52 protein-coding genes, 2 tRNA genes, 1 other RNA gene and 2 riboswitches are annotated in these 57,671 nt (G+C 28.8%); of the genes, 43 read left to right on the top strand and 12 right to left on the bottom strand.

All coding sequences use genetic code 11. From position 1 onward, the window contains the following. The first annotated feature begins 143 nt into the window (after positions 1–143). From M4I33_RS14520 to M4I33_RS14470, 11 genes are all read left to right on the top strand, one after another. Positions 144–494 carry a hypothetical protein gene (locus M4I33_RS14520; RefSeq protein ID WP_257917487.1) on the top strand — a complete coding sequence of 117 codons (351 nt, stop codon included), beginning with the start codon at positions 144–146 and terminating at the stop codon, positions 492–494. A gap of 57 nt (positions 495–551) precedes the next feature. Next, a riboswitch (Fluoride riboswitch) is annotated at positions 552–611 on the top strand. A gap of 69 nt (positions 612–680) precedes the next feature. Next, positions 681–1,067 carry a fluoride efflux transporter CrcB gene (gene crcB / locus M4I33_RS14515; RefSeq protein ID WP_257917486.1) on the top strand — a complete coding sequence of 129 codons (387 nt, stop codon included), beginning with the start codon at positions 681–683 and terminating at the stop codon, positions 1,065–1,067. Between the two features lie 12 nt (positions 1,068–1,079). After that, positions 1,080–1,409: a DUF190 domain-containing protein gene (locus tag M4I33_RS14510; protein WP_257917484.1), complete on the top strand. Its 330-nt coding sequence runs from the start codon at positions 1,080–1,082 to the stop codon at positions 1,407–1,409. A gap of 203 nt (positions 1,410–1,612) precedes the next feature. Next, positions 1,613–2,398 carry a zinc ribbon domain-containing protein gene (locus M4I33_RS14505; protein ID WP_257917483.1) on the top strand — a complete coding sequence of 262 codons (786 nt, stop codon included), beginning with the start codon at positions 1,613–1,615 and terminating at the stop codon, positions 2,396–2,398. A gap of 162 nt (positions 2,399–2,560) precedes the next feature. Beyond that, entirely contained in the window at positions 2,561–3,031 is a 471-nt protein-coding gene (locus tag M4I33_RS14500) for a hypothetical protein (protein ID WP_257917481.1), read from the top strand. Positions 3,032–3,145: 114 nt separating this feature from the next. Continuing rightward, positions 3,146–3,246, top strand: a riboswitch (purine riboswitch). A 16-nt stretch (positions 3,247–3,262) separates the two neighbouring features. Next, complete coding sequence (locus M4I33_RS14495) at positions 3,263–4,663, top strand: NAD(P)/FAD-dependent oxidoreductase (RefSeq protein ID WP_257917480.1); 1,401 nt, start codon at positions 3,263–3,265, stop codon at positions 4,661–4,663. A 179-nt stretch (positions 4,664–4,842) separates the two neighbouring features. Next, positions 4,843–6,699: an LTA synthase family protein gene (locus M4I33_RS14490; protein WP_257917479.1), complete on the top strand. Its 1,857-nt coding sequence runs from the start codon at positions 4,843–4,845 to the stop codon at positions 6,697–6,699. A 113-nt stretch (positions 6,700–6,812) separates the two neighbouring features. After that, a complete protein-coding gene (locus M4I33_RS14485; protein ID WP_257917478.1) occupies positions 6,813–7,331 on the top strand; it encodes an RNA polymerase sigma factor in 519 nt (172 codons plus the stop codon). Next, positions 7,328–7,639, top strand: coding sequence for a hypothetical protein (locus M4I33_RS14480; RefSeq protein ID WP_257917477.1), 312 nt, complete (start codon positions 7,328–7,330; stop codon positions 7,637–7,639). The genes M4I33_RS14485 and M4I33_RS14480 overlap by 4 nt, the downstream gene beginning before the upstream one ends. Continuing rightward, complete coding sequence (locus tag M4I33_RS14475) at positions 7,636–8,376, top strand: PLD nuclease N-terminal domain-containing protein (protein WP_257917476.1); 741 nt, start codon at positions 7,636–7,638, stop codon at positions 8,374–8,376. Before M4I33_RS14480 ends, M4I33_RS14475 begins: the two co-directional genes overlap by 4 nt. Positions 8,377–8,688: 312 nt before the next feature. Beyond that, positions 8,689–9,186: a QueT transporter family protein gene (locus M4I33_RS14470; RefSeq protein ID WP_257917475.1), complete on the top strand. Its 498-nt coding sequence runs from the start codon at positions 8,689–8,691 to the stop codon at positions 9,184–9,186. A gap of 45 nt (positions 9,187–9,231) precedes the next feature. Here M4I33_RS14470 and msrA read toward each other — a convergent pair whose 3' ends face one another. After that, entirely contained in the window at positions 9,232–9,705 is a 474-nt protein-coding gene (gene msrA, locus M4I33_RS14465) for a peptide-methionine (S)-S-oxide reductase MsrA (protein ID WP_257917474.1), read from the bottom strand. Between the two features lie 198 nt (positions 9,706–9,903). Here msrA and M4I33_RS14460 point away from each other — a divergent pair, with 198 nt between their 5' ends. Continuing rightward, complete coding sequence (locus M4I33_RS14460) at positions 9,904–14,178, top strand: SpaA isopeptide-forming pilin-related protein (RefSeq protein ID WP_257917473.1); 4,275 nt, start codon at positions 9,904–9,906, stop codon at positions 14,176–14,178. 46 nt (positions 14,179–14,224) lie between these two features. Here the strand turns inward: M4I33_RS14460 and M4I33_RS14455 are convergent, their stop codons facing one another. Both M4I33_RS14455 and M4I33_RS14450 read right to left on the bottom strand, forming a co-directional pair. Beyond that, positions 14,225–15,535: a sodium-dependent transporter gene (locus tag M4I33_RS14455; protein ID WP_257917504.1), complete on the bottom strand. Its 1,311-nt coding sequence runs from the start codon at positions 15,533–15,535 to the stop codon at positions 14,225–14,227. A 360-nt stretch (positions 15,536–15,895) separates the two neighbouring features. Next, complete coding sequence (locus tag M4I33_RS14450) at positions 15,896–16,753, bottom strand: DMT family transporter (RefSeq protein WP_257917472.1); 858 nt, start codon at positions 16,751–16,753, stop codon at positions 15,896–15,898. Between the two features lie 376 nt (positions 16,754–17,129). Here M4I33_RS14450 and M4I33_RS14445 point away from each other — a divergent pair, with 376 nt between their 5' ends. From M4I33_RS14445 to M4I33_RS14435, 3 genes are all read left to right on the top strand, one after another. Beyond that, positions 17,130–17,885, top strand: a complete 756-nt coding sequence (locus tag M4I33_RS14445) for a MurR/RpiR family transcriptional regulator (protein WP_257917471.1) — start codon at positions 17,130–17,132, stop codon at positions 17,883–17,885. Between the two features lie 114 nt (positions 17,886–17,999). Further along, the gene (locus tag M4I33_RS14440) at positions 18,000–18,665 is read left to right on the top strand and encodes a hypothetical protein (RefSeq protein ID WP_257917470.1); all 666 of its coding nucleotides are present in this window, start codon (positions 18,000–18,002) and stop codon (positions 18,663–18,665) included. Between the two features lie 139 nt (positions 18,666–18,804). Continuing rightward, positions 18,805–20,244 (top strand): glycoside hydrolase family 1 protein, encoded by a 1,440-nt coding sequence (locus M4I33_RS14435; protein WP_257917469.1) that lies wholly within the window; start codon positions 18,805–18,807, stop codon positions 20,242–20,244. Between the two features lie 39 nt (positions 20,245–20,283). On the opposite strand, the gene M4I33_RS14430 is transcribed toward M4I33_RS14435, so the two are convergent. Beyond that, entirely contained in the window at positions 20,284–21,012 is a 729-nt protein-coding gene (locus M4I33_RS14430; protein ID WP_257917468.1) for a 1-acyl-sn-glycerol-3-phosphate acyltransferase, read from the bottom strand. 257 nt (positions 21,013–21,269) lie between these two features. Between M4I33_RS14430 and M4I33_RS14425 the strand changes: the two genes are divergently transcribed. The 4 genes from M4I33_RS14425 to M4I33_RS14410 all read left to right on the top strand — a co-directional run bounded on the left by M4I33_RS14425 (position 21,270) and on the right by M4I33_RS14410 (position 25,030). Beyond that, positions 21,270–23,639, top strand: coding sequence for a cation-translocating P-type ATPase (locus M4I33_RS14425; RefSeq protein ID WP_257917467.1), 2,370 nt, complete (start codon positions 21,270–21,272; stop codon positions 23,637–23,639). A gap of 135 nt (positions 23,640–23,774) precedes the next feature. Next, positions 23,775–23,849 (top strand) — tRNA-Arg (locus M4I33_RS14420). A gap of 60 nt (positions 23,850–23,909) precedes the next feature. Then, positions 23,910–24,350, top strand: coding sequence for a hypothetical protein (locus M4I33_RS14415; protein ID WP_257917466.1), 441 nt, complete (start codon positions 23,910–23,912; stop codon positions 24,348–24,350). 77 nt (positions 24,351–24,427) lie between these two features. After that, the gene (locus M4I33_RS14410; protein ID WP_257917465.1) at positions 24,428–25,030 is read left to right on the top strand and encodes a PepSY domain-containing protein; all 603 of its coding nucleotides are present in this window, start codon (positions 24,428–24,430) and stop codon (positions 25,028–25,030) included. A gap of 22 nt (positions 25,031–25,052) precedes the next feature. On the opposite strand, the gene M4I33_RS14405 is transcribed toward M4I33_RS14410, so the two are convergent. Then, a complete protein-coding gene (locus tag M4I33_RS14405; RefSeq protein WP_257917502.1) occupies positions 25,053–26,033 on the bottom strand; it encodes an MFS transporter in 981 nt (326 codons plus the stop codon). A gap of 133 nt (positions 26,034–26,166) precedes the next feature. Between M4I33_RS14405 and M4I33_RS14400 the strand changes: the two genes are divergently transcribed. From M4I33_RS14400 to M4I33_RS14355, 10 genes are all read left to right on the top strand, one after another. After that, positions 26,167–26,541, top strand: coding sequence for a heavy-metal-associated domain-containing protein (locus M4I33_RS14400; protein ID WP_257917464.1), 375 nt, complete (start codon positions 26,167–26,169; stop codon positions 26,539–26,541). Between the two features lie 567 nt (positions 26,542–27,108). Continuing rightward, a complete protein-coding gene (locus M4I33_RS14395) occupies positions 27,109–28,359 on the top strand; it encodes a hemolysin family protein (RefSeq protein ID WP_257917463.1) in 1,251 nt (416 codons plus the stop codon). A 116-nt stretch (positions 28,360–28,475) separates the two neighbouring features. After that, positions 28,476–28,922 (top strand): nucleoside deaminase, encoded by a 447-nt coding sequence (locus tag M4I33_RS14390; RefSeq protein ID WP_257917462.1) that lies wholly within the window; start codon positions 28,476–28,478, stop codon positions 28,920–28,922. A 74-nt stretch (positions 28,923–28,996) separates the two neighbouring features. Further along, positions 28,997–29,791: a prolipoprotein diacylglyceryl transferase gene (lgt, locus tag M4I33_RS14385; protein ID WP_257917461.1), complete on the top strand. Its 795-nt coding sequence runs from the start codon at positions 28,997–28,999 to the stop codon at positions 29,789–29,791. A gap of 187 nt (positions 29,792–29,978) precedes the next feature. Continuing rightward, complete coding sequence (locus M4I33_RS14380; protein WP_257917460.1) at positions 29,979–31,976, top strand: fructose-specific PTS transporter subunit EIIC; 1,998 nt, start codon at positions 29,979–29,981, stop codon at positions 31,974–31,976. A gap of 68 nt (positions 31,977–32,044) precedes the next feature. Further along, on the top strand, positions 32,045–34,663 hold the full coding sequence (locus M4I33_RS14375; RefSeq protein WP_257917459.1) for a glycoside hydrolase family 38 C-terminal domain-containing protein: 2,619 nt from the start codon (positions 32,045–32,047) through the stop codon (positions 34,661–34,663). Positions 34,664–34,689: 26 nt separating this feature from the next. Further along, the gene (locus tag M4I33_RS14370) at positions 34,690–35,496 is read left to right on the top strand and encodes a MurR/RpiR family transcriptional regulator (protein ID WP_257917458.1); all 807 of its coding nucleotides are present in this window, start codon (positions 34,690–34,692) and stop codon (positions 35,494–35,496) included. A gap of 2 nt (positions 35,497–35,498) precedes the next feature. Next, on the top strand, positions 35,499–36,875 hold the full coding sequence (locus M4I33_RS14365) for a glycoside hydrolase family 1 protein (RefSeq protein WP_257917457.1): 1,377 nt from the start codon (positions 35,499–35,501) through the stop codon (positions 36,873–36,875). Between the two features lie 12 nt (positions 36,876–36,887). After that, entirely contained in the window at positions 36,888–37,769 is an 882-nt protein-coding gene (locus M4I33_RS14360) for an ROK family protein (RefSeq protein ID WP_257917456.1), read from the top strand. A gap of 65 nt (positions 37,770–37,834) precedes the next feature. Continuing rightward, the gene (locus tag M4I33_RS14355; RefSeq protein ID WP_257917455.1) at positions 37,835–38,290 is read left to right on the top strand and encodes a hypothetical protein; all 456 of its coding nucleotides are present in this window, start codon (positions 37,835–37,837) and stop codon (positions 38,288–38,290) included. A 14-nt stretch (positions 38,291–38,304) separates the two neighbouring features. Here the strand turns inward: M4I33_RS14355 and M4I33_RS14350 are convergent, their stop codons facing one another. Continuing rightward, positions 38,305–38,922 carry a DedA family protein gene (locus M4I33_RS14350; RefSeq protein WP_257917453.1) on the bottom strand — a complete coding sequence of 206 codons (618 nt, stop codon included), beginning with the start codon at positions 38,920–38,922 and terminating at the stop codon, positions 38,305–38,307. 183 nt (positions 38,923–39,105) lie between these two features. Here M4I33_RS14350 and M4I33_RS14345 point away from each other — a divergent pair, with 183 nt between their 5' ends. Continuing rightward, positions 39,106–40,047 carry a Gfo/Idh/MocA family protein gene (locus M4I33_RS14345; RefSeq protein WP_257917452.1) on the top strand — a complete coding sequence of 314 codons (942 nt, stop codon included), beginning with the start codon at positions 39,106–39,108 and terminating at the stop codon, positions 40,045–40,047. A gap of 30 nt (positions 40,048–40,077) precedes the next feature. On the opposite strand, the gene M4I33_RS14340 is transcribed toward M4I33_RS14345, so the two are convergent. Further along, entirely contained in the window at positions 40,078–42,138 is a 2,061-nt protein-coding gene (locus M4I33_RS14340) for a methyl-accepting chemotaxis protein (protein WP_257917451.1), read from the bottom strand. A 102-nt stretch (positions 42,139–42,240) separates the two neighbouring features. Then, a complete protein-coding gene (locus M4I33_RS14335; protein WP_257917449.1) occupies positions 42,241–44,292 on the bottom strand; it encodes a methyl-accepting chemotaxis protein in 2,052 nt (683 codons plus the stop codon). A 189-nt stretch (positions 44,293–44,481) separates the two neighbouring features. On the opposite strand from M4I33_RS14335, the gene M4I33_RS14330 reads away from it, so the two are divergent. Together M4I33_RS14330 and ffs are read left to right on the top strand one after the other, a co-directional pair. Next, positions 44,482–44,572, top strand: a tRNA-Ser gene (locus M4I33_RS14330). Positions 44,573–44,744: 172 nt separating this feature from the next. Next, positions 44,745–45,009, top strand: an RNA gene (ffs, locus tag M4I33_RS14325) — signal recognition particle sRNA large type. 133 nt (positions 45,010–45,142) lie between these two features. Here the strand turns inward: ffs and M4I33_RS14320 are convergent. From M4I33_RS14320 to M4I33_RS14310, 3 genes are all read right to left on the bottom strand, one after another. Next, positions 45,143–45,634 carry a dihydrofolate reductase gene (locus M4I33_RS14320; protein ID WP_257917448.1) on the bottom strand — a complete coding sequence of 164 codons (492 nt, stop codon included), beginning with the start codon at positions 45,632–45,634 and terminating at the stop codon, positions 45,143–45,145. After that, complete coding sequence (locus M4I33_RS14315) at positions 45,634–46,425, bottom strand: thymidylate synthase (protein ID WP_194192094.1); 792 nt, start codon at positions 46,423–46,425, stop codon at positions 45,634–45,636. The genes M4I33_RS14320 and M4I33_RS14315 overlap by 1 nt, the downstream gene beginning before the upstream one ends. 71 nt (positions 46,426–46,496) lie before the next feature. After that, positions 46,497–47,114: a hypothetical protein gene (locus M4I33_RS14310; protein WP_257917447.1), complete on the bottom strand. Its 618-nt coding sequence runs from the start codon at positions 47,112–47,114 to the stop codon at positions 46,497–46,499. A gap of 184 nt (positions 47,115–47,298) precedes the next feature. On the opposite strand from M4I33_RS14310, the gene dnaX reads away from it, so the two are divergent. Together dnaX and M4I33_RS14300 are read left to right on the top strand one after the other, a co-directional pair. Next, the gene (dnaX, locus tag M4I33_RS14305) at positions 47,299–48,933 is read left to right on the top strand and encodes a DNA polymerase III subunit gamma/tau (RefSeq protein WP_257917446.1); all 1,635 of its coding nucleotides are present in this window, start codon (positions 47,299–47,301) and stop codon (positions 48,931–48,933) included. A gap of 147 nt (positions 48,934–49,080) precedes the next feature. After that, entirely contained in the window at positions 49,081–49,419 is a 339-nt protein-coding gene (locus tag M4I33_RS14300; protein ID WP_194192091.1) for a YbaB/EbfC family nucleoid-associated protein, read from the top strand. A gap of 49 nt (positions 49,420–49,468) precedes the next feature. Here M4I33_RS14300 and M4I33_RS14295 read toward each other — a convergent pair whose 3' ends face one another. Further along, on the bottom strand, positions 49,469–49,906 hold the full coding sequence (locus M4I33_RS14295) for a hypothetical protein (RefSeq protein ID WP_257917445.1): 438 nt from the start codon (positions 49,904–49,906) through the stop codon (positions 49,469–49,471). A gap of 167 nt (positions 49,907–50,073) precedes the next feature. Between M4I33_RS14295 and recR the strand changes: the two genes are divergently transcribed. From recR to M4I33_RS14250, 9 genes are all read left to right on the top strand, one after another. After that, a complete protein-coding gene (recR, locus tag M4I33_RS14290; protein ID WP_257917444.1) occupies positions 50,074–50,670 on the top strand; it encodes a recombination mediator RecR in 597 nt (198 codons plus the stop codon). 203 nt (positions 50,671–50,873) lie between these two features. Beyond that, entirely contained in the window at positions 50,874–51,152 is a 279-nt protein-coding gene (locus tag M4I33_RS14285; protein WP_257917443.1) for a YaaL family protein, read from the top strand. Between the two features lie 12 nt (positions 51,153–51,164). Then, positions 51,165–51,416 carry a pro-sigmaK processing inhibitor BofA family protein gene (locus tag M4I33_RS14280; protein ID WP_194192087.1) on the top strand — a complete coding sequence of 84 codons (252 nt, stop codon included), beginning with the start codon at positions 51,165–51,167 and terminating at the stop codon, positions 51,414–51,416. Positions 51,417–51,539: 123 nt separating this feature from the next. Then, complete coding sequence (locus M4I33_RS14275) at positions 51,540–52,454, top strand: ABC transporter ATP-binding protein (protein ID WP_257917442.1); 915 nt, start codon at positions 51,540–51,542, stop codon at positions 52,452–52,454. Continuing rightward, on the top strand, positions 52,454–53,701 hold the full coding sequence (locus M4I33_RS14270; RefSeq protein ID WP_257917441.1) for an ABC transporter permease subunit: 1,248 nt from the start codon (positions 52,454–52,456) through the stop codon (positions 53,699–53,701). Before M4I33_RS14275 ends, M4I33_RS14270 begins: the two co-directional genes overlap by 1 nt. Before the next feature lie 147 nt (positions 53,702–53,848). Continuing rightward, positions 53,849–54,763 (top strand): ABC transporter ATP-binding protein, encoded by a 915-nt coding sequence (locus tag M4I33_RS14265; protein ID WP_257917440.1) that lies wholly within the window; start codon positions 53,849–53,851, stop codon positions 54,761–54,763. Then, a complete protein-coding gene (locus M4I33_RS14260; RefSeq protein ID WP_257917439.1) occupies positions 54,763–56,025 on the top strand; it encodes an ABC transporter permease subunit in 1,263 nt (420 codons plus the stop codon). The genes M4I33_RS14265 and M4I33_RS14260 overlap by 1 nt, the downstream gene beginning before the upstream one ends. Positions 56,026–56,143: 118 nt before the next feature. Next, positions 56,144–56,320, top strand: coding sequence for a hypothetical protein (locus M4I33_RS14255; protein ID WP_194192082.1), 177 nt, complete (start codon positions 56,144–56,146; stop codon positions 56,318–56,320). A gap of 20 nt (positions 56,321–56,340) precedes the next feature. Beyond that, positions 56,341–57,671: carboxypeptidase M32 (locus M4I33_RS14250; protein WP_257917438.1), on the top strand; the 1,331-nt coding region annotated here is incomplete at its 3' end.

The following is a 57,671-nucleotide window of genomic DNA, read 5'->3' as shown; positions in this document are numbered from 1 at the left end:
CCCCTTTTTAGGGGTTTATTTTTTTTGAATAATAAAGAATAATTAATAACTCTATTAACTTTGTAATAATTTAGAATAAGGAACATCTTAAATAATAAAAAATATTATATAATTAAATTATAATATTTAAGGGAGATGTTAATATGGGATTTTTAGATAGCGTTAAGGATATGGCAGATAGTGCAACTAAAGGTGCTAACACCATTGCAAAAGTTGCAAGTTTAAAGATGGAAAATAAAAAAAAGGTGATGGCATTAGAAAAAGAAAGAGATAGTTCTGAATCTAACATACAAAACACTACCGAGATTTTAGGAAAAATGTTTGTAGCGGAATCTTTAGATAATGTTTCTATGGATGCAGCTAAAGTTTCAGATCTTTTAGATTCTATAAAAGAAAATAGGATGAAAATTTCAGCTATTGATATTCAAATAGAAGAGGCTAAAAGAGAACTAGAAGAAAGTTTAGAGAAAATAGAAAAAGAAACTAGCAATTAACAGAATATTAATTGAAAATTATATATTAAATACGTATAATAAGTTTGTAATTAATAAAAATATATAGGTTATGGAGTTAACCTTTAATCGCTTTAAGCTAATGACTCCTACAACAATTGGATTGGTGTAGGGCATTAGCTTTTTTATTTTTAAAATATGGCGATAATATATAGATGAGGTGATTTTTTGCAGAAATTTAGTTTAATACTATTAGTTGGAGTAGGAGGATTTATAGGGGCATCTCTTAGATATTTAATATCTATAAATGCAGCTAGAATCTTTGGGGCAGAGTTTCCGTACGGAACTTTAATTGCAAATATTTTAGGTGCAATTGTTATAGGATTTGTTATGAGGTTAAGTTTAGATACTACTCTTATATCAGGGAATACAAAACTATTTTTAACTACTGGAATGATGGGAGGACTTACTACTTTTTCAACTTTTTCTTATGAGACCGTATCTATGATTAGTGAAGGAAATTTATCTTTTGGATTTTTAAACCTAGGTTTAAATGTAATACTTAGTTTCTTAGGTGTAGTTTTAGGGATGGCTATTGCAAAATTATTAGTTTAGGAGGAGAGCTTTATGGAAAATAATTATAAGGGAAAATTAATAAAGATTTTTATAGAAGGAAATGATAAGTATAATAACAAACCTTTATACGAAGGAATTATAAATAAACTTAAGGATTTAGGGGTTTCTGGTGCTACAATAATCAGAGGAATTGAAGGGTTTGGAGAAGATAAAAAAGTACACACAGACCTTTTAGAAGTTCTTTCAAGAAAATTACCTATCCTTATAGAAGTTGCAGCTAAAGAAGAAAATGTAGATTTAATTATAAGTTCAATTTCACCTATGATTAAATCAGGTAAAATAGTAGTTGTTAATGATGTAGATATATTAAGTTTTGAATAAGGTAGATAATCAAATAAAAAGGAATCTAGGTTTATTAATAAGATTAAGTTAGAAAAGAAGAGTATGGTATTAAAAAATATCATGCTCTTTTTTATTAATATGTATTTCTATTAAATGAATTTATTTAATAAACAGTAAAACTATTGTAAAAAAATACTAAATAAAGTAAAATTAAGAAGTAAAAAAGTTTAAGGGGGATTAAGATGTTTTGTAGAGATTGTGGGGAAAATTTAAAAGAGGGATCAAAGTTTTGTATTAAATGTGGGTGTGTAGTAGATGAGGGTGCAGAAATTGCAGCTACACAAAGAGTAGAAAGAGAATATAAATCTAATGATGATTCAACAAATGGAGATGTTAATTCTAAGTTTGAGGAGTATGCAAAATCTACTTTGAATGAAGTTAAGAGTGGTAATGCATTTGGAGAAATTAAAACGGTTATTTTTGAGATATTTAAAAATCCTATAAGAGGATCAGTTAAAATGTTTGATGAAGTTAGTGAAGGCACAGTAAAGGTAATGTGCTTAATAATTGGGTTAATGCCTATATTAAGCAATATATTAAATCCACCAAGAGAATTTTTAATGTTTGGTGGCACTGGAGATATAGATTTTACACAACTACTATTAAGGATAGTTGGAGGTTTTGTAGCTATAGGAATAGCATATGGAATACTAACAGTTTTGGTAGATAAGGATAAGAAGAAGGAAATTGGTGAATTTGGTGTAATAAAAATATATGCTGTATCTGTGATGCCAGCTATACTTTTTGCTTTAATATCTTTAGTTATAAGTTTTATTTTAGGGTTACTAGTTGGGTCACTATCTGGAATTGGGTTTTTCTCAGCAATATTACTTATAGTAGGTAAGGTTAATATCTTTGGAAGTATTTTATTTGGAGCTTCAGTTTATTCAATTTTAGAAAATAAGAGATTATCAAATAAGTCTTGGATTGGAATATTGGTTTTAATAGTATGCATATTTGCTAGTTAAGTATTTGTTTTAAGCATGTAAGGTTATCTTACATGCTTTTTTTTAATAACGTAGCTAAGCCACTTTTTTATTTTATAAGAATTATTTTATTTTAATATGAAAATTTTACAGTTATTTGAGAATAATAAAAGTAATGAAATAAAATATTAAGGGGTGAGTCATATGGTTAATAAAAAAATCGAAGTTTATATTGGTGAAAATAACGAAATATTTAAAGGGTTTTATTCGCCTAGCGATTACAATATATCAAATGAATTAGAAGAATATCTTATGGACAGAGTAAGTTTTACAAAGAGAAATGATGATATAGATATAGAGATTAAATTTAATTATAGTTCTGATAAAGAAGTCTTAAAAAGAGCTATAAAAAATACCTTTAATAAAAAGATAGAGGAAGAAAATCATATAATTAAAAAGAATAATATAATTTGTCTAGCTGCTTTTATTTTAGGGATTATAATAGGGGCTTTAGTTTATATTTTTTCTAATATAAATATCTCTATATCTCAACTATTATCTATAGTTTGCTGGGTTTTTATTTGGTATGGTGTAGAAACTTATTTTTTTGAAAATAGAGAATTAAAAGTCAATGTTAAAAGGTATAAGCAAATTTTAAACTCTAATATATATTAATAAAATCTTAATTATACGTACAAAAAAATAAAAAATATAAATTTAATTCGTAAAATAGCTTGATTTTTACTAAAATATAGATTAAAATTTCAATGTAGTAAAAAAATGACGATTAAAATCGAACATTTAACTACCTGTATAAGCTTCGAATAGGGAGAGGCGTTTCTACAGAGCTACCGTAAAAAGCTCTTGCTATAGGTTTAATAATTTCTTTTTAAGGAGATAGGGTTTATGGGTTATGAAGTAATTATTGTTGGAGCAGGTCCAGCGGGAATTTTTACAGCGTTAGAGGCTATTAAAAGAGAGCCTAATAAGAAAATATTATTAGTAGAAGCAGGTAGAAGAATAGACAAGAGAAGTTGTCCTAAGGAAAAAACAAATAAGTGTGTTTCATGCAAGCCTTACTGCCACATAACAACTGGTTTTTCAGGTGCAGGAGCATTTTCAGACGGTAAATTATCATTAAACTACGAAGTAGGAGGAGATTTACCAGAACTTATAGGTGGTAACTTAGTACAAGAATACATAGATTACGCAGATAAGATATATCTAGAGTTTGGTGCTGATGAAAAAGTTGAAGGGGTTGAAAATCCTGAAGCTGTTAAAGAAATCAGAAGAAAAGCTATTGAGGGAAACCTTAAATTAGTAGATTGTCCTATAAGACATTTAGGAACTGAGAAAGCACAAGAAATATATCTTAAACTTCAAAATCATTTATTAGATTTAGGGGTAGAAATAAGATTTGATACTTTAGCAAAAGATTTAATTATAGAAAACAACAAAATAACTGGGGTTTTACTTACTGATTCAATAACAAAAAGTAAGGACGAAACGGTTAAAGGGAATTGTGTAGTTGTAGCTACAGGAAGAAAGGGTGCTGACTGGTTAAAAGATATGTGTTTAGAGCATAATATTGACCACAAAGCTGGAACAGTAGATATCGGAGTAAGAGTAGAACTTAGAAACGAAGTTATGGAAAAGGTAAACGAAGTTTTATATGAATCAAAACTTATTGGATATCCAGGACCTTTTAAAGATAAGGTTAGGACGTTTTGCCAAAACCCTGGAGGGTTTGTATCTCAAGAGAATTATGATAACAACATGGCAATAGTTAATGGTCATTCTTACAAAGACAAAAAATCAAACAATACAAACCTTGCTATATTAAGTTCACATAACTTTGAAGAGCCGTTTAACAAACCTATAGAGTATGGGCAAAAGGTTGCAGAACTAGTTAATATGCTAGGAAACGGAAGTATAATAGTTCAAAGATACGGGGATATATTAGCAGGTAAAAGAACTTGGCAAAAAGAATTAGATAGATCTAATGTAAAGCATACTTTACCAGATGCTGTTGCAGGAGATTTAACTTCAGCAATGCCATATAGAACGATGACAAACATTATTAACTTTATAGAATCTTTAGACGTGGTAGTCCCTGGATTTGCAAGTGAAGAAACACTTCTTTATGGTCCAGAAATAAAATTCTATAGTAATAAAGTTGTTATAGATGAGAATTTTGAAACAAACGTAAGCGGGTTATACTGTCTTGGAGATTCTAGCGGATGGACTAGAGGTCTTATGATGGCATCAGCTATGGGTGTAATGATGGGTGAGAAATTAACAAAATAAATAGCATAATCTTTCCAAAAAAGGCTAACAAATTTTTAAAAAATTTGTTAGCCTTTTTTCTAATTTTTTTAGACTTAATTTATTAATGGAACTTTTACAAAATCTATAAATATGATATCATTAAACTCAAACGCTATATATTGTAAAGTGTTTTAACTACTAGTTTTGGAGGGGAAATTATGCAATTATTAAGTTATTTGATTCCAGGTATAATACTAGGTTTAATTAATTACTTTTTACTTGGAAAGAAAAAAGGAGTACTTCCTTTAATAACTAGCTTACTAAGCTTTGTATTTTTATTTAATATAGTAATACTTAGTATAGCTAAATTCTTAATGAATAAGCCAAATATTCTTAAAGCTACGACATACACTTTTGGATTTCTAATTAAATATGTATTGTTTGCGCTTATATTCGGAATAATCTATATCCTTTTAAAAGGAACGATAGATTCTAAAATTAAATTTGTAGAAGCTAAAAAAGCTTCAACCAAAAAGAGTAAAATACTAAAAGTATTATCAGTGATATTTGTTACTATCGGGGGAGTTTTTGTATTTTTCTCAGATTGGTTTATAGATTATTTTGGTAATATCACACCTGAGCAATTTTTATTTAATTTAAAATCACCTATTAAAGGTACTAGTGATGGGATGGTTACAGAAATAATAACTACACCTGTTTTTGCTATAGTATCTACAGTAGTAGTATTTATAATTTTAGTTAACTTTAGTTATGATATATATTTAATAATTAAAGATTCTAAAAAGAAGATAGTAAGTAAGGTGTGGTATGATAGAGTAATTTTTATTATATCAATACTAGCACTTATAGGTGGAGTTACTTACGGATCAAATAAATTAAGACTACCTGAAATTGCGAAAGCATTTTTCTCGGATTCAACTTATATAAAAGATAATTATGTTGATCCTAGAAATGTAAAAATGTCTTTCCCAGCTAAGAAAAGAAATTTAATTCATATATATTTAGAATCAGTTGAAAACTCATATTTTTCAAAGGATTTAGGAGGATATATGAAAGTTAACTTAATGCCTGAGCTTTCTGAGCTTTCAAAAGAGGGTATAAGTTTTTCAGATAATGATAAATTCGGTGGACCAAATCAAACTTACGGTTCAAGTTGGTCTGTTGCATCAATGATAAATATGGGAGTTGGTATCCCTTTAAAAATACCTATGGACGGAAACTCATACGGTAAAACAGGTACTTTTTTACCTGGCGCTATCGCTATAGGAGATATATTAGAAGCTCAAGGCTACGAGCAAACTATAATGTTTGGAGCTGATGCGGATTTTGGAGGTTTAACAACATACTTTAAAACTCACGGAGATTTTAATATATTTGATTTAAACTATGCAAGAGAAAAAGGATTAATCCCTAAAGATTATAAAGTTTGGTGGGGCTTTGAAGATGATAAGCTTTATAAGTTTGCAAAAGATGAGATAACTCGTTTATCAAAAACAGGCAAACCATTTAACTTCACTATGGAAACTGCAGATACGCATTTCCCAGATGGATATCTTTCAAAGAAAGCAAAAACACCTCACAAAGAGCAATACGCAAATGTTATTTCATATTCTACTAAAGAGGCAGTAGATTTTATAAAATGGATTCAAAAACAACCATTTTATAAAGATACAACTATAGTTGTTACTGGAGATCACTTAAGTATGGATAAAAAGTTCTTTAAAGGATGGGATAAAGATTATAGAAGATCTGTATTTAACCTTATACTAAATCCAGCTGTAGATACTTCAAAAACAAAAACTAAAAATAGAGAATATGCACCATTAGACTTTTACCCAACAATACTAGCTAGTATGGGAATAGAAGTAGAGGGAGATAGATTAGGTCTTGGAACTAACCTTTTCTCAGATAAAGAGACTTTAATAGAGAGAGATAGTATTTATGGATTCGAGGGAGGTCTTTCAGATAACAGTAATTTCTTTACGCACGAATTTATTGATGAAGACAAGACTAGTGATTTTAAAAATACTTTAGTAACTCAAAGAAAAAAATAATATAACAAAAAAATAGGATTACTTTTAATAGAAGTAATCCTATTTTTTTTGTTATATTAATGAACCAAATCTCTTTTAAAGACAATTACTTATTGAAGGGGGAATGAGTTTGGGTGAGTAATTTAGAGATAGAAAAGCTTATAGATGAGTATGGGAGGATAATCTTTAGGTTTTGCTTAAAGATAACTAAAAGTAAGGTAGAAGCGGAAGATATATACCAGCAAACCTTTTTAAAAGCATTAGAACTTAAAGAAAAAATAAGTTTTGATAATAATCCTAAGAGTTATTTGATTTCTACAGCAATCAATATTTATAAAAATGAAAAAAGAAAGATTTTTAGAAGAAAAAGAATAACAAACGAGATAGAAATAGATAAAGAAAATTTAGAAATAAAAGATAGATCTGAATCTATTGAAGATGCTTTAATTAAAAAAGATACATTAAAAGAGGTAAATAAAATAATAAGTTCTTTAAATAGTAAAATTAAAATTCCTCTAGTTATGTATTACACATTAGAAATGTCTATAGAAGAGATTTCAGAAACTCTAAAAGTTCCAAAAGGAACAGTAAAGAGTAGGTTATTTAAGGGTAGGGATAAAATAAGAAAAGAACTTAAAGGAGGTTTGTTATGAAGGAAGATAAGTTAGAAGATATATTAAGCTTAGCATTAAGTTCAAATGAAGAGCCAAGTATTAATTTAAATAAAGATTTAAAAGAAAAATTAAAAGAAACTAAAAAGGTTAAGGTTTGGTGGATTCCCATTTTAGGAAACATAATTTCAGTTTTATCTATGCTTTTATTTATGAATCTCTTTAAAGATAGATTTTTATCTTATTTTAGTATAGTTTCTGTAATTTTTACAGCATTACTAAATATAGCTTTACTGATTTATATTTTCTTTAATAGGGAACTTAGAGAGAGGATGGTAATAGAAATATGAATGAAGGAAATTTAGCTTGGATTATCAGTATAGTACCTATATGTATTCTTATAGTTCATGTTTTTATAGGAATGATAGTATATAGGGATGCAAAAAATATAGGGGCTAATCCTGTTTTGTGGACTATAATTGCAGTTGTTTTGCCGAATTTTATAGGGATTATCATTTACTTAGTTTTCGGAAGAAGAAAGAGAAGTGTAATATGCACAAGTTGTAATCAAATTGTGGATGGAACAGTTAAATATTGTGGTAATTGTGGACAAAACTTAGAGTTTTATAGAGAAATCAAAAAAAAACCTATAAAAAATTTATTGATAGGTGGTTTAGTAGCTTTTATAATCGCAATAGTTCTTATAGTAGTAGGAGGGGTAGTCTTTTATAATAACCCTCAAAAATTAGTCATAGAGGAAACTAATACTTCAATTCAAAGTGAAGGTGAAGATACCTTAAAAGGATTTAAAGAAGAAGAGGATGAAAATTCCTATAAGGTAGAAGGGGAATTTGGAAATACTACTTTATATTTTGATAAAAAAACAAATAAAAAATTAGAAGTTAAATCTAAAATAAAAGACGGGTTTGGAATTTTAAAGGTTAATTATAAAAATGGAACTACTGAGAATATAACTTTAGATAAAAACACTAAAATCATTATAAATAAAGGTAATGAAAAAATAAAAAATATGGAGATAGAATTAAAAAATGCTAAAGATTTCAATATAGGAGTTTACCTAAAATAGATTGATTTATATATAGATATATATTAAAATAGAAATCGTAAAAAATAATAAGATTGACAGTTCGGAAGCCTCCTGTCGTTAAATAAAACTACGGCATTATAATTATTTTAGAATTATTATGCGTAGGATTAGTATTTTAATCCTACCTTTTTTCTTGATGCTTTAAAGAGATTTTGCATCAATTTAAAAGGCGGTAGAGTTAACAAATCAGCTTTGTTTACTTTATCGCCTTTATTTATATTTAATATAAATGCGTACAAAAAAGCGAGGCGAAGAAACTTTCAATCCTTAAAAAGCAAGGAGAGAATTATTATGAAAAACCAAACTAGAAGAATAGTTTATTCTGCATTAATTGCAGCAATTTATGCGGCATTAACTTTAGTTTTAGCGCCTATAAGTTTTGGACCTATACAATTTAGAATATCAGAGGTTATGGTTTTATTAGCCTACTTTGATCCATTTTATATAATAGGTTTAACCCTTGGATGTTTTATCTCAAATATCTTAGGAAGTGGACTTATAGATGCGATTTTTGGAACTTTAGCTACTTTTATAAGTGTAGTTTTAGTTTATTATACAAGCAAACTGAAAATTAAAGAGCCAGTTAGAATGTTTTTAGCATCACTTTGGCCAGTTATTATAAATGGACTTATAATAGGCTGGATGATATCACATTTCTTTACAGAAGGAAAAGAATCTATGTGGATACTAGGAGGACAAGTTGCCTTAGGGGAATTTGGGGTAGTATCTATAATCGGTGTATTTGTTATGTATAAAATGAGAGATAGCATAAGAAAATTAATAAAATAAATTTAAAAGCTATAATAGTTGAAAATACTATTATAGCTTTTTATTTTAATCTAATTTAATATGACAATACCCGTTTGGATTCTTTTTTAAATATTTTTGATGATAAGTTTCAGCTTTATAGTAATTTTCTAAAGGTTTAACTTCTGTCACGATTTTCTTTTCGTATTTTTCTCCTTCTTTTAATATAACTTTTTCTATTATTTTTAAATCATTTGGATCTTCGTAATAAATACCAGTTCTATACTGACTTCCTACATCGTTTCCTTGTTTGTTTAAAGAAGTTGGATTTATAATACTAAAAAATTTTTGAAGAAGTTTTTCTAGTGATAATATATTTTCATCATAAGTAACCTTGCAAGCTTCTGCAAAGTAAGTATTTCCATTACAAATTTCTTCGTAGCTTGGATTTTTTGTTCTTCCGTTTACGTAGGCAACTTCTGTTTCTTTAACTCCATCTATTCTAGACATAAATTCTTCTACTCCCCAAAAGCAACCTCCAGCTAAAATTATAGACTTCATAATTAGTACCTCCTTTAAAATTTCGTTTTATTTAATTATAAGATTAAAATAAAAAATTTCAATAAGGACCAAAAGTCGATTTTTGATACAGTTTTTTAAAAAAATTTAGTGAAAAAATTAAACAATATTGTCGTATCTATTGTAGTTAAAAGAATCTTATGTTAATATTTAGAAAAAATATAAAAAGGTGGAAAAGGTATGGGGTTATCTAAAAAATTAAAATGTAAGATAGGGATTGGTCTCCTGGCAATTTTTTCTTTAGGAGAAGTTTTAGGAGCGACTAAGGTATTTGCAAATGATAGTAAATTAAAAAATTTAGGAACTTTAGAGCATTATAATGCGATAGTGTTTGGAGATCATAGAGCTCACACTGCAGATGTTGAAGGGGCATTAGCAGTAGGAGGAAACTTAACAGCACCTGCAACCTCTGGGAAAGGTTATTCCATTGCAGCTGCAGGAACTCACGCAAACAACCTTATAGGGAGTGACTATATAGAAAACGGAATGCCATCATTTCTTTTAGGGGGAGAATTATCTAAGGTAGATGGCGGAGGACTACTTACTATAGAAGCAGATACAGTAGTTCATAAAGAAGGGGCAGATAAGCAAAATCTAGTAGAAGGAAATGCTTATAGAAAAGCAGTTATTAAATCAGAAACTGAAATAAAGGAAAAATTTAAAGAGTTTAAAGATAAGGTTGATTTTCTTTCAACTAATTTAAAGACTTTAGAAAAAGGTGAAGAATTAAAGGTAGATAGTACTTATTTAGGTGATTATTTAGGAGTAGCAAAGGAAAAAAACATTGAAGGAATGCTTTTATCAAAAATAGAAGGTGAGAAAGCAGAGTTTGGGGAGATAGGACTTCACGAGGAAGTTTTAAATTCAAAGTATTGGATAATTTATTCTGATGCAAAAGAAGTTAATTTTAAATCTGGAGGAATGTTATATAAAAAAGCTATGATAGACACAGGAAAGCCAGATAATGATTTCCTTCATAAAGTTGCGCCTAAGATTCTTTACGTATTTCCAAACGCAACTAAAGTTAATTTAGCTGGTAATGGAATAGTTGGAAGCATATTAGCGCCAAATGCATTAACAGAAACTAAAGGTGGTTCTGTTAATGGACAACTTATAACTAATGAGTTTAATCAAGATGGAGGTTTTGAGTGCCATAACTTTTTCTTTAATTTTGGAGATTTAATAGGGGAGTTTAAAAAAGCTTCTGTAGAATTTAAAAAAGTAGATAGCGAGGATAATAATATACCTTTAGAAGGGGCAGAATTTGAGCTTTATAAAAAGGTAAATAGCGAATATGTAAAGTTAGATGGAATTTATACTTCGGATTCAAAGGGGAAGATAGTAATAAATAATTTAGATGCTGGAGACTATAGATTAACAGAAATAAAATCTCCAAATGGATATATTAACGAAAATAAGAACATCGATTTCACTATTTTAACATCTGAGACAGGAACTAATATAATAAATAAAGGAAATATTGAAAACAAAAAAGAGGTAATAGTACCAGAGGAGAAGTATGGTGCTTTAAAAATTATAAAAAAAGGTGAAGGAAATTCTCTTTTAAAGGGAGCGAAATTCAAATTAGTAGATTCAAAAAATAATGAATATGGACCTTTTGAATCTGATGAAAAAGGTGAAATAATCTTTAATGATTTAGCTGTAGGAAATTATAAATTAATAGAGGTTTTAGCACCTATAGGTTATGAAAAGTTAAAAGATCCTATAGATATAACTATTAATGAAGGTGACTTAGAAAAAGTAATAACAAGAGAAATATCAAATAAAGAAAAGTTATTTAATGCTCAGTTTAAAAAGATAGATGTTGAGAGTAATGCGCTTGAAGGTGCGGAATTTGAACTTTATAAAAAGATAGATAATGAATATATAAAAATGGACGGAGTCTATTCTTCAGACTCAGAAGGTTTAGTTAAAATAAATAACTTAAAAGCAAGTGATTATAAATTAGTAGAAGTTAAAGCCCCTGAAGGATATAAAGTTTTAGATAAAGAAATTTTATTTACAATAAGTCCTGATGAAGATAATAAGGAAGTTATCTTTAAGGGTGATATATTAAATACTAAAAAAGATATAGTAGTACCTGAAGAAAAGTATGGTGCTTTAGAGATTATAAAGTATGAAAAAGATACTGAAAAAGTATTAAAAGGTGCGGAGTTTAAGTTAACTGGAGAAAACTTTGAAGAAGTTAAGACTACAGGAGAAAACGGAAGAATTAAGTTTGAAAACTTAAAGGTTGGGAACTACACTTTAACAGAAACAAAGGCACCAGAAGGCTTTTCTATCTTAGAAAAAGAGATTCAAATAGCAATAGATGAAAATGATTTAGAAAAAGTAAAAACAAAATCTGTATATAACGAAAAAATGATTCCTCCAGCTTTAAAAGGTGATTTAAAAGTATTAAAAGTTGAAGAAGGAACTGAAAAACCTTTAAAAGGAGCGGAATTTTCATTAACAGCACCTAATGGAGAGGTATTTAAAGGGATAAGTAATGATTCAGGTGAAATTGAGTTTAAAAACTTAGAATCAGGCATTTATATATTAACAGAAACAAAAGCACCAGAAGGTTTTATAGGGTTAAAAGATCCAATAAAAATAACTATAGAAGTTCAAAAAGAAGGTCAAGTTAGTATAGAGCAAGTTACAAATAAGAAAAAATTATTTAATGCTGAGTTTTTTAAAGTAGATTCAGAGAATGATAAAAAATTCTTAGAAGGGGCGGAGTTTGAACTTTATAAAAAAGAAGGAAATGAATTTAAAAAACTTGATGGAGTTTATACTTCTGATTCAAATGGTAAGGTAAGTTTTAAAGATTTAGAAGTTGGTGTTTATAAATTTAAAGAAACAAAGGCACCAGATGGATATGAAATTATAAAAAATGAATTTAATTTTGTTATCCAATCTAATCAAAATAATGAAGAAGTTATAAAGTTAGAAGCAGTAAAAAATAAAAAAATCGAAAAGCCTGTAGTACCTGAAGAAAAGTATGGTGCTTTAGAAATTACAAAGTATGAAAAAGATACTGAAAAAGTATTAAAAGGTGCGGAGTTTAAGTTAACTGGAGAAAACTTTGAAGAAGTTAAGACTACAGGAGAAGACGGAAAAATTAAGTTTGAAAACTTAAAGGTTGGAAATTACACTTTAACAGAAACAAAGGCACCAGAAGGCTTTTCTATCTTAGAAAAAGAAATTCAAATAGCAATAGCTGAAAATGACTTAGAAAAAGTTAATAAAATATCTGTTTATAATAAAAAAATAGAAAAACCTGTGGACCCACCAGTAGACCCAATTCCACCAGTTTTAAAAGGCAATTTAGTAATATATAAAGTTGAAGAAGGAACTATAAAACCTTTAAAAGGAGCAGAATTCACTTTAACTTCATCAAAAGGAGAGGTGTTTAAAGGTACTAGTAATTTCTTTGGATTAGTTAATTTTAAAAATCTAGAATCCGGGGTTTATACATTAACAGAAACAAAAGCACCAGAAGGTTTTATAGGGTTAAAAGATCCAATAAAAATAAATATAGATATTCAAAAAGAAGGTCAAGTTATTATAAAACAAGTTACAAATAAGAAAAAATTGTTCAATGTTCAATTTAAGAAAGTTGATAGCGCGGATAATAATATATCTTTAGAAGGGGCTAAATTTGAACTTTATAAAAAGGTATTTAATCAATATATAAAAATGGATGGAGTCTATTCTTCAGATTCAAAAGGGTTAATTAAAATAAATAACTTAAAAGCAAGTGATTACAAATTAGTAGAAGTTAAAGCACCTGAAGGATATAAAGTTTTAGATAAAGAAATTTTATTTACAATAAGTCCTGATGAAGATAATAAGGAAGTTATCTTTAAGGGTGATATATTAAATACTAAAAAAGATATAGTAGTACCTGAAGAAAAGTATGGTGCTTTAGAAATTACAAAGTATGAAAAAGATACTGAAAAAGTATTAAAAGGTGCGGAGTTTAAGTTAACTGGAGAAAACTTTGAAGAAGTTAAGACTACAGGAGAAGACGGAAAAATTAAGTTTGAAAACTTAAAGGTTGGAAATTACACTTTAACAGAAACAAAGGCACCAGGAGGCTTTTCTATCTTAGAAAAAGAGATTCAAATAGCAATAGCTGAAAATGACTTAGAAAAAGTTAAAAAAATATCTGTGTATAATAAAAAAATAGAAAAACCTGTGGAACCGCCGGTAGATCCAAATCCTCCTGTAAAGCCGGAAGATCCAAAACCACCGGTTAAACCAGAGGATCCAAAACCACCAGTAAAGCCAGAGGATCCAAAGCCAGTAACTAAACCAGAAAAACCTGTAATTAAAGACCCAGAAGATAATAAACTACCTCAAACAGGAAAAGAAGGTAAGACAGTTTTATACGGATCAGCGCTACTTGCTTTAGGAGTATTTTTTATAATAAAAGGTAAAAAGAATTAATTTTAAAAGGGAGGCACCAAATTTTGGTGTCTCCCCCTTTTTAATGTTAACCTATTCCACCGTATGCTACACCTAAAACTATTACGCAGATAGTTGTTAGAGTGAATAGGTACTTACTAACTAATATAAATTTATTACTTAAGCTAAATTTAGAGCCTAAGTTTATTTCTTCGAGCGCCTTATCTTCACCTAAAACAAATAAGAATATTATAGCAACTAAAAGTGCTGCTAAAGGTGAAACTATTATAGTCATAAGGTCTGTAAAGTTTGAGAAATTATCCATACTTAAATTTAAAGGTATAGATAGTATAAATGCTGATAATGATAATAAAACTGATGCCTTTCCTCTAGAAAGGTTTGTCTTTTGCATAAGGGCTTCTACGGGCCCTTCAAGCATGTTTATAGATGAGCTTATAGCTGCAAATAATATACTTAGGAAGAATACTACTATAAGCACGCTTCCGCCAGGAATTGATTTAAATATAGTTGGCATTGTTATAAATAATAGTGGAGGCCCTGCTTGAGGGTTTAGTCCAAAAGAAAATACTGCTGGCATTATAACAAATGAAACTAAAAGTGCTGCTAAAGTATCTAAAATAGCTGTGCTAAAAGCTGATTTAGGTATATCAAAGTCATCTCCTATGTAGCTTCCGTAAACGACCATACCACAACCGTTAAGCGATACGGTAAAGAAAGCTTGTCCTAAAGCCATAACCCAAGTTTCAGGCTTTAAAAGGAACGAAAAATCAGGTTTTAACAAGTACTTAACTCCTTCCATAGCATTTGGAAGAGTTAAAGACCTTATTGCAAGTATTATAAAAATCACAAATAAACCAGGCATTATTATTTTATTTATTTTCTCTATTCCTTTTGTAACTCCTAAGAAAACTATTAAAAGTGTAATCATAATTGCTATAAAATTAAAAATTAAAGTGTGTGGAGTTCCTATAAAAGAATCAAAGTATGATGCTGTATCAATCTTATTTATTTCGCCTGTAATACTTAAATTAAAGTATTTTAAAATCCAACCTACAACAACGTTGTAAAACATAAATACACCCATAAGACCTATTGCAGGTATTATTGAGATTAAACCGTGAAGTTTAACATTTTTCTCTTTTAATATTTTAGAAATACCTGTAGATGAACCGCCTTTAAACTTCCTTCCAAAGGAAAATTCAAGCATTAAACCTATAGTTCCAAGTCCAAATACAAATAAAAAGTATGGTATTAAAAACGCTGCACCACCGTACTGACCTAACCTATATGGAAACATCCAGATGTTCCCAAGACCTATTGCTGCGCCTATACACGATAGGACAAATCCTACTTTACTAAATTTTTCTCTTTTCATAATGAAATCCTCCTGTACTACATATCCTACAAAAGCGTATTAATATAAAAATAAAAACCACGTAATTTATAAAACTACGTGGTTTAAGATACAAAAAAGCCACATAGTTTATCTATGTGGCTTTATACTATAAAAAGTCATAAAAAATCAAACCATCATAGATGCATAAACAGTTTTAAAGCTGAATTTGCACCTATGAGATTCACAAATACAAATTCTATCTATAATAGTTATAATAATAATTATTTAATTTTCTATTTGAGATAAAATCTATTAACCTTTCCATAACTTTCTCCAATCTTTAACAAAATACGCTTCTTTTGTAAATTATACTATCACCAAATTATTATAATGTCAAATATTTTATTTGTTTTTTGAAAGTATGTTACAGAATGAGGCGAATATTATTATTATGTAACCTATGATTGATAGGTAATCTGGAATTTCACTAAATAATGCGAAGCCATAAATAGCTGCAATTATAAGCCCGATGTAATCAAACATTGAAATTTCAGAAGCAGGTGCGTTTCTATAAGCTAAAGTTAAAAATACTTGTCCTAGCATAAAGCAAATACCAGCTAAGATCATATAAATAATATTTCTTAAAGTTAAACCTTCAGTGTTAAAAAACATAAAAGGAAGACAAACTATAGTTGCGATTCCTGTGAAAGATAAAATCACTGTAAAAAAGTCCTCTGAAGTCCCTATAACCCTTATCATAGTGTAGGCAAGTCCTGCAGCTAATGCAGCAAAAACTCCCATTAAAGATGGTATTATAGATGAATCAAAATGCGGTTTTATTACAAAAATACTTCCGAAAAAGGCTAAGAGTAAAAAGATTAACTGCCTTCTTGTTATTTTTTCTTTTAAGTATAAAAATGAAAAAATTATAGCAAAAAAGGGACTTAATTTATTTAACATAGTAGCATCAGATAATAATAGATAATCTAAGGAAAAATAAAAGGCGCAGATAGAGACAGTCCCCATTATTCCTCTAATTAAAAGATATTTTCTATTCTCTTTGTGGCCAAAAAATAAGGCTTTTCTCTTTAAAATTATTATAGAAACTATCAAAGTAGCAACTACATTTGTTATAAATGTCTTTTGGTAAGGCGTTACTCCAGACGCTAGCTTACCAAACAGGTTCATTGTTGTGAAAAAGAAAGAGGCTGTAATCATAAAAAATATAGCTTTTCTTTTGTTATTAGTTAAATTTGACAAAATGTAACCTCCTAAAATCAAATACTTATATATTGTATACCAATATATAAGTTATTCAAAATGCGAAAATAATAGATAAAGGGGCAAAAGTAATAAAAAAGAGTAAAAAAAACAAGCAATTTTGACAAATTGCAAGATAAAAAGGAGATAAAATACTAATAATAAATATTGTAAATAGTAGAAAAATATAGAAAATTATATTTTCATGTCACTCTTTATTTTGACATTGACCTTCTTTGATAAAACTAAAATTGGGAAATAAAACGAGGTAGATTAGGAAAAATTTAAATATAAATTATAAAAAATGTAAGCTTATTCTTTTATAAATAGGTAAAGAAATGTAAAATTAAACTTAAAGAGAAAGGTGGAAATTTTAATGTTTAATATAGATGTAACAAAGCTTAAAGATATAGATATCTCTATTTATAAATATATTTTAAAAAATAGAGATAAGGTTGTCTTTATGACTATAAGAGAACTCTCAGAAGAACTTCACGTATCTACTACAACTATACTAAGATTTTGTAAAAAGGCAGGCTTTGAAGGCTTTTCAGAACTTAAGGTTAATTTAAAAAAAGAAGTTAAAACAGAAAGCTATAAAAGTACTCTTGGAGAGATAGATATTTTAGATGAATTTATAAAAAATATACCTCTTGCAAAAAAGGGTATAGAAGAAGCTAAAGAGGCTGTTTTTAATAGCAAACTAGTACTTTTTATAGGGACTGGAAGTTCTGGCGCTATAGCAACTTACGGAGCAAAATATATGGCGCATTTTAATAAGTTTGCATTAAGTATTGATGATCCTTATTACCCTTTTAATTTAGAGGCACTTGAAGGAGCTGTTGCTATAATATTATCTACATCTGGTGAAAATGCTTCTTTAATAGAAGTTTCTGAAAAGCTTAAAGAGATGGGGATAAAAACTATAAGTATAACAAATAAAAAAACAAGTACGATATCAAAACTTACGGACTATACGATTAATTATTATATAAGCCAAGAAGGGTATAATCACCCAGATGATAATTTTTTAGGGTATAGCGATATAACTTCTCAAATGCCAGCTATCTATATTATTGAAAATCTTTCTAAGGAGATAGGAAAGATGAATGAAGAAAAGTTTGGGAAATAAATATTGACTAGAAGTTAAATTTTAATATCTTTCCTAAATAAGGGATTATTTTAAACGATAGTTAAAATATAGAAACACCTTTAACTAAGCCTTTTAAATAAGGGGGAGATTGTTTTGATGATTAATAGGGTAAATAATTCATCAAAAGTAACAAGTGCTATATTTTTTAATGATTTAGAAAATAATAAAAATACAAGTAAAAACAAATCTGCACTTTTTAATGTAGGTAAAATAAGAGCCGTTGAAGCTTTAATAGAGCAAAAAGAGATGCTAAAAAAGTCTTTAAATCAAATAAAAGATTATAAAGAAAAATATACTTTAAAAATCAAAAGTCAGATAAAAGATTTTGAAGGTATTTTAGGTGAGGTAAATACGGCTATAGATTCTTATAAATCAAAAGATATGGATATGGAATATGAGAAGATAGATGTAGATGATTTAGATAAGTCGTTTAAAAAGACATTAAACAGTAAAGATAAGAAAGATAAAGATAAAAGTTTAGATGAATCATTAAAAGAGATAGAAAAGCTAAAAGAAAATCTAGATAAAAATTTTAAGATAAACGATAAAAAGAATAAAGATTACTCAATTGATGTTCTTAAAAATATTAAAGATGGATTAGAGGCTACTTTAAAAAATTTAAGTAGCATATTAAATTCATTTGAGGAAAATACTAACAATGAAATAAAAAACATTCAAAACGAAATCAAAAAAGTAGAAAGTAAAATTTCAGAAGTTAGTAAAACAAAAGAAGGCGGAATAATAAACATTAGAGTTTAAATTCTTATGTTACAAGGTGTTTTTTATGAGTTACAAATAACTAAATATAGTTATTTGTAACTCTATTTTTATATCTATGCAAATTTAAAAAATAGTGTGGTAAAGTCTAAATATAGAATGAGTAAACGGAGGGGAATTTATGAAATATAATCAATTAGATAATTTTAATAAAGACTTTTTATGGGGATCTGCATCAGCTGCATACCAAGTTGAGGGAGCTTCAGAAGTAGACGGTAAGGGTAAATCAGTTTGGGATGTATATACTAAGATACCTGGAACTACTTTTAAAGGAACAACAGGAAATATAGCAGTAGATCATTATAATAGATATAAAGAAGACGTAGCTCTTATGAAAGAAATGGGGCTTAAAGCATATAGATTTTCAATTAGTTGGCCAAGAATTTTTCCAAATGGAAAAGGAGAGATAAATAAAAGTGGCTTAAAGTTTTATAGCGATTTAGTAGATGAATTATTAAAAAGTGATATAGAGCCAGTAGTAACTTTATATCACTGGGATTTACCACAAGCATTAATGGATGAATATGGCGGATGGGAATCTAGAAATATAATAGAAGATTTTAATAATTATTGCGTTACTTTATTTAAAGAGTTTAAGGGAAGAGTAAAGTACTGGGTTACTTTAAATGAGCAAAATATATTTATTAAATTCGGGTATGAGTTTGCTATGCACCCACCAGCAGTTAAAGATTTAAAGAGGATGTATGAAGCTAATCATATAGCAAGTTTAGCAAATGCAAAAGCTATAGTATCTTTTAGGGATATAATAACTGACGGTTTAATTGGACCTAGCTTTGCATACAGCCCAGCTTATTATAATACTCCAAACCCAGAAGACGTATTAGCTGCAGAAAATGCAGAGGATTTAAATTCAAGTTGGTGGTTAGATATTTACTGCAAAGGAATGTATCCTAAATTAGCATTTAAATATTTAGAAAAAGAAGGTTTAGCACCGACTATAAAAGACGGGGATATGGATTTATTAAAGCTTGGAAAACCTGACTTTATGGGATTAAACTATTATCAAACAGCAAATTATGAAGAAAACTCTTTAGAAGATGGAGTAGGCTCTGGAACATTTAATACATCAGGTAAAAAAGGAACTACTAAAGATAGCGGGATTCCAGGGGTTTATAAGACTGTTAAAAATAAATACTTAGAAACTACTGATTGGGATTGGACTATAGACCCAGAAGGATTAAGAGTAGCACTTAGAAGAATTACAAGCAGATATAATTTACCTATATTAATAACAGAAAACGGGCTTGGAGCTTTTGATACTTTCGAAAATGGAGAAATACATGATGAGTATAGAATAGAGTATTTAAAGGCACATATAAAAGCTTGCAGGGAAGCTATAACTGATGGAGTAGAACTTTTAGGATACTGCACTTGGTCATTTACTGACCTTTTAAGCTGGCTTAACGGTTACCAAAAAAGATATGGTTTCGTATATGTAGATAGAGATGAAACTGATTCTGGAAGTTTAAATAGATACAAAAAAGATAGCTTCTATTGGTATAAAGAAGTTATTAAAAATAATGGTTCAAATATTAAATAAAAAAATGAAAGCACCGAGATTTCTCTCGGTGCTTTATTTTTATCTTAAATCTTCTGGTAATTTAGAAACTACAATATCTCTTACTATAGTATGAAGATTTGCGATCTCTTCTTTTGATAAGTTTTTAGTATCTATTGGCTTATGGATATAAAAATTAACATCGCTAGATTTGATTTTTCCGCCATTTGCTTCAAGTAATTTGTAAGAACCGTCGATAGTTATAGGCACTATTTTAACTTTAGATTTTAGTGCAAGTTTAAAGCTTCCTGCTTTAAATTCTGCGACAGGTTTACCTTTACTTCTAGTTCCTTCAGGGAATACAACCATAGAATATCCGCTCTTTAGAGTTTGGATACCAGTTACTATTGCTTCTGCTGATTTTCTCATATTACTTCTATCCATAAAAACGCAATTAATATATTTCATCCACATGCTAATTATAGGCCAATTTTCTAGTTCCTTTTTGGCAATAAAGCCACGAGGTTCTGGAATACTTGACATAACTATAGGTATATCAAAGTTACTTTGATGATTTCCAACAAATAAAACTGCTTCATCTTTAGGTATGTTTTCAACGCCTTGTACATTTAATTTTGAACCACTAAACCACATAACCATTTTAGCCCACTTAGAAGTTAGGTTGTAGATGGCATAAGTTCTATCTTTATCTCTTCCTTTTGCTTCGTAATATTTAATTTTTATTAATCCAAAAAGAGATAGTATCAAACTAAAAATAATTCCAAAATAGAACCATATAGTTCTTAACATAAAATCAAATCCTCTCAATAATAGTCTATAGAAAAGTATATTATAAATCTTTAAATATTAAAAGAGGATAGAGAGAAGTAAAAATAGAATTAATAAAGTATAAAATACTTGGGAAAAACAATAAAAAGAAATTTTTTTAGGGAATTTTAAGATATTATAATAAAATTTTAAACAATAATTATTTTAAAATTAAGAGTATATTAAGATTAATCAACTACAATGTATATATGTTATAAAAATTAATAAGGAGCAAAAGTATGGAGAGTATATCTATAGAAAAGGATGCTTTAGATAATAAGATTTATGGATTAACTGACAAAGAAGTAAGAGAAAGAGTTGAAAAAGGTGAGGTTAACAAATTACCTACAGCACCTTCAAAGACTTTTGGACAAATTTTAAGGTCAAACTTTTTTACGATGTTTAATGCGCTTAATCTTGTATTAGCAACAGCAGTTATTTTAGCTGGTTCGCCTAAAAATGCTATATTTGCAGGTGTTATAGTAGTAAACAGCTTAATTGGTGTAGTTCAAGAAGTTAAAGCTAAAAAAATAATAGAAAGTTTATCAGTTATAAGTGAAGCTCATTGCAGAGTAATGAGAGATGGAAAAATCAAAAAGATTGGCGTAGAAGAAATCGTTAAAGACGATGTAGTATATTTAACTACGGGAGATCAAATCTTAGCTGATGGATACTTAGAGTTTGGAAACGAAATAGAAATTGATGAATCTATGCTTACAGGAGAAGCTGATCCGATACATAAAACAAAGGATTCGAAGATGTTATCAGGAAGTTTTGTAGTAGCCGGTGATGGATATATGAAAGTTAAAGAAGTAGGTTCTAATACATATTCTTCAAAACTTGCAGATGAAGCTAGAAAATTTAAGATAGCAAATTCAGAATTACAAAATTCATTAAATAAAATATTAAAAATACTATTATTTTTAATAATACCTATAGGTGCATTACTTGCAACAACTCAACTTTATTTTATAAAAGCAAGTTGGCAAGAAGCAGTTTTAGGAACAGTTTCAGGTATTATAGGAATGGTACCAGAAGGTTTAGTATTACTTACAAGTGCAACATTTATAGTAGCAATAATAAAGCTTTCACAATACGATACGTTAGTTCAAGAGCTTTCAGCTACAGAAGTGCTTGCAAGAGTAGATGTTCTTTGTGTTGATAAAACAGGAACAGTTACAGAAGGAAGATTAAATTTACACGAAACAAAATTAGTTTCAGATAAATTTACTAAAGATGATATAGATAAAGTTTTAGCTAGTATATCTCATAACCTTCCTAGTAAAAACCCTACTCAACAAGCTATATTAGACAAATACAAAGAAGATTCAAATTTAGATATAATAGAAAAAATGCCTTTCTCATCAAAGAGAAAATGGGGAGGTATAATAGTAAAAGGTATGGGAGCTTGGATTTTAGGAGCACCAGAAATTGTACTTGAAAATAGATACGATGAAATAAAAGAAGTAGTAGAAGAAGAGGCTAGAAAAGGAAGAAGAGTTTTAGCTTTAGTAAAATCAAAAATGACTTCATTTAAAGGTGATGCACTTTTAGATACAGAAAAAGCTGCGATAGTAGTAATTGAAGATATAATAAGAGCGGACGCACCTGAAACTTTAAAATTCTTTAGAGAAGAGGGAGTGGATGTAAAAGTTATTTCAGGAGATAACCCTGTAACTGTAGCATCTGTTGCAAAGAGAGCTGGAGTTCATGGCGCTGAAAACTATGTAGATGCAAGAGAACTTCCAAGCGACGTAGAAGAATTAAGAAAAGAAGTTGATAAATACTCAATTTTCGGAAGAGTTACACCTCATCAGAAGAAAGCTTTAGTAAAAGCACTTCAAGCAAATGGTCACACAGTAGCTATGACAGGTGATGGAGTAAACGACGTACTAGCTTTAAAAGAAGCTGATTGCGGAATAGCTATGGCAAACGGATCAGATGCAACTAAAGCAGTAGCTCAATTAGTTTTAATGAAATCTAACTTTAATGCACTTCCTAAAGTAGTTGCAGAAGGAAGACAACAAATAAACAACTTAGAGAGAGTAGCACAATTATTCTTATCTAAAACAACTTACTCAATAATACTTGCAGTAGTATTCTCAGTATTGTTAATGCCATTCCCTATAGAGCCGATTCAATTATCTCTTATAGGAAGTTGCGCTATAGGAATACCAGCTATGTTCTTAGCTTTATTACCAAATAAAAATAGAGTTAAAAAAGGATTCTTAGGAAGAATTCTTACAGCTAGTTTACCAAACGGAATACTTATAGCAACCTTTGTTTCTTTAGGGTTTATAATACCTTACAAACACGGAGTACCGATAGAACAATGCAGAACTTTAGCAGTTCTTATGTTAGCTGGGGTAAGTATGATAATTTTATTTAAAGTTGCATTACCACTTACACCATTTAAAATATTCTTAGTATTTTCTATGATAGGTATAGTAGCTTTAGCATTTGTTATTCCTATAGGACGTGAAATATTTAGTTTAACAACTTTAACTAAAACACAGTGGCTATTATCAGGTGCAGCAATAGCAGCATCAGCACCACTTTTAGCAACTATAGTAAGTATAGTTAGAGTTAAGAAAAACGTAGAACAATAGGATTTTAAATTATATTAAAGCAGTTATAAAACTAAAGATTAGTTTTATAACTGCTTTTGTTTTGTAAAAAAATAGGATAAATTATAGAGAATTATTTGACAGTAGAGTAAATAAGTAATAAAATTTAAAAGGTAAGCTCCCATAGTTTAATGGATAGAACAATCCCCTCCTAAGGGATAGATACAGGTTCGATTCCTGTTGGGAGTGCCACAAACAGAAGGCTTAACTTTATAAAAGTTAAGCCTTTTTGCATATGGAGGAGAAATAATAATGGAAACTAAAGGTTATGGAGAACTAAAGATACTTACAGAAGGTGAAAATAAATTATATTTATTTGAATCAGAAGGATATTGCACAGGGGATTTTGATTCTTTTAAGGAATTTTTAGAAGATAGGGGATATAAAAAATTATCAAAAAAGATTTCAGATATTACAGGAAATGAATTTGTAACTGAAGTTATATCTTCTGAAAGTTCAAAGAGAATGAAAGATTATATGGGAAAAGGTGATTGCGTAAGGGTCACTTCACCTAAAGGGATGACAAGTATTCCTTATAAAGAAAAAGATAATTTTAAGGTTACTGATTATGTTTTTTATCATTTAGATGGGAAAATATATGATGGACCCAATAATTTAGAGTACGATTATAGTGATTTTTCAAAAAGGCTAATTAAAGATAATAAGTTTAACATTTGTATAGAAACTGTTTAAAGAATGGTTATGAATAATTCTAAATTAAAGAGTAAAATTAAATATAAGGATTTAAATTTAATTTAGGTGGTGAACTTATGAAAAACGCAAAAGGTATAATTATCGGGATAATTATAGGTGGAGTTGTATTTAGTGGTATAACTTATATCCTTACTAGAAATCACGATAAAAAACTTTTAATGACAGACGAAGAAATAACTATAGATCAAAATATAAATAATAATCAAAATTCTAATAAAGACAATTCTAAAAATAAAACTATAAGCGGTGAGCGCGCTAAAGAAATTATATTTGAAAAAGTTCCAAAGGGAAATCTTGTAGAGTTTGGGTATGAAGAAGATGAAACTCCCTCATATGACGGAAAAATATTAAAAGAAAATATAGAGTATGAGTTTTCAATCGATGCAAAAACTGGGGAAATAATTCAGTTTGATGAAGACTTTGAACGTGATAAAAATAATAATTCAAATGTAAAAGTGATCTCTGAAGATAAGGCTAAAGATATTATGCTTAAAAAAGTCGGAGGAGGAAAATTTTTAGAATTTAAATTAGATAAACAAAATAAAATTCCTAAATACGAAGGAACCTTATTGAAAGATAATATAGAGTATGATATTAAAATTAACGCACAAACTGGCGAGATTATAGGCTTTGATAAAGAAAAATATGATGGGAAATAAAAAAGTGGCTTTGCCACTTTTTTTAATTTAATTCATCTAAATTTTTATTAAATATTTGAAGCAGGAAAATAATAGATGTAATTACTCCAAATATTAAAAATAATTGCTCTATAGTTATAAATTCTACCACTCCACCTAATATAAATGCTGCTATTGGAGTCACTCCTTGAGTTAAAGATCCTAAAATTGAAGTTAACCTCATTAAATATTCTTTATCTATCTTTGTAGTAATAGCTATTTGAATTGGGATGTTTATAGTTATTAAAGCACCTCCCATAATAAAGCCGCCTAAGGCTAGTAAAACATATATTTCTGGGAAATTAAAATAATGTATAACTGAAAAAAAGCAGTAAACCACTCCTAAAATAAACCCACCTAAAATAAAAATATTTTTCCCACCAAATTTACTTTTAAGCTTTGGAACAAATAAAGCAAAAACAGTCATCGCTATTAAAAGCGGTGTTTCTAATATAGAAATCCCTTCAGGACCTAGTCCTAAGTCAGATACATATGCAGGCGAAAAAGAACTTATAGGAACAAATAAGGCATTTACTATAGCTGCAAAAATACATAAATTTATAAAGAATTTGCTTCCTAAAAGAACCTTGAAACCATCTTTAAAATCAGAAATCCCAGACTTTAAAGTTAATTTTTTAGAGTTTACAAAATCATCTTTATATTTAAGCGAAAATACGATTATTCCACAGATAAAGAAGGTTATAGAATCAATTATTAAAGCTCCTCCTATACCAAATACTGATAAAAGAATAGGGGATATTGCTATCCCTAAAACTTGGCTTGCGTTTGTAAGGGAGGCGTTAAAAGAAAGACCTAAGTCTATTTTTTCTTCTTTTAAGATAAGTGGCATGATAGAAATAGAAGGCGGGTGCCTAAAACTTTCTAAGGTAGAATTTAAAAATGTAACTAAAAGAATATGAAAAGTAGTTATATTTCCTGAAAAATATAAGATAGAGATAGTTAAAGCTAAGCTTCCTCTTAATATATCACAAAGAAAAATAGTGTTCTTTTCTGTCCGTCATTTAAGTCCCCCTTTTAAGAATAGATTTAAAGTATAATAACATAAAAAACCAGTTTATTCCATAAAATATATAAATATTATTTTAGGAGACTTTTGTATGTTTAAAAAATTAATAATTTCAAAATTATCAAAAATTAAAATAGTTGAATCAAAAAGGGGAGTGTTAACTGTTAAATTAGATATTTTAGAAAAAATCCCTGAAGAATATATGTTTTATCAAACCTATTTAAAAGATGCTCTAAATATTTTAGAAGGGGTAGAAGATGTTTCAGTTAACTTGAATTTATCACAAATAACTATAATTTATAATGAAAATTTATTAAGCAGAGATAGATTACTTTCTTGGATAGAAAAAATTAAGGAAATAGGATTAAAAAATTATGATTTTATAGAGCAAAATGGGCAAAATAATTTAGATGAGGTTGTGGATAAATTAACTTTAGAACTAAATAAGGCGAAAAAAGAAATTTGAAAAAAATTTTGATGTAAAAATCTATTATTAAGTTTAAAATAAAAATTTTTAAATTTTTACAATCTATATTTTAAAAATAGAGGGAGAGAGGAATGACTAAAAAAATTTTTATCTAAATGTATAAAAATATATAAATTTACATTAAATATACTTAAAAGAAAATATAGTAAAAACTTAAAATTAGGTTAATTATTTAACAAAGCAAAATTCGACAAGAAAATAGCCATTTTACAGGGGTTAAAGGGGTTTGGATACGGGATATAAAAATGATAGTTAAAAGATTAACGAATAAGTTAAACAGGGTTAAAATTTTAACAAATAATAATAAGTTTATTTATTTGAATTTAATATATAATTTTTGGCAATAATAAAAAAGTAAAGTAAAAATTAAAGCTACAATTAGCTACAGAGAGTATGAATTAAATAATAAAAGTTAAATTCCTATAACTGGTATAACTTGAATTAGATATAGTGTACAAACATATAAAAATATAATAGTATATGATATAATTAATTTTAAAATAAATGTTATAAATTACATGTTAAATTACGGGAGAGTGATTATATTTGGACTCTAGTTATACGGGGCAAATTATATTATTAGTAATATTACTTATACTTTCAGGGTTTTTCTCAATGTCTGAGACTGCTCTTATGTCTCTTAGCAAAATAAGAATTAGACATATGGTAGAAGAAGGCGTTAAGGGAGCAAAACTTGTTGAAAAGTTAACGGAAGATCCTAACAGACTTTTAGGAGCTATATTAATAGGAAACAATATAGTTAATATCGGAGCATCATCGCTATCAGCATCACTTGCTATTAGTATTTCAGGCGGAAGTGACACAGCTATTGCTATTTCAACTGCATTAATGACTGTTTTAGTTCTTATTTTTGGAGAGATTACTCCAAAATCTATAGCAAAACAAAAATCAGAAGCAGTTGCTTTAAAAGTAAGTAAGCCTGTTAGATTCTGTGTTGGATTCTTTAAACCTTTTGTTTTCATCTTTACTGCTATTTCAAGTCTTTTTATTAGACTTTTTGGTGGAGATCCTAAGGCGACAGAACCTTTTATCACAGAAGAAGAACTTAAAACTATGGTAGGCGTTAGTGAAGAAGAAGGTGTTTTAGAAGATGTTGAAAAAGAAATGATTTTCAACGTATTCGACTTTGCAGATGCTCAAGTTAAAGACATAATGGTTCAAAGAGTTGATATTTCAGCCATAGATATAAATGATGGATATGATGAGATTCTTAAAGTTATAAAAGAAGACCAATTCTCAAGAATACCAGTTTACGAAGATACTATAGATAATATAGTAGGAATTTTAAACGTTAAAGACCTTATAATAGCTGAAAGAACAGAAGGTGAATTTAAGGTTTGTGACTATATGAGAGAAGTTTTCTATACTTTTGAATTTAAAAAGATTACAGATCTATTTAACGAAATGAAAAAAGAAAGAAATCATATAGCTGTCGTGTTAGACGAGTACGGTGGAACTGTTGGTATAGTTACTATCGAAGATTTAGTTGAAGAAATAGTAGGCGAAATCGAAGACGAGTACGATAGGGAAAGAGATATGATAGAAGTAGTTAAAGAAGACGAATATATAGTCGACGGAAGTTCAAGACTTGAAGACGTAAGCGACCTTATAGGAGTCAATATGGAATCAGAAGAGATAGACTCTGTAGGAGGACTTCTTATAGATGAACTTGGTAGAATTCCAGAAGAAAAAGAAGAGATAGTAATAGATAGAATTAGATTTGTAGTAGAAGAAATAGATAAAAACAGAATAAAAAGAGTTAGAATTTATACTTAAAACGAGATAAAAAGCCCATAATTTTATGGGCTTTTTTTGTTTTGCCTAAAAGGCATGTATTAAGTTAAAATAGAAAAGTAGAAATATAATGACAAATAAAAATTCGGGGAGATAAAATGGAATTTATTAATTTAGCTATTATTGAAGGCAAGAAGGCTTACGATAAGGGAGAAGTCCCTGTTGGAGCTGTTATTGTAAGGGATGGAGAAGTTATCGGTAGGGGACACAATTTAAAAGAAACTTTGAAAAATCCTTTAGCTCACGCTGAACTTATCGCAATTAAGGATGCCTGTAAGACTTTAGGAGATTGGAGACTAAATGGAGCTGAAATATATGTAACTTTAGAACCTTGTCCTATGTGTGCTAGTGCAATAATTCAAAGTAGAATATCTAAACTTTATATTGGAACTTTTAACAAAGATATGGGGGCTTGTGGTTCTGTTGTAGATATTATAAATAACAGATATTTAAACACTAGTCTTAACGTTGAGTGGTTGTATGATGAAAAATGCAGTAACCTTATAACTAAGTTTTTTGATGAGAGAAGAAAAGAGGAGCCTTAAAAGTAATAATAAATTAATTTAACTACTAAAAAAATCTGATATATTTATAAAAAACTATTAAGGAGGGAAGACGTATGAACAATCCAGTGGCATTTCAAATAGGAAATTTTAAGGTTATGTGGTATGGGATATTAATTGCTTGTGGAATAATGCTAGCTTTTGGATTAGCATATATAAATGCTATAAAGAAGAAGCTTGACTTTGAAGTTCTGATAGATATATTTTTAATCTCTTTTCCTTGCGCTATAATTGGAGCGAGATTATATTATGTAATATTTGAGTGGAGTGACTATAAAGGAGATATACTAGAAATATTTAATATTAGACACGGAGGACTTGCGATACACGGAGGACTTATAGGCGCATTTCTAGCTGCATTTATATATACTAGAGTTAAAAAGATAAACTTTTTAGCCTATGCAGATTTAGTTGCACCATCAATAATACTTGCTCAAGGGGTAGGAAGATGGGGAAACTTTATGAATAGCGAAGCCCACGGAGGGCCTGTATCAGAAAAGTTTATTTCAAATTTCCCAAGCTTTATTCAAAGAGGGATGTATATAAACGGAGAGTACTATCATCCTACGTTTTTATACGAATCAGTATGGGATATATTAGTTTGTGTAGTTTTAATTTATATACTTTATAAAGTAAAAAGAGGGTACGAAGGCGTAGTTATAGGTTCTTATATGATTCTATATTCTTTAGGAAGATTCTTTATAGAAGGATTAAGAACTGATAGTCTTATGTTCTTTGGGCTTAGAATAGCTCAATTAGTATCTTTAGCAGGTATTATCCTTGGGGTTGTACTTATACTTATAATTTTAAAAAAGAATAAGAAAAATAATAAAGTGCTATCTTTTAGATAGTACTTTTATTTTTTATAGGTGAAAATAATTTCAAAAAAGGTTTAAAGAATGTTGTTTAAATAGAAAGTTATGAAAGTACTTTCAAAGAAAAAAGTATTTTAGAAAGCTAAATCTAAAGGCTTTAAAAATATTTACATGAAAACGTTATAGGTGCATACTAAGAATTGTAAACGGGAGGTGCTTTTAAATGAATAAAAAAATAGTAGCGATTACTGCTTGCGCAGCAGGTATTGCACATACTTATATGGCAGCAGAAAGTTTAACTAAAGCTGGCAATAAAAAGGGTTATAAAATAAAAGTTGAAACACAAGGCTCTATAGGAGCAGAAAATGTATTAACGGAAAAAGAAATAGAAGAAGCAGACGTAGTAATAGTGGCAGCAGATATCAGTATTGATTTAATGAGATTTACAGGGAAAAAAGTATTTGTTGCAAAATCAATAGATGCAATAAAGGACCCAGAAGCTTTAATAGAAAAAGCTTTTAATGAGGGAGAAGTACTTGGAGCAAAAGGGACTAAGGTTGGAAAGGTTACTTTAGGAAAAACTGATAATAAGTTTGTAACTCACATAATGAGTGGTATATCTTATATGGTACCTATGGTAATTGCAGCAGGTTTACTTTTAGCAGTAGCTAATATATTTGCATTCCAAAAAAATGATTTAGGACAAATCGTAAACTGGGGATTTGATACATCTACTCAGTTAGGATATTTTATGTCAAAACTTTTTGCAGTAGGACAAGTTGGATTTAAACTTATGATTCCTCTATTTGCAGGATTTGTTGCAAATTCAATAGCTGATAAGCCAGCTATAGCACCAGCTATGATAGGTGCATATTTAGCAAATGATCCAGAGTTTTTAGGAACTCAAACAGGCGGAGGATTTATATCAGCAATATTAGTTGCATTTATAGTTGGATACCTTGTAAAAGGGTTAAAGAAACTAAAGTGGCCAAAAATTTTACAACCATTATTAGCAATTATGATCATACCTTTAATAGCTACTTTTGTAATAACTGTAATTGTACTTTATATGATAGGTGGTCCTATAGCAGGTCTTATGGACTGGTTATATAACAGCTTAACTTACTTAAATGATACTTATTCAAGTGCACCATTTATAGTAGGGGCAGTTATTGGAGCTATGATAGGATTTGACTTTGGAGGTCCTGTTAATAAAACTGCTTTAATATTTGGAACAGCAGTATTTACAGATACTGTAGCTAAGTTTGGTATTCAAAATGCTAACTTTGTTCCAGGAACAGCAGCACAGGCTGCAATATCAGTAGCCCCACTTGGAATATGGCTTGCATCAATGTTATTTAAAAATAAGTTCACTAAAGAAGAAAAAATATCAGCAAGTTCAGCCTTTGGTATGGGTATAGTAGGGGTTACAGAAGGTGCAATACCTTTTGCAGCATCAAACCCAGTTCAAATGATTACAGCATCAGTTGCAGGTTCAGCTTTAGCTGGAGGGCTTGTAGGATTAACTGGATGTAAATTCTACGGAGGTATAGGTTCTCCACTTGGAACTTTTATAGGATATATAGAACAACCTATTCCTTTTATAACATGGATTTTATGTACTTCTGCAGGTATCTTAGTTACAGCATTAATTATTGGATTCTGGAGAAAACCAATACCAGAAAATAAGATGGATGACGAATTACAATATGAAACTGATAAAAATATCGAAGTAAATATAACAGAAGTTATAGAAGAAAAGAATTTTATAAATAAAGATGTATTTGATAAAACTCATATATATGTAGATGAAAATTCAAAAACTCAAGATGAAGCTTATAAATTTATAGCTAAAATAGCTAAAAAACACGGATACGTTAAAAGTGAAGAAGAATATTACAAAGGATTATGGAAAAGAGAAGAAGAGGCAACAACAGGTTTTAATGATGGAATAGCAATTCCACACAGTAAAAACACTACAGTAATAAAACCAGGGGTGTTCTTAATAAAATTCAAAAACGGCATAGAGTGGAATTCATTAGATGGCAAAGCTATAAAAACTGCTTTTGCACTTACAATACCAGAAGACGGTGCAGAAAATCACTTAAAAATATTAAGTGCAATAGCAACGGAGCTGATTGATGATGACTTTAGAAATAATATTGTAACTGAAACTAATAAAGATAAATTATATAAATTAGTATCACAAGTAAAGTTTTAATTAATAAAAATCCACTAAAAGTATAGCTTTTGGTGGATTTTTAAAAATAGTTTTAAGGAGAAGTAGTTATGAAAAAGGTACACGTATACTCGCATACACATTGGGATTATGAGTGGTATTTCACTGCAAATGAATCGATAATACAACTTATATATCACATGGACGAAGTAATGGATGCATTAGAAGAAGGAGTAATTCTTAATTATTTACTAGATGGACAAATGAGCATATTAGAAGAGTATTTAAAGTTTGCACCTAGTAATTTTGATAGAGTAAAAAAATTAGTAGAGGAAAAAAAGCTTATATTAGGACCTTGGTATACACAAACTGATGAACTTATTATAGATGGTGAATCTATAGCAAGAAATTTGTTTTATGGAATAAAGTCAGCTGAAAAGTTTGGAGACTATATGAAAGTTGCATACCTTCCAGATTCGTTTGGTCAAACTAAAGATTTACCAAAGATAATGAATGGTTTTGATATAAAGAGAAGCATATTTTGGAGAGGTGTATCTAAAGATGATTGCAAAAATAGAGAGTTTTTATGGAAAGGTGAAGATGGAAGTTCTCTATTAGTTTATAACATAAAAAACGGATATTTTTATGGAGGAAACTTAATTTATAGTGACGATATAGAAACAGTTGAAAACACTATATTAGATGGTGTTTCAAAAGAAAATATATTACTTCCTGTAGGGGGAGATCAAAGGTATGTTGATTTTAATATAAAAGAGAGAATAGACCTTTATAAAAATAAAACAAAAAAAGATTTAGAATATGTAGAAAGTTCATGTGAAAAATTCTTTGATGAATTAGAAAAAGAAGGGAACTTTGAAGAGGTTTTAGGGGAGTTTGTAAACCCTTCAAATTCAAAGATTCATAGGTCTATCTATTCATCAAGATACGATCATAAATATTTAAATGATAAAGTTGAGAGAATGCTAATTTATAAATTAGAGCCTCTTATGGTAATTGCACAAAACTTAGGGATAGAGCCTAAAACAGAAATGCTAGAAGCTATATGGAAGAAGCTTTTGATGAATCATGCACACGACAGTGCTTGTGGATGTAACAGTGATAAAACAAATAGAAGTATATTAAATCGACTAATAGAGGCTGATGAATTAGCTTATTCAGCTCATGATTATATAGTAAGAAAAATTAGTGAATCTTTAGAAGATAAAAAAGAAAATGATCTAATTTTAATAAATACATTACCTAAAAAAAGAAAAGTAAATTCAAAGATAACTGTAAGCACAAAGTTTAAAAACTTTAAAATAATAGATAAAAATGGTGATGAAGTGCCATATCAAATTTTAAATACTTTAAAAGAATATAGCGGTAGTATTAAAAAAGATGAAAAAGATTATGATGAAAATCTTTATTATTACGTATCTAAAATTATTATAGATAAAGAAATTTCAGGGCTTGGAATTTTGAAACTTCAAATAATCGAAGATAAAAATGAAAATATTATAAAAGAAAGTGTAATAGATTCTAGAGAAATAGAAGATAATTTCTTTAAAGTATCTTTAATAGACGGGAAAATAAATATTTTTGATAAAAGAAAAAATATGCTTTTAGAAGATTGTGTTTATATAGAGGAGTCTGGAGATGACGGAGACACTTACGATTACTCACCACCTAAAAAAGATTTATTACTTAAATTTACTTTTGAAAATTCTACAGTTTCAAAAGTAAAAGGAAATATATTTAATGAGCTAAAAATAAAAGGAAAATTTAAAGTTCCAAAGGATTTAAAAGATAGAGAAGAAGAGATTTTAAATAGTGATATAGATTATACATTAAAGATATCTTTAAATAACAGTAAAAACATAGATTTTCATTTAGAACTAGATAACGCGGCAAATGATCACAGAATGAGGGCAGTTTTAGATACAGGAATAACTAGTAAATGCAGCATTTCAGATACTGCTTTTGGAGTGATAAAAAGAGAAAATAAGCCAAAGCACTTAGATAATTGGAGAGAGCTTTTATGGAAAGAGGAGCCAACTCCTATATATCCTATGCTTCATTTTGTAGGGCTTCAAAATGAAAATTCTAGCGCTTATATCTTTAATAAAGGAATAAAAGAATACGAAATTTTAGACGACTCTAAAATAGCTTTAACTCTTTTTAGAAGCGTAGGGTATCTTGGAAAGCCAGATTTAATAAGAAGGCCTGGAGTTGCATCTGGAAACGAATTTAAATATATAGAAACTCCAGACAGTGAATTAATCAAAAAAATGAAGTTTAAATTTTCTTTATGCTTAGATGATCTTATAAGTTTAAACGAGGTTAGTGAAAGATGGAAAGATTACGCAACTACAGTTTTAGATTATCAAGTTCAAGAAATAAATAGATTTACTAATACTTTAAAGTATTTTGTTATGCATCCTTTAAGAGAAAAATTAAACCTTTCAGAGAGTTTAATAGATACAGATAAGGTAAAAGATATAAAAATTACATCAATATCACCTATAGATAAAAGCTCATATTTTATAAGATTCGTAAATAACGGTGAAGAAATTATAGATTCAGGTGAAATTTTTATAGAAAACTGTAGAAATCACCAATGGATAAATATGAATAATAAAGGTAAATCTGATAAAATTAACTATGAAGGGTATATAGACCTTGGAAGATTCAAAAAAGGTGAAATAAAAACTCTAAAAATTAATTTTTAACTTAAGATAGGGGCTGGATTTAGAAAATGAATAAAGAGATAATTTTAAGAATAACACATTCTAAGATGGAGTTTACTTACGTTGAAGAAAAGATAGCGGAATATTTTTTGGAAAATAATCCGAGTTTGCCTATAAACGAATTATCAAAAAAATTATGCGTTTCTCCAGCGTCTATAACAAGATTCTGTAAGAAAATAGGACTTAGTAATTTTAAAGAGCTTAATTATTTATATAGCGAGCATTTAAAAGATTTAGATAAATTTAGTGCTTCAAATATAGCTACAGATTTACATTCATCTTACACTAAAATATTTAGTTATATAGATAATAATTTTGAAAAAGAAAAGATAGATAAAATATGTAAATACATCTACGAAAATAGATTTATGCATATATTTGGTCTTGGGCTTAGCGCAACTGCTGCGCAAGATTTTAAATTTAGATTTTCAAGAACAGGTAAGCTTATAGAGGTAATATACGATAAAGATGCTATTGCAATGACTTGTGAACTTCTAAAAGAAGGAGATTTAGTATTTATCTTTTCTCTTAGAGGAAATAGCAGTCTAGAAAGATATGCAGAGAAGTTAAAAGAAAAAGGCGTAACTATTATATCTATAACAGGAAACAAAAATTCTAAGCTTACAAAATTATCAGATGTATTTTTACTTACAGCAAATCTTGAAGGAGAAGAATCGACTGGTATGATGTCAGCTCAGATTCCAATCCTTATACAAATAGATTTAATTTATTACTATTACGTAAGAAGATACAGCGATGTATTAGAACAATGGATTTCAACAGAAAAAGTTTTTGTGAAAGAAAAGGGGAGATAGGTATGATTAAATTTCCAGAGGATTTTTATTTTGGGAGTGCAGCTTCAGCAACTCAAACAGAGGGAGCAAATAGCGTAGACGGGAAAGGGAAAAATATTTGGGATTACTGGTATGAAACTGAAAGTTTTAGATTTCATAACAATATAGGACCGGATGTTGCGTCTACTTTTTATGAAAATTACAAAGAAGATATAAAATTATTAAAAGAAACAGGACATAACTCTTTTAGATTATCTATAAGCTGGTCAAGAATGTTTAAAGATGGCTTTGGAGAAGTTAATGAAAAAGCTGTTCAGTTTTATAACAATGTTATAGATGAAATGATAGAAAATGGAGTAGAACCTTTTGTGAACTTATTCCATTTTGATATGCCATACGAATTACAAAAAATAGGCGGATGGGAAAATAGATTAGTAGTTAGTTACTACGCAGAGTTTGCTAAAACTTGCTTTGAGTTATTTGGAGATAGAGTTAAGCATTGGTTTACGTTTAATGAGCCTATGGTTCACGTAGAGTGCGGATACTATTTAGGATACCACTATCCTTACAAAGTAGATCCTAAAGCTGCAGTTTTAGTAGCGTATCACACAGCTCTTGCAAGTGCTTTAGCTATAAAAGAATACAAAAAATTAAAGGGTGATGGAAAGATTGGTATGATAATAAACCTTTCACCATGCTACCCTAGAAGTGAATACAAAAGTGATTTAAAAGCAGCTTATATCGCTGATTTATTCTGTAATAAAAGCTTTTTAGACCCTGCTGTAAAAGGAGAGTTTACTAAAGATTTAGTAGATATAATTAAAAAGCATGATTTAATGCCAGAAGTAGATAGTGAAGACTTAAAAGATATAAAAGAAAATACTATAAACTTTTTAGGAGTAAATTATTATCAGCCTAGAAGAGTTTGTGCTAAAGCAAACCTTCCAAATCTAGAAGCTCCATTTATGCCAGAATACTATTATGATCACTACGAGATGCCAGGTAGAAAGATGAATCCTCACAGAGGCTGGGAGATTTACGAAAAAGGTATATACGATATAGCGATTAACATAAGAGATAATTATGGAAACATAGAATGGATGATAACTGAAAATGGAATGGGCGTTGAAGGCGAAGAAAAGTTTAAAGTAAATAACGAAATTCAAGATGATTATAGAATAGAATTTTATAAAGACCATTTAACTTGGCTTCACAAAGCTATGGCTGAAGGAGCGAATTGTGTAGGATATCACGTTTGGACTTTTATAGATAACTGGTCTTGGTTAAATGCTTATAAAAATAGATATGGATTAGTTTCTTTAGATTTAGACACTCAAAATAGAACTATAAAAAAGAGTGGTAAATGGTTTAAAGAACTTTCAGAAAATAAAGGGTTTTAGGGGGAAAAGTTTATGTACGCTTGTATTGATATAGGAGGAACAGCTATAAAGGTAGCTGTATCTGATAAGTTAGGAAACCTAAAGTCAAAATCAAAACTTAAAGTATCTGATAACTTTGAAGAACTATCAGACACTATAGCAAACTGGATAGAAGATATGAAAAAAGAATACGAAATAGAAGGTTTAGCTATAAGTTCTCCAGGTGCAGTAGATTCTAAGAGCGGGATAGTTGGAGGAGACAGTGCAGTTCCTTGTATCCACGGACCAAACTTTAAAGAATTATTTAAAGAAAAGACAGGCTTAAATGTTTCTATAGAAAATGATGCAAACTGCGCAGCTTTAGCAGAAGTTTTCTCAGGAAACGCTAAAGGCTTAAAAGATATGATGTTTTTAGTTTGTGGAACAGGTATAGGTGGTGCTATAGTAAGTGACGGAAAAATCCATCACGGAAAGCATTTATACGGAGGAGAATTCGGTTATATGCTTATGGAAGAAGAAGGTTCTAAATATAGAAACTTTAGTGAGTGCGCATCTACTATGTCCTTTGTAAGAAAGGTTAGAAAACACTACAATGACGATTCATATGATGGAGAGAGAATATTTAAAGAAGCTAGTTTAGGAAATGAAGTATGTATAGATGCTATAAATACCTTTTATAAAAACTTAGCTAAAGGAATATTTAACTTACAGCATATTTATGACCCTGAAATAATCCTTATAGGAGGAGGAATTAGTGAAAGAGAAGGGTTTATAGAAAGACTTGATAGTGAAATAGAAGAAATTAGAGAAAATATAGATATAAGAACAATTAAGCCTAAATTAGATATCTGTATACACAAAAATGACTCTAATCTTATAGGGGCGCTTGCAAATTACTTAAACGAATATAATTAATTTGTTAAAGAATACGAAATATCAAACGATACTTACATAATAGTAAAATTATGGAGGTATTTATTGTGGAGATAAATAAATTAAATATTAACTATAATTACAAAAAAGATAATTTGGTTACTCCAAGAATAGTAGATATTTTAAAGCCTAATAAAAAAGAAGAAAATGAAGGTAAATCTTTAATAGCACAAGTTGTTAAAGAAAATATAAAATCAGAAAAACTTGCAAAAAAGCTAGCAAGTGGTAAGACTTTAACTGAGGAAGAATTAAATTATTTAAAATCTAAAAAGCCAGATTTATTAAAAAAGGCTAGAGATTTAAATAATAAGAGAGTTTCTTTAGAAAGCGATTTAAGATCCGCTAAAACTAAAGAAGAGATAGAATTTATAATAAAAAAAGCTAAGGGCGAAGCTATACAATGTATGAGCTCAAAAAGTGAGGTTAATTTTATTGTAGGTAAGATTCAGTTAGATCTTATTGAGAAGGCAAAAGAAAAAAATAGAATAAATATTTTAATATAAAAAAAGAAAGAGTTTTAAACTCTTTCTTTTTTCTTATAAAATTTCTTTACTAAAAATACTATAATTATTATTAAAACTAAACCTATAGCTACTATACTGTATTCTCCAAGGATTTTATTTATTAATTCTTTATTTTCACCAAGGAAATATCCTATAGAAATAAGGAAAGTATTCCAGATAAGTATTCCTCCTAAAGAATAAAGTAAAAAGTGTGATAAGTTAAGTTTTATACTTCCAACAACTAAAGATATGTAAGTTCTAGTTAAAGGAAGAAGTCTTGTAAAAAATATAGATGTCTTTTGATATTTATTTATTAAATGGTTTATTTTTTCTATACTTTTTCTAGAGCCTTTGAATTTTTCTTGTATTTTATCTAGTAAAATAGACCCTCCGAAATAACCTATGTAATAGCATGTTATAGAACCTAAAATTCCTGCGATTACACTAACGGTTAAAGCGCCTATAAAGGTTACGTTACCTGTAGCTGCTAAAAGCCCTACAAAAGGTAATATAACTTCACTAGGAAGAGGAAAACAAGCATACTCTAGATATACGGCTAGGAATATTCCAAGGTATCCAAAGTTACCAATAATATTTAAAATAGTATCCACAAAATTATTAATTAAATCCACAGTTAATCTCCTTAATATAAATGTTTATGTAATTATAAATCATAAATGTTAAAAATAGGTTAGAACAGAGTTAAAAGTAAAATTTACATATATAATTTTTGATAAATGTATTAAAACGTTGTCATTATTTTGATAATGTGTAAAATAGATAATATAAAATCTATTATAAAGGGGAGAAAAATTATGAAACTTGGAATAATAGGAGCAGGGTACATAGTAGATGAATTTTTAAAAAACTCTAAAGGTATAGAAAACTTAGAGATAGTTTCGTGCTTTTCAAGAACTTTTTCTAAAGCAAAAGATATCTCTGAAAAATACGGTATAAAAAATCCTTGCAAAACTTTAGAAGAATTATTAGATTCAGGTATAGACAGTATCTATATAGCATCACATAGCAATTCTCATTTAGAGTATTCTACTATAGCTATAGAAAGAGGGCTAAACGTACTTTGTGAAAAACCAGTTACAACAAACTCTAAAGAACTAAGCAAAGTTTTAAGTTTAGCAGAAGAAAAGGGCATAGTTTATATGGAAGCTATGAGACTTATTTATATGCCATCATACTTAAAGCTTAAAGAACTTTTAAAGAGTGAGCATTTTGGAAAAATAATAAGAATAGAAACTAGTGCCGGAAGAATATCTAGTAGATTATACAGACATACTCTAGATTTAACTGGAGGGGCTTTAATGGACCTTGGAGTATACTGTATATACGCTATAGTTGATCTCTTAGGAGAGCCTAATAAAATCTTAGCTGAAGCGCTAAAACTAGATACAGGGGTAGATTCTTCTACTACTGCTATTTTAAAATATAAAGATGCTATAGCTACTATGTATTGCACTTGCATTTCTCAAAGTAGAGGAGAACTGCAAGTGTTATGCGAAAGAGGAACTATAACACTTAAAGATTTCAGTATAGCAGATACTATAATATTAAGAGATATAGATAATAATATAGAAACTATAAAAACTGAAAAGATATCTACAGGTATGGCATACGAGATAGAAGCATTCGTAGATAAAGTAGCTTTAAAAGAAAATAAGGATAATAATTTATCACTTAAAGTTATGAAAACTTTAGATTCAATAAGGGAAAAGATAGAACTTAAATATCCTAATGAATAAGAAAAGAGAGGCTTTAAAACCTCTCTTTTCTTATTTTACTTTAAATTGTTCAACTTTATTTCTAACATCTTCAGCTGTGCATTGTAATTCTTCTGCACTTTGGTTTATAGTTTCAAATGTTGAATCTTGCTCGCTAGCGGAAGCATTAACTTCTTCTGTTATTGCAGCTATTTGTTGAGATGCACTTGAAACTTCTGAAATTGCAAGAAGTACTTCTTCTTTTCTGTTATTTACAGTTGAAATTTCTGAAGAAATTTGTTTAGTTATTTCAACCATCTTACCTAAAGAACTTTCCATTTCTTTAAAGGAATCTTCCATTATATTAAATGAAGTATGTTCGTTTATACTTAGTTCTTCAGTAGAACTTAAAGTTTTTTGAGTATCTACTACTAAATTATCTATTTCAGAAATTATTTTACTTATATTTTCTGTAGCTTTTTGAGTATCATTTGATAGATTTCTTATCTCATCTGATACAACAGCAAATCCTTTTCCAGCCTCACCAGCTCTTGCAGCTTCAATAGCAGCATTAAGTGATAAAAGGTTAGTTTGTTCTGCAATTTGGTTTATTACATTTAAGAAATTAGAAATATTATTTACTCCCTTTAATAAATCATCTATAGTAGATTTTAAATTACTAAAGCTTCTTGCAGAATCTTTTTTAGAGACTATAAGATTTTCTATGTTGTTATTATTTTGAACTAGTGTATCTACTACGTTATTACTTTGATTTATCATAATTTTATTATGTGAATCTAAAGAGTTAACGGCAGACTCTAAATCTTTTGTTTGTTCTTCGCATTTTTGAGCTTGCATAGCTGAATCTGTAATTCTTTCAGTTATATTATTAATAGCAAGAGTTATCTCGTTATTAGTTGCCGTAACTTCCTCGTTTATTGCAGAAAGATTGCTTGATTGGTCAGTTACATTATTTACTGAAGCTTGTACATCAGTTAATACGTTAGATAAGTTTTCTAAAGTATCATTAAGCTCATTTGCAAGTGATTCTATTTCATCACCAGTTTTTATATCATTAATCCTAAAGCTTAAATCTCCCTTTGAAAGAAGGCTTATATAGTCTTTAAGTTTCTTTATTGGGTTTGAAAAACTCTTTGCAAGGAAGAATGTAATAATTAGTGCAATTATTAAAATTACAGCTGCTACTAGGTTTGAGGCTAAAGATATTTTATTTATAGGTGCATAAAAATCTTTAACTATACCAGTAGAGTATACGTGCCACCCAGTTGAAGGCATAGTAGTTGTTAATGCCATTTTTTCTTGCCCGTTTAATGTATAGTTAACTCTTGATACGTTGTTATTATTTTCATCTTTTACAGCCTTATCTTCACCAAAGTCGATTTTTTGACCGATTAAATCTTTGTTTGAGTTATAAATCATAACGCCGTTTTCATCAGTTAAACATACATTGAATGTACCTTTATCATAAGGTGATAATAATGGTTTATAAGCTTCAGAAACTACATCTTTACATATAACTCCTATAAAATTACCATCTTTATCTGTCATTCTTCTAGCTACAACATTAATATAATTTCCAGACTCATTTGATTTAAGAAGGCTTGATATGTAAGTATCTTTTCCAGATTGGATTTCTTTAAAATACTTTCTATCGGAAACGTTTCTTAAAAGTCCAGTTTCATCTGAAGAAGCAACTATTACCCCATCTTTATTTATTAAATACTGTGATTCTATATGAGCTTTTTCAGTATCTTTTTTAAATATAGAGTCTATTTTCTTTTGAGTTTTTGAAGCATTAGAATCTGATTTTTTTAAATCATTAATATTCACTTTTGCAAAGTTTGTGAAGTTTTGATCGTATAAAAAGCCGTTAAGTTCAACAGCTTCACTTTTTAGATAAAACCCAAGTGATTCAGAAATACCAGTTACGTCCGATTCAAATGTTTTTATTATTTGATTGGTTTGTTCCTTTTTCACTAGGTTAAATGTTAGTTGAGATGTAGCAATTTGACTTAAAATTAGTAAAATCCCTACAATCATAAGAAATTTGGTTTGAATTGATTTTGTCACTTTAAAGTCCTTTAGTTTATTAAAACTTTTACCCTTAAACATTAATATACTCCTCGTTAATTATTTTAAATTATAATACAAGAATAAATTATATTATAAAATTTATTAAAAAATCAATTAACAAGGAGTAAATATTAACATAAATTAGTCAATTATGAAATTTTCTACCTTAGATCTTACGTCTTCTGCTGTGAATTGTAATTCTCCAGCACTAGTATTAATTGTATCAAAAGTTAAGCTTTGCTCGTTAGCTGATGCAGAGAGTTCTTCTGTTATTGCAGCTATTTGCTGAGAGCTATCTGATACTTCAGAAATACTTATAAGAACGGCATTTTTCTTTTCATTTACTAAGTTTATTTCGTTTGAAATCATATTAGTTATAGAAACCATCTCATTTAGAGAAGTTTCCATTTCGCTAAATGAAGATGCCATTAATTTAAAGTAATTATTTTCGTCTGTATTTAGCTTTTCAGTGACATCTAGAGTAGTTTTAGTTTCACCTACTAAATTATCTATTTGATTTATTATATCTCTAATTTTTTCAGTTGCAATTTGAGTATCGCTTGAAAGTGTTCTTATTTCGTCAGATACTACAGCAAAGCCTTTTCCAGCCTCGCCAGCTCTTGCAGCTTCAATAGCAGCATTTAAAGATAAAAGGTTAGTTTGTTCTGCTATTTGGTTTATATCATTTAAGAAAGTGCTTATATTTTTAACTCCTCCGATTAATTTATCTATAGTAGATTTTAATTCTTCAAAACTACTATAAGACTGCTCTTTAGAATCTAATACTGTATCTAAATTCTTGTTGTTAGAATTTAAAGATTCAACAACAGAATCGCTTTGATTAATCATAAGTTTATTATTTTCTTCTAAAGAAATCATTGATAATTCTAATTCTTTAGTTTGATCCTCGCAGTTTTGTGCTTGAAGGGCTGAATCTGTGATTCTTTCAGTTATATTATTTATAGCTAAATTTATTTCGCTATTTGTTGCTGTAACTTCTTCATTTACAGCAGATAGATTACTAGATTGGTCTGTAACTGTATTTATTGTAGTTTTAACTTCTCTAAGAGTAGTAGATAAACTGTCTAAGGCTATATTTAACTCATCAGAAAGTTCTTCTATCTCGTCTTTAGTTTTTATATCTGTAATTCTAAAGTTTAATTCTCCCTTAGCTATCTTTGCAGTATAGTCCTTTAATTTCTTTATAGGATTTGAGAACTTTTTAGCTGCATATGATGTGTAGATTAAAGATATTATCAATATAACTAAAGTAAGGATACCTGATGTGTATAATATCCTCATAATAGGCTCGTTTATATCAGATTTGTGCCCAGTAGAATGAACTGTCCAACCTAAACCAGGTATTTTATCTGTTATAGCTAGTTTATCTGACCCTTTGTAGTTGTAAGAAACTTCACTCATTCCGTCCCCTAAGTCTTTTGTATCAGAAATATCTAATTTTATTTCTGTTCCTATTAAAGAATCATCTACGTTATAAACGACTTGTCCTTTTTTATCAGTTAAAAATACGTTATACCTATCAACATTATACTTCTTTAAAAGGTCAACATAAGCATCAGAAGTTAAATCTTTACCTATCATTCCAATAAAGTTTCCTTTTTCATCTGTCATTCTTCTTGCTATAACGTTTATATGTTTTCCAGATGAGTCTGTAGAAACTAACATATCAGAAATATATGTATCTTCTCCCTCTTTCATTTTCTTGAAATAATCTCTCTCAGAAACGTCTGCTAAAAGTACAGATTCATCACCAGAAGCTACTATAATACCGTCTTTATTAACTAGGTAAACATCAGATACGTATTTTTTACTCATATCTTTTTTTAATATTTTATTTAATTCTTCTTGTGATTTTTTTAGTTTAGCGTCTTTTCCTTTAAGGTCATTTACATTTGATGCTGCTAAATCTCTAAATTTTGGATCAAATAAAAATCCGTTTATTTCAAGAGATTCGCTATCTAAAAAATATTTTATTGTGGAAGCTATTCCACGTGCATCGGATTGGAATATTGAAATTATTTGTTCTTCTTGAATCGGCTTTGATAAGAAGAATGATAGGGTAGAGGTTGCAATCTGACTAAAGATTAAAACACTTCCAACTAAAAGTATAAATTTCCCTCTAATAGATTTAGTAAATGAGATATTTTTTATTTTATTTTTAAAGTTATTCAAGTTTTGTTCCTCCTTTTCATTTGTAATTATTTTGAAGTGGTTATATTATCGTAGATATTGTAGAAAAATTAAGTATTTAATAAATAAAAGTTATTAATAATAAAAAATAAATAAATGAAAATGTTTAGAAATGATAAATATAGATGAGTTTTAAAAATTAAAGTAATGTGATATTATTAGTATGTATAAGGAGAGATGTCCGAGTGGCCGAAGGAGCACGCCTGGAAAGCGTGTATAGGATTTACTTCTATCAGGGGTTCAAATCCCCTTCTCTCCGCCAAAGAATTTTACTCTCATAAAAAACCATTGAATTTAAAAAGTTTATATGATATTATTAGTGAGTAAATTAAATCATGAATATGGAGAGTCCTAAAATTTCTTAAACTTTAAGAAATTTTGCAGTGCGAGTAGAGTACTCTACTGTAGGTGCAACTCCTACACTCTTTACCATACCGTGCTAGATGGGGAGTTAGCGGTGCCCTGTAACTTGCAATCCGCTATAGCAAGATCGAAGTCCTCGTAGAGGCCTTAAACTTTAGGGTCTGCCCTACGTAAGTGGTGTTGATGGCTGGGTCCCACGCAACGGGAGCCCATGAACTTTGTCAGGTCCGGAAGGAAGCAGCAATAAGTGGTTTCTTCCGTGTGCCGTGGATCAATCTGGCCTGAGCTAACTGCGGAGGTAACGCCTAGAGTTTATTGTCGAAGCGAGGTGCATGGTTTTTTTATGAAAAAAAATAGCTAATTTAAATAAATTAGGTTACTCTTCAATAGGATTTAGATAGAGAACAATAGGATAAGAAAGAGAGGGCGTCTTACTTTTGTAAGATACCCTCTTTTTCTATTCTTAAAACTATTTTCTTTTTAAATCTATAAACTCATAATTTAATCCACTTTTTTCGTCTAATAACTTAGGAGAACTGTTAATAACTTCCCAGTTATCAAGGTCTATCTGTGGAAAGAAAGTATCAGCTTCAAAGTCTTTGTGAATCTTAGTTAGATATATTTTATCTGCATAAGGCATTAAAGACTTATATATTTCACCGCCACCTATTATAAAAACTTCTTCTTTAGAATCTTTATATTCCTTTAAAAAGTCATCTAAATTATTAAATACAGTAACTTTATCAGAAGAAACAGAAAAATTCTTATCTCTAGTTAAAATTAAATGAGGTCTGTTTGGTAAAATACCAGGAAGAGACTCGAAAGTCTTTCTTCCCATAAAGATTTTGTGAGCTGATGTAATTTCTTTAAATCTTTTTAAATCTTCAGAAATATGCCATAAAAGCTTGTTATCTTTTCCGATAGCATTGTTAGAAGCTGTAGCAACTATTATAGATAACATTATACTGAAACCTCCATTTTTATTGATGGATGGTATTCATAGTTTTCTAGTTTTATATCTTCTGGAGTGAAATCGTAGAAATCTTTAATTTCTGGATTTAACCAAAGCTTTGGTGCTTCGTAAGCATCGTTTCTTCTGCTTAATTGGATTTTCATTCCTTCGATTTGATTTTCATATATGTGAGCATTATTTATTACGTGAGTAAATAAACCAGGTTTTAATCCTGTAACTTGTGCAATTAAGTGAACAAGCACTGCGTATTGAGTAGTGTTAAAAGGAACACCTAGTGGAATATCTCCACTTCTTTGTACTAGCATACAGTTAAGTCTACCATCTGTTACATCCCACATAGTTAGGAAACAACAAGGGTGAAGTGCACCTGTATCTAAGTATGGAATTTGCCAAAGGTTTATCATCATTCTTCTATCTTGAGGATTATTTTTTAAAGCTTCGATTAATTTATCTAATTGATCGAATTTTTTAACAACCCATCCGTAAGAAGTTCCTATAGTTCCGTCTTCCATCATCCATTCGTTCCAGATTTTAACGTTTTGTTCTTGTAGTTTTTTTACGCTATTTGATTGATCTTTATATATCCATAAAAGCTCTTTTACAGCAGTTTTAAAAGCTACGAATTTAGTAGTTAAAATAGGAAATTCTTTTTCTAAATCAAATTGCATAAATTGGTGAGGAATTTTGTAAGTAGCTACACCAGTTCTGTTTTGATCGTAATAACCGTTATCTAATATCTTTTCTACAATATCTAAGTATTGTTTGTCATAAAGACTCATAAAAAGACACCCCTTTCTAAAAATATCTACTTAATTCTATATTATAGATTATAATAATTCAAATTAATATATTAAATAAATAATATGTGGAGACACATAAGAACTATAAAAGATATTCCTAGATGTTTGTGAGCTAAAATATTTTTATTAAAAATTCTAAAAATACCAGATACTATAATAATAAATAAATTAACCATAGCTAAAATTCCAAAGATATATCCTAAATTCCATTTGAATCCTAGTGATAAAAAAATGCAGCCATGTATTAAAATTATTGAACCTGCAAGAAGTGCAAAAATTATATGGAACCTTTGAAAAAATTTAGCAAAGGGCATTAAAATTTCTCTGAATTTTTTAAAAGGATAACTATCTAATATTCTATTTGAAATGTCAGTTGGTATTTCAAAATTAAATCTTGATAATTGTTTATTTAATAAAGAAACTCCACGAGAACTTAAATCTTTAATCAAAAATCTCAAAACAAATAAGCCTAAAGCTAAGAAAAATCCAATTTCAGAAATAGTAGCTATATTTTTTGCAAATGATTTTAAAGGTTTATAAGTAAAGCTTAAAAAATAATTTGAAGTGAAAAAGTATATAGCAAATGATAAAGATGCTAAAAATAATATTATTCCTACAAAAAAGAATATCAAATGAGACTTTTGAAATTTATTAAGTTTATTTTTCATTACTTTTCCTCCTTATACGAGTATATATAAACATTATCTAACGAAAATTTTATTAAATAAATAAAAAAACTAAATCTTAATACTAAATTAGTAATTTGTATATAATTATGAAATCTATTAATTAATTACTGATTAGTGTATAATAATATGTAAACTTAAACTTTAAAAAGAAGAGGTGATAACCTTGGCATATACAGCATTGTATAGAGAATGGAGACCTAAAACATTTAAAGATGTAGTAGGGCAAGAACATATAACGACAACGCTTAAAAATCAAATATTAAACGATAGAATAGCTCACGCATATCTTTTTTGCGGAACTAGAGGAACAGGTAAAACCTCTACTGCTAAAGTTTTTGCAAAAGCAGTAAACTGCACTAACTTACAAGAAGGCGGAGAACCTTGTAACGAATGTGATATGTGCAAAAAGATAAATGAAGGATTAGCTATAGATGTTACAGAACTAGATGCAGCATCAAATAACGGTATAGATAAAATTAGAGATATTATAGATGACGCTAAATATCCTCCTCAAGAAGCTAAATATAAAGTATATATTATGGATGAGGTTCACATGCTTTCAACAGGGGCTGTAAACGCGTTTTTAAAAACTTTAGAAGAACCTCCATCTAACGTAATATTTATATTAGCAACAACAGATCCTCAAAAATTACCTATAACTATACTTTCAAGATGTCAAAGGTTTGACGTTAAAAGAATAAGTAATGAGGATATAAAAAAGAGGCTTAGAGAAATAGTAGATAGTAAAGGAATCTATGCTGAAGATAAGAGTTTAGAACTTGTAGCTAGAGTATCTGATGGTGCTATGAGAGATTCTTTAAGTATATTAGATCAAGCTATTTCTATGGGAAATGGAGCAGTAGATTATAACGAACTAGTTTCTATGCTAGGGCTTGTTACTAACGAATATCTACTAAAATTAACAGAGTGCGCTATAGAAAAAAATATTGAAGGTGCTGTAGGAACTATAGACGATATAGTTTTTGCAGGAAAAGATGTATTCTTATTTATAAAAGATTTAGTAGCTCACTATAGAAATCTTCTTATGGTTAAAGTAACAAATAATCCAGAAGAAGTTTTAGATATGTCTTTAGAAAATATAGAATTAATAAAAGAGCAAGGAAACAGAATAAGAGTAGAAGAGATAATGAGAAGTATTAGAATACTTCAAGAAGCAGAAGCTAATGCAAAATTATCAAAACAAGCTAGATTATATCTTGAACTTGCTATAATAAAGATTTGTAAAATAGAGTATGATAATTCAAATGAAGTAATACTTTCAAGAATAAACAGACTTGAAACTGCACTTAAATCAGGGAAAATAGTAGTTTCAAAAGGTGCATCTCCTAAAGAAGAGGGGGCTGTAACTTCTACTAATTCACTTAATAGTATGAAAGCTAAAGTAGCACCTAAAAAAGAAACAGTTCACACGTATGGTGATGATGAATTATCTAATAGCATCAACATAACTGCAGTAAAATCTTCTTGGAGAGATATCTTAGAAGAACTTAAAAATAGAAGAAATATGATAATTTACGCATCTATTACTACAGGTAGGCCAGCTGCATGTGAAAATGGAGTAGTCACTATAGAATACGATGAACAATACTCATTTAACAAAGAAAGATTAGAAAAGCCAGATAATAACAAAGTAATAAATGAAGTCTTTTCTGATGTTTTAAAAAATAGAGTAAGAGTTAATTTTATAGTTAAAGAAAATAATGAAGAAGTTAAAAATCCAGAAGAAGTTTTAACTGATGTTATCGGTTCAGACTTTTTAGAGATTATTGACGAATAAATAAATATTAAAGTTAAAACACTAAGGTACAAAAAAACATAGGGTATCATAGTATAAAATAAAACATAAGAATATAACCTTATAGAAAAGCAAATAAAAATAATATATAATAAAAATTAGATTTTAATTTTTAGAGGAGGACTATTTATGGCAAAAGGTGGATTCCCAGGTGGCATGGGAGGAATGAATAACTTAATGAAGCAAGCTCAACAAATGCAAAAGAAAATGGAACAAATGCAAAAAGAGCTTGAAGAAAAAGAATTCGAAGCATCAGTTGGAGGCGGAGCTGTTACTGTTAAAACTAACGGTAAAAAAGAAGTTCTATCTATAAACATAAAGCCTGAAGTTGTTGATGAAGATGACGTAGAAATGTTAGAAGACTTAATTCTTAGTGCAGTAAACGAAGCGTTAAGAAAAGCAGAACAAGAAACTTCAAGTCAAATGGGTAAATTAACTGGTGGAATGAATATACCAGGATTATTCTAATAAATAAAAATAGCTATCTTTTTTTAGATAGCTATTTTTTTATTTTAAATTAATTAGATTCTAACAAAAGATCATATATTTTTTTCATCTCAGGAGAGAAATCTTTATCTTTTTTATTTTCATCTACTAAATAATAATTTTTCTTTTTTGTTTCTAATATTATCTTGTAAATTTTTTTGTTTTCTTCAGGAAGAGTTTCCTCTAAAATATCGAATTTATTTACATCCTTTAAAGGTATTTTAGTTAAACCATTAACTTCAGCTTCTCCTGTAAGTGGCAAAAAGTAAACACTTTCTAGGTAAAAATATCTATCAGAAAGAGTTAAAATAAAGTTTTCCATAACGCTACCTGCGCTAGAAGGAGCTAGAAATGATAAAACACTTCCAAACAAAAAGCTTTTTGCAGCATCACTGTTAGATGCAGGTTTCTTTACTACTATACTTATTAGTTGATTTTCTCCAGGCTCTAGTTCAATCATTCTTTTCATAAAATCGTCCCCCTTTATTGATTTTATTATATCACCACTAAAGTAAAAAAATTACACTCTGAGGAATTAATAACAAATTATTTAAGATTTCAAAAAAAGTTTGTCCTAAATGGTTTTTTAGATTAAACTACATTTATGAAGATAAAAAGAAAGAGGGAAATTAAATTATGGAATTTTATCCAGTTGCTATAGAAAAATTAATAGAAGAGTTTGCAAAGCTACCTAGTATAGGGAAAAAATCAGCGCAAAGATTAACTTTACATATATTAAACTTACCGGAAGATGAAGTAAGGGACTTTGCAAATGCACTAGTTCAAGCTAGAGGAACTATAAAGTATTGTTCAGTTTGCGGAAACTTTACAGATAGTGACCCTTGTTCTATTTGTTCAAATCCTTCAAGGGATAAAAGCACTATTTGCGTAGTTGAAGAACCTAAAGACATTATGACTATGGAAAAAGTTAAAGAATATAATGGAGTATATCATGTACTTCATGGAAATCTTTCTCCTATGCAAGGAAGAGGACCGCAAGATATTAGAATAAGAGAATTAGTATCTAGAATGAGAGAAGAAGTTAAAGAAGTTATAGTAGCTACAAACCCTAATATTGAAGGTGAAGCTACAGCTATGTATATAGCAAAAATACTTAAACCATTAGATGTAAAAGTAACTAGAATAGCTGCAGGAATACCAGTTGGTGGAGATTTAGAATATGCAGACGAAGTTACATTATCAAAGGCATTAGAAGGAAGAACCCAAATATAAAAAAAGAAGGACTCAAAAATTTGAGTCCTTAAAATATAGATGGGAGTTAGAAGTTTTGTTTGAGAATGAGTGAAAAGCTTCTTATAGTTTTAATATATGGACTATAGAAAAAAATGTTCCTTAAAGTTTAATAGGTTGTATATAATTTTAGTTTCTTGGAAAAAATTAAAATATAAAAATGATTTTTTTCGGAGGGGTAGATTATGAATAGTAAATTTTTAGGAGAGTATTTTAAATGGGGCAAAATAGAATCAGAGGACGACAAACTTTTAGCGGAAATTGAACAATCTAAAGCTGAAATGGAAATTGCAGCAAGCGTATTTAATAATGTTAGAGATCCATTATTAGTAGAAGTTGCAATTTATGCAGAAAAAGCAGCAAAAAAAAGATATGAATATCTAATTGAAGTTGCGAAAAAAAATCATATTTCAGTAGATGGAGAATATATAATAGAAAGATGTACAAGACTTGCAAAGTATTAAGGAGTGAATCAAATGTCTAATGGAGAAATAATTATATATGGGCTAGTAGGAGTAGTAATCTTATATGTTTTATTAAAATTATTAAAATGGCCAATAAAATTACTTATTAACGGAATAGCTGGAGTTATCGCGTTATATATAGTTAATTTATTAGGTGCATCATTTGGTATAAGTATAGGAATAAATATATTCACAGCTCTTATAGCAGGTATCTTAGGATTACCTGGAATAATAGCGCTTATATTATTTCAAATGTTTTTCTAAGGATAAGGCAATCTAAATATTTAGATTGCCTTATTTTTTTTTAAGAAATTGTTAAGGAAAAATGGGACTTTAAATTAAGGAAATATATGTAACATGGATATATAGAGACAAGGGGGAATAGTAGTGAAAGTATTAGAAGTTAAAGGATTAAAAAAGAAAATTGGATCTAGAGAAATAATTAAGGATTTAAGTTTTTCAATTGAAGAAGGTGAAATTTACGGATTTTTAGGGCCTAACGGAGCTGGAAAGACGACTACTATAAGAATGTTAGTTGGACTAATTCACCCAACGCGTGGAGAAATAACTATATGTGGTGACAACCTTTTAAAAAACAAAGAGAAAGCCTTAAAAGATGTAGGAGCTATAGTTGAAAATCCAGAGCTTTATTCTTACCTTTCAGGAAGAGAAAATCTTATGCAAATAGCATATATAAGAAGAGTAAGTAAAGAAGAAGTAAATGAACTTATAAAGACTGTAGGTTTAGAAGAGAGAATAGATGATAAGGTAAAGAAATATTCTTTAGGGATGAAACAAAGACTAGGACTTGCAGCTGCCTTAATCGGAAAACCAAAGCTTTTAATTTTAGATGAACCTACGAATGGACTTGACCCTTCAGGAATAATTGATTTTAGAAGTATAGTAAAATCAGCAGCAAGAAAACATAATATGGCAGTTCTAATTTCTTCACATATATTATCAGAGGTACAACAGCTTTGTGATAAGGTTGCATTTATAAATGATGGTGTAATAAAGGCTGTAGAAGATATGGATATAGCTATAAGTAGCGTAGAAAAAGAAAGCATAACTTTAATAGCATCAACTGATATAAAAGATGCAGTTAACAAAATAAAAACTATTGAATTTGTTACAGCTGTAGAAGAGAAAAATGGTGTAATTAATATAGTTATCGAATCGAATAAAGCTCCAGAGCTAGTTAGAGAAATAGTTAAATTAGAAATCGGAGTAGAAGAGTTTAAGAAAAATAGAGAAGGATTAGAACAAAGGTATATGGAACTTGTTGAAGGGGGAATAAGATAATGCTTTTTAGATTAATAATAAACGAACTTAAAAAAATATTTAAAAGGCCTAAAACTTGGGTTGTATTTGCATTATTCTTTGCATTTATTTTAGGATTAAATATAATTAGTTATAAATCAGCTAAAAATTGGGAAGAAAACTCTAAAGTAGAAAATAGAATAAAGTCAGAGCAAGATTATTTAGCACACGAAAAAAATAATTTAAAAGAAAATGAGAACAATTTAAAAAATTCTACAGATAATAAAGATAAAGAATTCTATAAATCTGAAGTAGAGCGTTTAAAACAATCAGTTATAAATATAGAAGATACTATAAAGTCTTTAGAAAAAGAAAAAAATAATCCACCAAAAACTTGGCAAGAAGAAGTAAAGATAGACAAAAAAGAATTAACAAACAGACTAGAAGAATTAAAAAGACAGGAAAATAACATATATACAAAAAGGGAAGAGATCACTCTTAAAAGAGAAATAGAAAATAAAGATTATTATTTAAATAATAATATAAAACCTGTAGATAGATTTGGATTTTCAATAGGAGAAAACTTTGGAGTAATTTCAACTTTATTAGGGCTTGGAATACTTGCAGCAGGGATTGCTGTATTTGCAAGTGATATAGTTTCAGGAGAATGTACACCTCCAACATTTAAATTTTTATTAGTACAACCTATAAGTAGAAGCAAAGTAATATTATCAAAATATATATCAATAGTTTTAACAACGGTAATTCTAATAATAGGAACGCAGCTTTTAATAACGGTCTTAGGGGTCGGAATTGTAGACGGATTTGATACTTTAAAATCTATGGTGTTTGTAGACCAAAGATATGAGTTTATAAAGCAAGGAGCAGAAACTATGCTTATGCCTATAGAAACTACAGGAGAATATATAACTTACGGAGCATTTTTATTAAGAGGGTTCGCTATGCAAACTTTATTTGTAATAGCTGTAACTAGCTTTGTGTTTATGATATCTTCATTATTTAAGAGCAGTATGATGTCTATGGCAGTTTCAGTAGTTGTAGGAGTACTTGGATCTGCAACTATGTCAATACCATATATAAATAAATTCGCAAACCTAAACTTTTTAAGTTATGGTGATGTTGCAAGTGTAATGACAGGTGAGATAAATCAAATGCATTATATTACTAATATACTACCTCAAACAGGAATAATTGTTATGATAGTAACTATTATAGTAACATACTTAATAGCTCATACAAGATTTGTAAAAAGAGATATATTAGTTTAAAATAAAGAAAGATGCTAAAACTTTAAAGTTTTAGCATCTTTTTTATTTTATAAGTTTAAGAAAAGATTAAGGAAATACTTTTAAATATATTAAGATACATAATGTATTCTAAGAATAATAGGTTTATAGGGGGTATAGAGGAGCTTTATGAAAGTTTTAGAGGTAAACAATCTTAAAAAAAGAATAGGGAGTAGAGAAATAATAAAAGATTTAAATTTTTCAATAGAAGAAGGAGAAATATTTGGATTTTTAGGGCCTAACGGTGCAGGGAAAACTACTACTATAAGAATGCTTGTAGGATTAATGCTACCTACTTATGGAGAAATAAAGATATGTGGAATAAATTTAGTTAAAGATAAAGAAATAGCCTTAAGAGATGTAGGTGCTATTGTTGAAAACCCTGAGCTTTACTCATATCTAACAGGAAGACAAAACCTTATGCAAATAGCAAGAATAAGAAGGGTTTCAAAAGAAGAGATAGAAGAACTTATAAAAACTGTAGGACTTCAAAACAGAATAGATGATAAAGTTAAAAAATACTCTCTTGGTATGAAACAAAGGTTAGGTCTTGCAGCAGCTTTGATTGGAAGACCTAAACTTTTAATTTTAGATGAGCCTACTAATGGACTTGACCCTTCTGGAATAATAGATTTTAGAAATATAGTAAAGACTGCGTCTAGAAAATATAATATGTCTGTTCTTATTTCATCTCATATTTTATCTGAAATACAACAGCTTTGTGATAGGGTTGCTTTTATAAACGAAGGTGTTATACAAAGTGTAGAAGATATGAATATAGCTATACATAATATAGAAAAAGAAAGCTTAAGCTTAGTAGTTTCTAGTGATATTAAAGAAGCACTTTTAGCACTTCAAAAAGTTCCGTTTGTTGCAAGTGCAAAAGAAAAAAACGGAGTTATAAATATAATTATAGAGTGGGATATGACTCCAGAACTTATAGAAAACTTAGTTAAATACGGAGTTAAAATAGAAGAAATACGTAAAAATAGAGATGGACTTGAAAGAAGATATATGGAATTAGTTAAAGGGGGCGTGAAATAGTGCTTTTTAGCTTAGTTAAAAATGAACTTATAAAGATTTTTTGTAAAAAGAAGACTTGGTTTATAATTATAGCTACTTTATGTGGATTAGTTCTTATGAACTTTCTTATGTATATGCAAGCAGAAGAAAGAAGAAAGAGCGATTTACCTGAAAATATAATAAAACAAATAGAACTTAATATAGCAGAATATAAGAGTAGAATAATAGAAACTAAAGAAACAATAGAAGATTTAGATAAAAACACGGACAAAGAAAAGTTAGAATATCTAAAAGAAAATCTTAAAGATGAAGAAAATCAATTGAAAAATGAGAAAGAATATTTAAATCAAATAAAAAAAGAAATGAATCTACCAGAAAAAACTTGGAGAGAAAAAGTTAAAGAAGAGATTGATTCATTAAACGTTAGAAAAAAAGAAATTTTAAAACTTAGTAACCGAAGTGCAGATAACAATCAAGAATTAGATAATATAAATAGAAGTATAGAACAAAAAACGTATTATTTAGATAATAATGTGGAACCTATAGATAGCTATGGATTTTCTCTTGGGGGAAATGCTATGTATATATTTTTCTTTTTAGGAGTTGGGATTATAGGAGCTTTAATGTCTGTATTTATGAGTGATATAGTTTCAGGGGAATGTAGCCCTCCAACCTTTAAATTTTTACTTGTACAGCCTATAAGTAGAACTAAAATTTTAGTTTCAAAAATTATAGCAATAAATATAGTAGCCCTTCTTATAATTTTGGGGTCTGAATTTATTGTAAATATAATAGGCTTAGGGATTATCGATGGTTTTGATTCTTTAAAGTCATTAATAACAGTTGGAGAAGAGTTTAGGAAAGTCTTTAGATATGATACTTTAAATATGGAACTTATAAATGGTTCAGGTTATTTTATAACTTATTTTGAATTTATATTAAGAGGTTTTATGTATCAATCTGTGTTTTTAATAACATTAACTTCTTTTATATTTATGATTTCATCATTATTTAAAAGTAACATTATGTCTATGTCTGTTTCTGTAATAATAACAGTAATCGGAGGAATTTTACCCTCAATTGAACTTTTAAGAAATGGAATTCTTAAATACTCTTTCCTAAGTTATGGAGATGTGACGCATCTTATTACAGGATGGTTAGGTGAAAGGTTGTACGTTGAAAATTTAACACCTAATTTTGCAGTTATAGTTATGTTAATAACTACAGCAGTATGTTATATGATATCTTTTTTAAGGTTTAAAAATAGAGATATAATTATATAAAATTAAGGGATAATCTTAAAGGCTTAAGATTATCCTTTTTAAATTTAATAATGTTTTTACTATAAGGAAATTTATATTTGGTATAATAAGTGTAAAGATGAAATTAGGAGTGAAAGAAATGGCAGCAGGAACAGGTGTTAATTGCAAGGAATGTCCAGAACTTAAGAATGGTAACTGTGACGGAAAAGATTTAGGTTGCGTTTGCTATAAATGTCCTAGAAAATTAAGTGTTTGCATGATAACTAAATATTGCAGGGAAACAGAATCAGTCTTATACTTTGGACCAGAATGGTAAAAAGGAGAGTGCATTAAATTATGAGAGAAGAAAAACTTAAAGAATTAAAAAAATATATTGAATCTATTGCGGTTACGAATAGAGCTTTAGAGGTTGTGTATTGGGATATGCAAACAAAGATGCCTAAAAAGGCAATAGAGCAAAGGGCAGAGATAGTAGAACATTTATCAGGAGAATCTTTTAAGATGACAACTTCAGATAAAATGTTTGAACTTTTAAATTATTTCGCGGGAAATAACGAAGATCTTTCAGAAATAGACAAAGCTATGATAAAGCTTTACAGAAAAGAATATGAAGAAACTAACAAAATACCTGAAACAAGATATAGAGAATTTACTATAGCATCAACTCTTTCACAAGGGGCATGGGAAGAAGCAAGAGAAAAAAATGATTTTGAAATATTTAAGCCACACCTAAAAAATATGGTAGAATTTCAAAAAGAATTTATAAGATATTGGGGCTTCGAGAAGAATCCATACGATACTCTTTTAGATAAGTATGAAGAGGGAATGACTGTAGAAAAGCTAGATAAAATATTTAAAGAACTTAAAGACGGAATATTAGATATATTAGATAAAATAAAAAAATCTAACAAAAAAATAGATAGAAGTTTTTTAGTTGGAGATTTTAAAAAAGAAAAGCAAGAGAAGTTTTCTAAGTTCGTTTTAAGAAAAATGGGATATGACTTTGATTTTGGTAGGTTAGATGAGAGCACCCACCCATTTACTATAGGTTTTGGAAATAAGGACGTTAGAATAACTACTAACTATAATAATGATTTTACATCATGTCTTTATAGCTGTATTCACGAGGCAGGGCACGGAATTTACGAACAAGACATTCCAGATTCTATGCAAAAAACAGGTTTAGATTCAGCTATATCTATGAGTATACACGAGTCTCAATCAAGATTTTATGAAAATATTATAGGAAGAAGCAAGGCGTTTTGGAAGTACTTCATAAACTATGCAAAATACGAATTTGAAGAATTTAGTGATATAAGTTTTGAGGATTTTTACGATGCTATAAATTATGTAGAACCTTCTTTAATAAGAACAGAGGCGGACGAATTAACTTATAGTATCCACATAATTATAAGATACGAAATAGAAAAAGCACTTATAAACGGAGATATAGATGTAGATGGAGTAGAGAAAATGTGGAACTCTAAATATAAAGAATATTTAGGGGTAGAACCAACTGATGATAATTCAGGAATTCTTCAAGACATACATTGGTCTGACGGATCTTTTGGATACTTCCCAAGTTATGCGTTAGGAAACCTTATAGGGTGTGTAATTATAGGATTTATTTTTATTAAGAGTGGTTCAGGAAGCAATATCTTCCCAAG

The sequence above is a fragment of the Clostridium sp. LY3-2 genome (assembly GCF_024705715.1).
GTDB lineage: Bacteria > Bacillota > Clostridia > Clostridiales > Clostridiaceae > Clostridium.
Note: the sequence above shows the minus strand (reverse complement) of the source record. Positions and strands in the feature narration are given on the sequence as shown.

Bases quoted from the DNA above. Each gene is read 5' to 3' on its own strand.
- M4I33_RS14470 (WP_257917475.1), top strand. From the start codon at position 8,689: ATGAAAAACCAAACTAGAAGAATAGTTTATTCTGCATTAATTGCAGCA.
- M4I33_RS14415 (WP_257917466.1), top strand. From the start codon at position 23,910: ATGGAAACTAAAGGTTATGGAGAACTAAAGATACTTACAGAAGGTGAA.
- M4I33_RS14380 (WP_257917460.1), top strand. From the start codon at position 29,979: ATGAATAAAAAAATAGTAGCGATTACTGCTTGCGCAGCAGGTATTGCA.
- recR (WP_257917444.1), top strand. From the start codon at position 50,074: ATGGAATTTTATCCAGTTGCTATAGAAAAATTAATAGAAGAGTTTGCA.
- M4I33_RS14480 (WP_257917477.1), top strand. From the start codon at position 7,328: ATGAAGGAAGATAAGTTAGAAGATATATTAAGCTTAGCATTAAGTTCA.
- M4I33_RS14390 (WP_257917462.1), top strand. From the start codon at position 28,476: ATGGAATTTATTAATTTAGCTATTATTGAAGGCAAGAAGGCTTACGAT.
- M4I33_RS14365 (WP_257917457.1), top strand. From the start codon at position 35,499: ATGATTAAATTTCCAGAGGATTTTTATTTTGGGAGTGCAGCTTCAGCA.
- M4I33_RS14285 (WP_257917443.1), top strand. From the start codon at position 50,874: ATGAATAGTAAATTTTTAGGAGAGTATTTTAAATGGGGCAAAATAGAA.
- M4I33_RS14460 (WP_257917473.1), top strand. From the start codon at position 9,904: ATGGGGTTATCTAAAAAATTAAAATGTAAGATAGGGATTGGTCTCCTG.
- M4I33_RS14370 (WP_257917458.1), top strand. From the start codon at position 34,690: ATGAATAAAGAGATAATTTTAAGAATAACACATTCTAAGATGGAGTTT.
- M4I33_RS14425 (WP_257917467.1), top strand. From the start codon at position 21,270: ATGGAGAGTATATCTATAGAAAAGGATGCTTTAGATAATAAGATTTAT.
- M4I33_RS14500 (WP_257917481.1), top strand. From the start codon at position 2,561: ATGGTTAATAAAAAAATCGAAGTTTATATTGGTGAAAATAACGAAATA.
- M4I33_RS14315 (WP_194192094.1), bottom strand. From the start codon at position 46,425: ATGAGTCTTTATGACAAACAATACTTAGATATTGTAGAAAAGATATTA.
- msrA (WP_257917474.1), bottom strand. From the start codon at position 9,705: ATGAAGTCTATAATTTTAGCTGGAGGTTGCTTTTGGGGAGTAGAAGAA.
- M4I33_RS14265 (WP_257917440.1), top strand. From the start codon at position 53,849: ATGAAAGTTTTAGAGGTAAACAATCTTAAAAAAAGAATAGGGAGTAGA.
- M4I33_RS14430 (WP_257917468.1), bottom strand. From the start codon at position 21,012: ATGTTAAGAACTATATGGTTCTATTTTGGAATTATTTTTAGTTTGATA.
- M4I33_RS14520 (WP_257917487.1), top strand. From the start codon at position 144: ATGGGATTTTTAGATAGCGTTAAGGATATGGCAGATAGTGCAACTAAA.
- lgt (WP_257917461.1), top strand. From the start codon at position 28,997: ATGAACAATCCAGTGGCATTTCAAATAGGAAATTTTAAGGTTATGTGG.
- M4I33_RS14340 (WP_257917451.1), bottom strand. From the start codon at position 42,138: ATGTTTAAGGGTAAAAGTTTTAATAAACTAAAGGACTTTAAAGTGACA.
- M4I33_RS14510 (WP_257917484.1), top strand. From the start codon at position 1,080: ATGGAAAATAATTATAAGGGAAAATTAATAAAGATTTTTATAGAAGGA.
- M4I33_RS14300 (WP_194192091.1), top strand. From the start codon at position 49,081: ATGGCAAAAGGTGGATTCCCAGGTGGCATGGGAGGAATGAATAACTTA.
- M4I33_RS14360 (WP_257917456.1), top strand. From the start codon at position 36,888: ATGTACGCTTGTATTGATATAGGAGGAACAGCTATAAAGGTAGCTGTA.
- M4I33_RS14435 (WP_257917469.1), top strand. From the start codon at position 18,805: ATGAAATATAATCAATTAGATAATTTTAATAAAGACTTTTTATGGGGA.
- M4I33_RS14375 (WP_257917459.1), top strand. From the start codon at position 32,045: ATGAAAAAGGTACACGTATACTCGCATACACATTGGGATTATGAGTGG.
- M4I33_RS14495 (WP_257917480.1), top strand. From the start codon at position 3,263: ATGGGTTATGAAGTAATTATTGTTGGAGCAGGTCCAGCGGGAATTTTT.
- M4I33_RS14490 (WP_257917479.1), top strand. From the start codon at position 4,843: ATGCAATTATTAAGTTATTTGATTCCAGGTATAATACTAGGTTTAATT.
- M4I33_RS14280 (WP_194192087.1), top strand. From the start codon at position 51,165: ATGTCTAATGGAGAAATAATTATATATGGGCTAGTAGGAGTAGTAATC.
- M4I33_RS14270 (WP_257917441.1), top strand. From the start codon at position 52,454: ATGCTTTTTAGATTAATAATAAACGAACTTAAAAAAATATTTAAAAGG.
- M4I33_RS14475 (WP_257917476.1), top strand. From the start codon at position 7,636: ATGAATGAAGGAAATTTAGCTTGGATTATCAGTATAGTACCTATATGT.
- M4I33_RS14345 (WP_257917452.1), top strand. From the start codon at position 39,106: ATGAAACTTGGAATAATAGGAGCAGGGTACATAGTAGATGAATTTTTA.
- M4I33_RS14320 (WP_257917448.1), bottom strand. From the start codon at position 45,634: ATGTTATCTATAATAGTTGCTACAGCTTCTAACAATGCTATCGGAAAA.
- M4I33_RS14295 (WP_257917445.1), bottom strand. From the start codon at position 49,906: ATGAAAAGAATGATTGAACTAGAGCCTGGAGAAAATCAACTAATAAGT.
- M4I33_RS14255 (WP_194192082.1), top strand. From the start codon at position 56,144: ATGGCAGCAGGAACAGGTGTTAATTGCAAGGAATGTCCAGAACTTAAG.
- M4I33_RS14505 (WP_257917483.1), top strand. From the start codon at position 1,613: ATGTTTTGTAGAGATTGTGGGGAAAATTTAAAAGAGGGATCAAAGTTT.
- M4I33_RS14445 (WP_257917471.1), top strand. From the start codon at position 17,130: ATGTTTAATATAGATGTAACAAAGCTTAAAGATATAGATATCTCTATT.
- M4I33_RS14310 (WP_257917447.1), bottom strand. From the start codon at position 47,114: ATGAAAAATAAACTTAATAAATTTCAAAAGTCTCATTTGATATTCTTT.
- M4I33_RS14400 (WP_257917464.1), top strand. From the start codon at position 26,167: ATGTTTAAAAAATTAATAATTTCAAAATTATCAAAAATTAAAATAGTT.
- M4I33_RS14410 (WP_257917465.1), top strand. From the start codon at position 24,428: ATGAAAAACGCAAAAGGTATAATTATCGGGATAATTATAGGTGGAGTT.